At 72.2% G+C, this 40595-nt stretch carries 42 protein-coding genes; 22 read left to right on the top strand and 20 right to left on the bottom strand.

Annotated features, from left to right (window positions below; genetic code table 11):
* Window positions 1-651: tetratricopeptide repeat protein (locus FH610_RS41260; RefSeq protein WP_139580685.1), on the top strand; the 651-nt coding region annotated here is incomplete at its 5' end.
* A 64-nt stretch (window positions 652-715) separates the two neighbouring features.
* Here FH610_RS41260 and FH610_RS41255 read toward each other — a convergent pair.
* Together FH610_RS41255 and FH610_RS41250 are read right to left on the bottom strand one after the other, a co-directional pair.
* Complete coding sequence (locus FH610_RS41255; RefSeq protein WP_139580684.1) at window positions 716-1588, bottom strand: 4-epi-cubebol synthase; 873 nt, start codon at window positions 1586-1588, stop codon at window positions 716-718.
* A gap of 175 nt (window positions 1589-1763) precedes the next feature.
* Window positions 1764-2165 (bottom strand): ankyrin repeat domain-containing protein, encoded by a 402-nt coding sequence (locus FH610_RS41250; RefSeq protein WP_139580683.1) that lies wholly within the window; start codon window positions 2163-2165, stop codon window positions 1764-1766.
* A 116-nt stretch (window positions 2166-2281) separates the two neighbouring features.
* On the opposite strand from FH610_RS41250, the gene FH610_RS41245 reads away from it, so the two are divergent.
* The gene (locus tag FH610_RS41245; RefSeq protein ID WP_139580682.1) at window positions 2282-3187 is read left to right on the top strand and encodes a proteasome assembly chaperone family protein; all 906 of its coding nucleotides are present in this window, start codon (window positions 2282-2284) and stop codon (window positions 3185-3187) included.
* Window positions 3188-3237: 50 nt separating this feature from the next.
* Entirely contained in the window at window positions 3238-4338 is a 1101-nt protein-coding gene (locus FH610_RS41240; RefSeq protein WP_139580681.1) for a Gfo/Idh/MocA family oxidoreductase, read from the top strand.
* Window positions 4339-4345: 7 nt separating this feature from the next.
* Here the strand turns inward: FH610_RS41240 and FH610_RS41235 are convergent, their stop codons facing one another.
* On the bottom strand, window positions 4346-4966 hold the full coding sequence (locus tag FH610_RS41235) for a TetR/AcrR family transcriptional regulator (protein ID WP_139580680.1): 621 nt from the start codon (window positions 4964-4966) through the stop codon (window positions 4346-4348).
* Window positions 4967-5066: 100 nt separating this feature from the next.
* Between FH610_RS41235 and FH610_RS41230 the strand changes: the two genes are divergently transcribed.
* Window positions 5067-5864: an SDR family oxidoreductase gene (locus FH610_RS41230; protein WP_139580679.1), complete on the top strand. Its 798-nt coding sequence runs from the start codon at window positions 5067-5069 to the stop codon at window positions 5862-5864.
* A gap of 25 nt (window positions 5865-5889) precedes the next feature.
* Here FH610_RS41230 and FH610_RS41225 read toward each other — a convergent pair whose 3' ends face one another.
* Window positions 5890-6687 (bottom strand): tyrosine-protein phosphatase, encoded by a 798-nt coding sequence (locus FH610_RS41225; protein WP_139580678.1) that lies wholly within the window; start codon window positions 6685-6687, stop codon window positions 5890-5892.
* Window positions 6688-6851: 164 nt separating this feature from the next.
* Here FH610_RS41225 and FH610_RS41220 point away from each other — a divergent pair, with 164 nt between their 5' ends.
* The 3 genes from FH610_RS41220 to FH610_RS44070 all read left to right on the top strand — a co-directional run bounded on the left by FH610_RS41220 (window position 6852) and on the right by FH610_RS44070 (window position 10274).
* The gene (locus FH610_RS41220; protein WP_139580677.1) at window positions 6852-7232 is read left to right on the top strand and encodes a hypothetical protein; all 381 of its coding nucleotides are present in this window, start codon (window positions 6852-6854) and stop codon (window positions 7230-7232) included.
* Between the two features lie 145 nt (window positions 7233-7377).
* Window positions 7378-8697: an SGNH/GDSL hydrolase family protein gene (locus tag FH610_RS41215; RefSeq protein ID WP_139580676.1), complete on the top strand. Its 1320-nt coding sequence runs from the start codon at window positions 7378-7380 to the stop codon at window positions 8695-8697.
* A 35-nt stretch (window positions 8698-8732) separates the two neighbouring features.
* The gene (locus FH610_RS44070) at window positions 8733-10274 is read left to right on the top strand and encodes a serine/threonine-protein kinase (protein WP_240809503.1); all 1542 of its coding nucleotides are present in this window, start codon (window positions 8733-8735) and stop codon (window positions 10272-10274) included.
* Here the strand turns inward: FH610_RS44070 and FH610_RS41205 are convergent.
* Window positions 10258-11319: a LacI family DNA-binding transcriptional regulator gene (locus FH610_RS41205; RefSeq protein ID WP_139580675.1), complete on the bottom strand. Its 1062-nt coding sequence runs from the start codon at window positions 11317-11319 to the stop codon at window positions 10258-10260. The two genes, FH610_RS44070 and FH610_RS41205, sit on opposite strands and share 17 nt — an antisense overlap.
* Window positions 11320-11518: 199 nt before the next feature.
* Here FH610_RS41205 and FH610_RS41200 point away from each other — a divergent pair, with 199 nt between their 5' ends.
* Window positions 11519-12091: a hemerythrin domain-containing protein gene (locus FH610_RS41200; RefSeq protein WP_161628213.1), complete on the top strand. Its 573-nt coding sequence runs from the start codon at window positions 11519-11521 to the stop codon at window positions 12089-12091.
* A 39-nt stretch (window positions 12092-12130) separates the two neighbouring features.
* On the opposite strand, the gene FH610_RS41195 is transcribed toward FH610_RS41200, so the two are convergent.
* Window positions 12131-13258: a serine hydrolase domain-containing protein gene (locus tag FH610_RS41195; RefSeq protein ID WP_139580674.1), complete on the bottom strand. Its 1128-nt coding sequence runs from the start codon at window positions 13256-13258 to the stop codon at window positions 12131-12133.
* Between the two features lie 65 nt (window positions 13259-13323).
* Here FH610_RS41195 and FH610_RS41190 point away from each other — a divergent pair, with 65 nt between their 5' ends.
* Entirely contained in the window at window positions 13324-13776 is a 453-nt protein-coding gene (locus tag FH610_RS41190) for a MarR family winged helix-turn-helix transcriptional regulator (RefSeq protein ID WP_205826423.1), read from the top strand.
* Between the two features lie 23 nt (window positions 13777-13799).
* Here FH610_RS41190 and FH610_RS41185 read toward each other — a convergent pair whose 3' ends face one another.
* The gene (locus FH610_RS41185; protein ID WP_139580673.1) at window positions 13800-14453 is read right to left on the bottom strand and encodes an HAD family hydrolase; all 654 of its coding nucleotides are present in this window, start codon (window positions 14451-14453) and stop codon (window positions 13800-13802) included.
* A gap of 64 nt (window positions 14454-14517) precedes the next feature.
* Between FH610_RS41185 and FH610_RS41180 the strand changes: the two genes are divergently transcribed.
* Window positions 14518-16047 carry a gamma-glutamyltransferase family protein gene (locus FH610_RS41180; RefSeq protein WP_139580672.1) on the top strand — a complete coding sequence of 510 codons (1530 nt, stop codon included), beginning with the start codon at window positions 14518-14520 and terminating at the stop codon, window positions 16045-16047.
* A 47-nt stretch (window positions 16048-16094) separates the two neighbouring features.
* Here FH610_RS41180 and hrpA read toward each other — a convergent pair whose 3' ends face one another.
* From hrpA to ppgK, 3 genes are all read right to left on the bottom strand, one after another.
* Window positions 16095-20021, bottom strand: coding sequence for an ATP-dependent RNA helicase HrpA (hrpA, locus tag FH610_RS41175; RefSeq protein ID WP_139580671.1), 3927 nt, complete (start codon window positions 20019-20021; stop codon window positions 16095-16097).
* A gap of 71 nt (window positions 20022-20092) precedes the next feature.
* Window positions 20093-20596 carry a winged helix-turn-helix domain-containing protein gene (locus tag FH610_RS45420; RefSeq protein ID WP_139580670.1) on the bottom strand — a complete coding sequence of 168 codons (504 nt, stop codon included), beginning with the start codon at window positions 20594-20596 and terminating at the stop codon, window positions 20093-20095.
* Between the two features lie 180 nt (window positions 20597-20776).
* On the bottom strand, window positions 20777-21514 hold the full coding sequence (ppgK, locus tag FH610_RS41165; RefSeq protein WP_139580669.1) for a polyphosphate--glucose phosphotransferase: 738 nt from the start codon (window positions 21512-21514) through the stop codon (window positions 20777-20779).
* 153 nt (window positions 21515-21667) lie between these two features.
* Here ppgK and FH610_RS41160 point away from each other — a divergent pair, with 153 nt between their 5' ends.
* The gene (locus tag FH610_RS41160) at window positions 21668-21958 is read left to right on the top strand and encodes a hypothetical protein (RefSeq protein WP_139580668.1); all 291 of its coding nucleotides are present in this window, start codon (window positions 21668-21670) and stop codon (window positions 21956-21958) included.
* A 94-nt stretch (window positions 21959-22052) separates the two neighbouring features.
* Here the strand turns inward: FH610_RS41160 and FH610_RS41155 are convergent, their stop codons facing one another.
* On the bottom strand, window positions 22053-22979 hold the full coding sequence (locus FH610_RS41155; protein WP_139580667.1) for an NmrA family NAD(P)-binding protein: 927 nt from the start codon (window positions 22977-22979) through the stop codon (window positions 22053-22055).
* A gap of 100 nt (window positions 22980-23079) precedes the next feature.
* Between FH610_RS41155 and FH610_RS41150 the strand changes: the two genes are divergently transcribed.
* Complete coding sequence (locus FH610_RS41150; protein WP_139580666.1) at window positions 23080-23649, top strand: TetR/AcrR family transcriptional regulator; 570 nt, start codon at window positions 23080-23082, stop codon at window positions 23647-23649.
* A gap of 40 nt (window positions 23650-23689) precedes the next feature.
* The gene (locus tag FH610_RS41145) at window positions 23690-24232 is read left to right on the top strand and encodes a nucleoside/nucleotide kinase family protein (RefSeq protein WP_205826422.1); all 543 of its coding nucleotides are present in this window, start codon (window positions 23690-23692) and stop codon (window positions 24230-24232) included.
* A gap of 219 nt (window positions 24233-24451) precedes the next feature.
* Here the strand turns inward: FH610_RS41145 and FH610_RS41135 are convergent, their stop codons facing one another.
* Window positions 24452-24850, bottom strand: coding sequence for a cupin domain-containing protein (locus tag FH610_RS41135; protein WP_139580665.1), 399 nt, complete (start codon window positions 24848-24850; stop codon window positions 24452-24454).
* 31 nt (window positions 24851-24881) lie between these two features.
* A complete protein-coding gene (locus FH610_RS41130) occupies window positions 24882-25565 on the bottom strand; it encodes a class I SAM-dependent methyltransferase (protein ID WP_205826421.1) in 684 nt (227 codons plus the stop codon).
* 110 nt (window positions 25566-25675) lie between these two features.
* On the opposite strand from FH610_RS41130, the gene FH610_RS41125 reads away from it, so the two are divergent.
* Window positions 25676-26116 carry an Hsp20/alpha crystallin family protein gene (locus FH610_RS41125; protein ID WP_139580663.1) on the top strand — a complete coding sequence of 147 codons (441 nt, stop codon included), beginning with the start codon at window positions 25676-25678 and terminating at the stop codon, window positions 26114-26116.
* Window positions 26117-26201: 85 nt separating this feature from the next.
* On the opposite strand, the gene FH610_RS41120 is transcribed toward FH610_RS41125, so the two are convergent.
* Window positions 26202-27062, bottom strand: a complete 861-nt coding sequence (locus tag FH610_RS41120) for a universal stress protein (protein ID WP_139580662.1) — start codon at window positions 27060-27062, stop codon at window positions 26202-26204.
* A gap of 157 nt (window positions 27063-27219) precedes the next feature.
* On the opposite strand from FH610_RS41120, the gene FH610_RS41115 reads away from it, so the two are divergent.
* Window positions 27220-27489, top strand: coding sequence for a DUF1876 domain-containing protein (locus FH610_RS41115; protein WP_139580661.1), 270 nt, complete (start codon window positions 27220-27222; stop codon window positions 27487-27489).
* A gap of 170 nt (window positions 27490-27659) precedes the next feature.
* Here FH610_RS41115 and FH610_RS41110 read toward each other — a convergent pair whose 3' ends face one another.
* From FH610_RS41110 to FH610_RS41100, 3 genes are all read right to left on the bottom strand, one after another.
* Window positions 27660-29870: a S8 family serine peptidase gene (locus FH610_RS41110; RefSeq protein ID WP_139580660.1), complete on the bottom strand. Its 2211-nt coding sequence runs from the start codon at window positions 29868-29870 to the stop codon at window positions 27660-27662.
* Window positions 29871-30026: 156 nt separating this feature from the next.
* Window positions 30027-30311, bottom strand: a complete 285-nt coding sequence (locus FH610_RS41105) for a hypothetical protein (protein WP_139580659.1) — start codon at window positions 30309-30311, stop codon at window positions 30027-30029.
* 22 nt (window positions 30312-30333) lie between these two features.
* Complete coding sequence (locus tag FH610_RS41100; RefSeq protein ID WP_139580658.1) at window positions 30334-30933, bottom strand: hypothetical protein; 600 nt, start codon at window positions 30931-30933, stop codon at window positions 30334-30336.
* Window positions 30934-31103: 170 nt separating this feature from the next.
* Here FH610_RS41100 and FH610_RS41095 point away from each other — a divergent pair, with 170 nt between their 5' ends.
* The 4 genes from FH610_RS41095 to FH610_RS41080 all read left to right on the top strand — a co-directional run bounded on the left by FH610_RS41095 (window position 31104) and on the right by FH610_RS41080 (window position 35640).
* Entirely contained in the window at window positions 31104-31814 is a 711-nt protein-coding gene (locus FH610_RS41095; protein ID WP_139580657.1) for a Crp/Fnr family transcriptional regulator, read from the top strand.
* A gap of 78 nt (window positions 31815-31892) precedes the next feature.
* Complete coding sequence (locus FH610_RS41090; RefSeq protein WP_139580656.1) at window positions 31893-32705, top strand: hypothetical protein; 813 nt, start codon at window positions 31893-31895, stop codon at window positions 32703-32705.
* Window positions 32705-34864, top strand: a complete 2160-nt coding sequence (locus FH610_RS41085) for a hypothetical protein (protein WP_139580655.1) — start codon at window positions 32705-32707, stop codon at window positions 34862-34864. The genes FH610_RS41090 and FH610_RS41085 overlap by 1 nt, the downstream gene beginning before the upstream one ends.
* Before the next feature lie 5 nt (window positions 34865-34869).
* Complete coding sequence (locus FH610_RS41080; protein ID WP_139580654.1) at window positions 34870-35640, top strand: hypothetical protein; 771 nt, start codon at window positions 34870-34872, stop codon at window positions 35638-35640.
* Here the strand turns inward: FH610_RS41080 and FH610_RS41075 are convergent.
* Window positions 35631-36125: a Pycsar system effector family protein gene (locus tag FH610_RS41075; protein ID WP_139580653.1), complete on the bottom strand. Its 495-nt coding sequence runs from the start codon at window positions 36123-36125 to the stop codon at window positions 35631-35633. The two genes, FH610_RS41080 and FH610_RS41075, sit on opposite strands and share 10 nt — an antisense overlap.
* A 151-nt stretch (window positions 36126-36276) precedes the next feature.
* Between FH610_RS41075 and FH610_RS41070 the strand changes: the two genes are divergently transcribed.
* Genes FH610_RS41070 through FH610_RS41060 form a run of 3 tightly spaced genes read left to right on the top strand, consistent with a single transcriptional unit; the run spans window position 36277 to window position 38139 of the window.
* Entirely contained in the window at window positions 36277-36879 is a 603-nt protein-coding gene (locus FH610_RS41070) for an ArsR/SmtB family transcription factor (protein ID WP_205826420.1), read from the top strand.
* Between the two features lie 3 nt (window positions 36880-36882).
* Entirely contained in the window at window positions 36883-37638 is a 756-nt protein-coding gene (locus tag FH610_RS41065) for an SRPBCC family protein (RefSeq protein WP_139580652.1), read from the top strand.
* A 51-nt stretch (window positions 37639-37689) separates the two neighbouring features.
* The gene (locus FH610_RS41060; protein ID WP_240809502.1) at window positions 37690-38139 is read left to right on the top strand and encodes an SRPBCC family protein; all 450 of its coding nucleotides are present in this window, start codon (window positions 37690-37692) and stop codon (window positions 38137-38139) included.
* Between the two features lie 79 nt (window positions 38140-38218).
* On the opposite strand, the gene FH610_RS41055 is transcribed toward FH610_RS41060, so the two are convergent.
* Together FH610_RS41055 and FH610_RS41050 are read right to left on the bottom strand one after the other, a co-directional pair.
* Window positions 38219-38962 carry a DUF429 domain-containing protein gene (locus FH610_RS41055; protein ID WP_139580650.1) on the bottom strand — a complete coding sequence of 248 codons (744 nt, stop codon included), beginning with the start codon at window positions 38960-38962 and terminating at the stop codon, window positions 38219-38221.
* 10 nt (window positions 38963-38972) lie between these two features.
* Complete coding sequence (locus FH610_RS41050; protein ID WP_139580649.1) at window positions 38973-40349, bottom strand: FAD-binding oxidoreductase; 1377 nt, start codon at window positions 40347-40349, stop codon at window positions 38973-38975.
* Window positions 40350-40595 lie beyond the last annotated feature (246 nt).

Here is a 40595-nt window from a genome sequence, read left to right as displayed (position 1 = left end):
GCGGTGCTGCTCGCGACCAAGATGCAGGGCACCGCGGCCATGCTGCAGGGCGACGCGAAGAAGGCGACCGCGCTGCTCGGCGTCGCGATCGAGTTCCACCGCGGCGGCCGGGAGCTGAACCCGGGCCGGCTGCCGGCGATCGTCGAGCTGTCCATGGTGCTGCTCGCGCAGGGCGAGTTCGAGGAGGCGGAGACGCTGCTTGTCGACTGCCTGCAGGTCTGCCAGGAGCGCGGCGAGCTGTGGCTGCGGTCCTACGCCTGGTACGTCTCCTCCCTCGTCCACCGGGCGACCGGCAGGCGCGATGAGGCGCTGGTGGCGTGCAAGGAGGCGCTGCGCATCAAGCGGCACTTCCACGACGTGCTCGGGATCGTCCTGTGCGTGGACAACCTCGCGACCCTGAACCTCCAGGCCGGTGAGCCGGAACGGACGGCGACCCTCCTCGGGGCGGCCCAGGCCAACTGGCGGACCTTCGGGCTGCCCCAGTTCGGGTCGCCGTTCTTCACGACCGAGCACGAGCAGTGCGTCAAGGAGTGCAAGAAGCTGATCGGCGACGCCGCCTACGACGAGGCGTACGCCGTCGGGACCCGGTTCAGCCTGGGCGACCTCGTCGAGTACGCGCTGGACGACCTCGACGACTTCCACCTGGACTGACCGGGTTCAACCGGGACCGAACGGATTCAACCTGAAACGAACGGGCCGCCGATGTCACCGGCGGTCATTGCCAGGCGCCGACGTACCGGGAGCTGGTCAGCGAGTAGTCCACGCTGCCGCTGATCCAGTACTGCAGGCCTTTCACGTACGCGTCGACGGCGGGCGAGCCGAGCGCCTCGGTGGCCGGGGTGAGCGCCGCCATCGCGGCGACCGCCTCGTCGCGCATTCCGCCGATCCGGTCCATCGCCTCCTGGACCGTGCAGCCGGTGTGCCCGACCAGCACGCTGACGAGGTTGTTGCGGATGTTCGCCTCACCTCGCTCCTTGGCGTACGAGATGAGGTCGTTGTCCCAGACGACCACGTCGTTGGCGTGCTCGGTCATCTCGTGCACCACCGGATGGCGCCACTCGTCCATCGTGAGGCAGACCTCCGCGGCCACGTCGATCAGCGCGAAGACGGTGAGCATCGCGCCGGTCCTGCGGCGCATGAAGATGTAGTCGTCGATTGTGGGAACGACGTCGTCCTCCCGGTTGGCGGCCTCCCAGACCTGGGCGAACAGATAGTCCTTGGTCGTCGCGCGCCACCGGTCGAGCTGGTCGGCGGTGCCGTGTCTCCCGATCCGCGTCTTGATGTCGAGGAGCGCGCGAGCGAAGACGTTCTCGACCGGTTCGTCCCCCTCGTTGTCCTCGACCACACTGTAGAGCTGGGGCAGGGCCCGGGCGATCTCGGCCGCCCGCCGGTCCGACTCGCAGTAGGCGTCGTCGAACGCGAACAGCCACACGCACCAGTCCGTGACGAGCTGGCACAGTTCCCGGGAGGCGTACGGGTAGGTCCGGGCGCCGAGCCATCCGTAGCGAGCGAGCCGGAAACGCTCGAGCTGGTCGTCGTCGGCGATCATGCCGGAGGCGGCCAGCCAGGCCAGCGTGTCTCGGTTCACCTCGTCGACGTGCGGGTTCACCGCACTCGGGAAGGGGCAGGTGAGCGAGGGAAGGCGGAGGGGGCGCCCACTGAGGGAATCCGCTTTCGCAGTAGCCATCCGACAAGCATGGTCCTACCAGATGATCGGCGCCAGCCTTACCATAATTACGGACACATCGGCCAGACAGATCCGCTCAGCCGGATGAACCCTCGATGAGGGTGACGATCTCCGCGTCCCCGAACATGCGGGCGGCGTCGACGGCCGACGGCATCCCGGCGTAGCGATCGGCTCCCAGCTCCAGCAACGCCCGCACGACCTCGGGCTCCTTCTTGAACACCGCGCCGGCGAGCGGGGTCTGCCCGCGGTCGTTGGCGAGGTCGGGGTCCGCGCCCCGCTCGCCCAGGGCGCGCACCGTGGCGGCGTGCCCGTGGTAGGCCGCCAGCATGAGCAGGGTGTCGCCCTTCTGGTTGCGCAGGTTGACGGGCACGCCCGCGTCGACGTACGCGCACAACGCTTCGGTCCGCCCCGACCTCGCGAGATCGAAGAGCCTGGTGGCGAACTCCTCCAGCTCAGGGTCCGGCTCCATGTTCCCCATAGTCCAACGGTAAGGTCGCCGCTACCCCTCCGGAATCGAGCATGGAACAAGCACGGAATCGACCGGGGGTCCCGTAGGTTCACTAGGTAAAGACTTCGTGAGAAAGGCTGGGACACGTGTCCGACCCCACGGATCTCTATCGGCTCGACGGGGACCTGCCCGAGCTGACCGATCCGGTGCTGCTCTACCACTTCGAGGGGTTCGTCGACGCCGGCGCCGCCGGGCGGCTGGCCCTGGGGCACCTCCTCGCCGAACTGGAGCACCGGGTCATCGCGACCTTCGACGTGGACCGGCTGCTCGACTACCGGTCCCGCCGCCCGTCGATGACCTTCGACACCGATCACTGGAGCGACTACGACACTCCTGAGCTGGCGGTCTACCTGGCCAAGGACGTCACAGGCACGCCGTTCCTCATCCTGAACGGCCCGGAGCCGGACCGGGAGTGGGAGCTGTTCACCGAGGCCGTCGGCATGCTGGTGACCCGGCTCAACATCGGCAAGCTGGTGACCGTCCACGGCATCCCGATGGGCGTCCCGCACACCCGGCCGCTCGGCATGACGGCCCACGCCACGCGCCCCGACCTCGTCCACGGGCAGACCAGCCCCTTCGGCAAGGTCCGCGTGCCGGGGAGCCTCGCCGCGCTCATCGAGTTCCGGCTCGGGGCGAAGGGTCACGACGCGCTCGGCTACGCCGTCCACGTGCCCCACTACCTCGCCCAGGCGGAGTACCCGCAGGCCGCCGTGACGGCGCTGGAGGCCGTCACCCGCGGCACCGGGCTGGTCTTCCCCACGGACGCGCTCAGGGACGCGGCCGACAAGACCAACACCGAGATCGAGGAGCAGATCGCGGCGTCCGAGGAGCTCGCCGGCGCCATCCACGGCCTGGAGCAGCAGTACGACGCGTTCCAGTCGGGCGCCGAACGGGAGAGCCTGCTGGCCGAGGAGGCGCAGATGCCCACGGGCGACGAGCTCGCCGCCCAGTTCGAGGCGTTCCTCGCCGAACGGGACGACCGGGACACCTGAGCCGCCGCGGAACCCCCGCCCCGACCCATCCGAAGGACGCCTCGCCCCTCATGCCGCCCTCAGATTCCCCCGGAATTCGCGTCGGATTGACTGGTTTCGGTCCGGCCGGATCCTTTTTCCACGCGCCGCTGATCGCCGCCACGCCGGGACTGCGCCTCACCGCCGTCGTCACCCGCGACCCCGCCAGGGCCGAGCGCGTCCGCGCCGAACACCCCGGCGCGGACGTCGTGCCCGCCGCGGACGACCTGTGGGACCGCTGCGATCTCGTGGTGATCGCGACGCCGAACCGCACGCACGTGCCCCTGGCGACCGAGGCGCTCAAGGCCGGGCTTCCCGTGGTCGTCGACAAGCCGCTGGCCGGCGCCGCCGCGGAGGCCCGCGACCTCGTACGATTCGCGCGCGACCGCGGGCTGATGCTGACGGTCTTCCAGAACCGGCGCTGGGACGGCGACTTCCTGACGCTGCGCCGGCTGCTGCCCGAGCTGGGCGAGGTCCACCGGTTCGAGTCACGGTTCGAGCGGTGGCGGCCGGCGCCCAAGGGCGGCTGGCGCGAGTCGGGCGGCCCTGAGGAGATCGGCGGCACTCTCTACGACCTCGGCAGCCACCTGGTGGACCAGGCCCTGCGGTTGTTCGGCCCGGTCTCCCAGGTCTACGCGGAGACCGACGTCAGGCGGGCCGGAGTGCGCAACGACGACGACGCGTTCGTCGCGCTGACCCACCGGAGCGGGACCCGCTCGCACCTGTGGATGAGCGCGGTGGCCGCGAACCTCGGCCCGAGGTTCCGGGTGCTCGGCTCCCGCGCGTCGTACGTCAAGTGGGGGCTGGACCCCCAGGAGGAACGCCTGCGCGCGGGCGAACGCCCGGACGCCGCCGACTTCGGCCCGGGCAGGGATTCCGGCGCGGGCACCGGATGGGGCGCGGAGGCTTCAGGAGGCTGGGGCACACTCGGGGTCGAGGGCGACGCCCGCCCGGTGCCCACCGAGCCCGGGGCGTACCAGCGGTTCTACGAGGGCGTCGTGGCCTGCCTGCGGGACGGCGCGCCGCCCCCGGTCGAGCCGGACGACGCCGCCGAGGCCATCGCCGTCCTGGAGGCCGCCGCCCTCTCGGCCGCCCGCGGCCAGGTGGTCACCCTTCCCGATCGGGAGGAATAGCGCCGGCTCACTCCGGGGCCCGCGCCGCGGGAGCGTCCGAGGCGGTGGCAAGCCTGCGGGCGACTTCGATCACCGTCTCGCGGCGGCGGTCCAGGGCGGCCTGCTCGGTCTCCTCGTCCAGAACGAGGCGGCACATCCCGGGCACCGCGAAGTTCCAGGAGATCAGCCCCATGATGGTGAACAGCAGGTCCTGACAGGCGCGGACCCGCGCGTTCTCGGGAAGGTGGTTGACCGCGCCCGCGTCCACGAGTTGGTGGACCTTCTCGCGGAAGGCGTCACGCCGCTCCCGCTCGCCCTCGCCGGGTGCGTCGCACGCCTCCAGCGCCTCCCACAGCAGCAGCCTGATCAGCTCCGGGTGTTCCCGATACCAGTCGAACATCTGCCCGACCGACTGGCCCACCGCGTCGGGATCGATGGAGACGGAGACGCGGACCTCCTCCAGCTTCGCCCGCAGGACGGCGGCGAACAGCTTCTCCTTGCTCCCGTAGTAGAGGTAGATGGCCTGTTTGTTGGCCTTGGCGGCCGTCGCGATCCGATCGACCCTGGCCCCGGCCAGGCCGTGCTCGGCGAACTCGGCGGCGGCGGCGGCGAAGATCCTCCGTCTGGTGTCCTCCGCGTCGTAGGCCATGCACGAATTAAACCATCCGGTTGACTCCTCCCCGTCCAGGCGGCAGTATCGGGTCAGCAATAAAACAACCAGATGGTTTATTTCACCGAAAGGCTCTCTCATGAGCACTGTGACACCCATCCCCGTCCGGCCGTCGCTGCCGAGCGCCCTCTCCGGCACGACCGCCGTCCTCATCGGCGGAAGCTCGGGCATCGGACTGGCGGCGGGCGTCCTGCTGCGTTCGGTCGGCGCCCGCGTCGTGCTGGTCGGCCGCGACCCCGACCGGCTGAAGGCCGCCGTCTCCCGGGTGCGCGGTGCGGGCCCGGCAGAGGACCCCGCCGACGCCGTGCTGGGCGTTCCCGGCGACGGCGGAGACGAGCAGACCCTCGCCGAGGCCTTCGACAGGGCGGGTCACGTCGACCACGTGTACGTCACCGCCGGCGGCCTCAGCGGCATCGGCCCCCTGACCGCGCTGTCGGCCGACGACATCCGCACGACCCTCGGCTCGGGCCCCCTCCAGACGGTCTTCGCCGTCGCCCGCGCGTCGGCGGCCCGGCTTCCCGCGGGAGGCTCGCTCACGTTCAGCTCGGGCATCCTCGTGGTCCGCCCTTATCCGGGGATGACCGTCCCGCTGTCACTCGCCGGCGCCGTGGAGACCCTCACCAAGGCCCTCGCCGTGGAGCTCGCCCCCGCACGGGTGCGCGTGAACACCGTCCGCTACGGCCGGATCGACACCCCGCTCCTGCGTTCACTGCCGGGGCTGGACTCCGACGACGCGGTCGCCGCCGCCGGAACGTCCACCCCCCTCGGCCGCTTCGGCACCGCCGAGGAGGCCGCCGCCACGGCTGTCTTCCTCATGGCCAACAACTACGTCACCGGCCAGGTCATCACCGTCGACGGCGGCGAAACCCTCACCTGACCCCGCTTCCGGCGGCGGCCGGAGGTCAGTCTCGGAGGCGGGCGCGCAGCGCGTCGGTGTCGGCGTCGGTCCAGCCGTGGGTGTGCAGCCAGCCGAGGGGGCCGTCGAACCGGTCGTCCAGCGTCGACAGGAACTTGTCCATGTACTCGGGCCGCGGCAGGTGGCTGTCGGCCGGCTTCGAGTCGAGATCCTCACGGTAGGTGCGGCTGGCGCGCAGCCGGGCGAGGATGCCCTCCAGCCGTTGGCCGGTGGCGACGTAGTCCTGGACGATCGCCTCCCGGGTGGCGCCCGCGACGGCGAGCGCCAGGGCGCAGACCACTCCGGTGCGGTCCTTGCCCGCCGCGCAGTGGACCACGGCCATGCCGTCGTCACGGGCGAGCACCCGCAGGGCGGCCACCACCGAGTCGGGCCGGTCGCGCAGATATCCGTAGTAGTAGCCGGTCACGCGGAGTTCGGCCAGGTCCTCCTCGTCCCGTTCGCCCTGCCACGGCAGGGCCCTGTCGTCGATGGTGTCGGCCTCGACGTCGGTGAGGTGCCCGCCCTCCGCGAACAGGCTGTGGTGGTGGATGCCGACCTCCGGGAGGAGGGTCAGCGGACCGGGCCCCTCCAGGCGTACCTCGGCCTCCGACCTCAGGTCGACCACGTGCCGCAGCTTGAGGTCGCCCACGAGCAGTGCCACGTCGCCCTCGGTCAGGCCCTGCAGGTTGTCGGCCCGCAGGATCCGGCCGGGCACCGTGGTCCCGCCGTCCGCGGTGGGCAGCCCGCCGAGGTCCCGTACGTTCGCCGCGCCTTCCAGAACGATCCAACGCTCGTATGCATTCATCAAGCCGAGCCTATCCGTCCCTCTATGACGGAAGAATGAGTGCAGAGTGAAGATCTGCGCCTGCTGTCGCATCGGTCCCGCTACCCGCCTCAACGTCCCTCCCGGGAAGAACGAGGCGCGTGATGTGCGGCACCCCAGGGTCGTGCGGAGCCCGCGGGCCTGGGGTGCCGCCAGCGGTCGCCCAGCTCCGCGAACTCGTCGAGGTCGGCGGCGACGTGCTCGTCTCCGGCGAGCCGGGCGAGCAGCTCGACCCCCTGCGCGGCAGGAACAGCGGCTGCCGAGAGGTGACGATCACGGCGCAGCCCGGCTCCGGCGGGATCGTCCCTCGCGCCGCCCGCGGGCCCGACACCGCCGACGAGGGCGCGAGCGTGGCCCAGGTCAGGGCGCCGGCGAGCGGACGGCCGTACGCCGGGGACGTCGTCGTCGCGCGTGGACGGGAGCATCCGTCAGGTCCTCAAAGGCGTGCGGTCGACGTCGGACGGCTTGGAGAACGGGCAGGGCTACGGTCGCGATTCAACCGGAACGGGAGCGACTGTTACGCCTGACGGTCAGGTTCTTCCCCAGTGTTCGCCAAACAGCCGTAATGTATGGCGTCGCGGACGCTTCTCGATCAGCGGTCTCGGCGGAGTGATCGGAAGCGGGGCCGCCACGGACCCGCACCAGGCAGCCACACCCCAATGGAGGACCCGGATGGCACGGCCGGCTCACCGGTTGACCATGGCCGCTCTCGCCCTCGCCGTCAGCGGCGGGACCGCGGCGCTTCCCACGGCGCCGGTCCACGCGGAGTCCCTCACGGCCGCGAGCACCGCGACCGCTTCGTCCTCCGCCGCCCGAGGACTCGCAGCGGCCTCGGCGACCCGCGGGCACCGCGCGGCCGCGCCGGAGCCCGGTGGCGACTCGCCCGTGCAGCACCGCCTGGTCGGCGCGTGGACCACCTCGACCGACCGGATCACGGCGGCCCTCGGCGGGCAGACCGTGCGGATGGTCGTGCGCGCCAGCGTCGGCGGCGCCGGCATGCGCCTGCGCCTGTCCAACGTCTTCGGGGCGGCGCCGGTGACGTTCGCGAACGTGCACGTGGGCGTCCAGGCGTACGGCGCCGAGATCCTCGCGGGGACCAACCGGCCGGTGACCTTCCGCAAGGGCGCCTCGGTGAGGGTGCCGCCGGGCCAGGCCGTCTGGAGCGACCCGATCCCGGGCCGGATCGCCGGCGGCTCCGCCCTGGTCGTCAGCCTCCACCTGCCCGGGACGGTCAGGGGTGTGACCGGGCACGAACGCGCCTACAGCACCACCTACCTGTCCGACCCGGGGGACCACGCGGCGGAGGAGAGCGGCGCGGGCTTCACCTACACCAGCACGCAGTGGTATTTCCTCGATCGGATCGCGGTCGAGGCGGGCGGGGCCACGGTCGGTTCGTTGGTCGCGTTCGGCGACTCGATCACCGACGGCGCGGGCCAGGCGGTCGACGCCAACCGCCGCTGGACCGACTACCTGCGGCAGCGGCTGGCCCATCAGTCTCCGTCGCGGCGGTTGGGGGTGCTCAACGCCGGCATCGCCGGGAACCGGCTGCTGCACCCCAACGTCGGCCCGAGCGGTCTCAGCCGGTTCTACCGCGACGCGCTGTCCCAGCCGGGGGTGCGCACCGTGGTGGTCTACGAGGGGATCAACGACATCGCCCGGGGCGACTACACCTCGATCAAGCCGCTCGCCTACGGATACAAGAGGTTGATCCGCGAGGCGCACGCCCGCAATGTCAAGGTGCTGGGTGCCACGCTCACCCCCTTTTACGGCTGGAGCACCTGGACTCCGGAGCGCGAGGAGATCAGGCAGCGGCTGAACACCTGGATCCGCACGAGCGGGGTGTTCGACGCCGTCCTCGACTTCGACCGGGCCGTACGCGACCCCGAGTTCCCCGAGCAGCTGGCCGTCTCGTACGACTCGGGCGATCACCTGCACCTGAGCGACGCCGGGCGGCTCGCGCTCGCCGACGCGGTGAACCCCCGCCTGCTCTGATCCCGGAACGGCCGCGGGATCGCTACCGTGTGACCATGGTCGCCCCCCTTGAGTCCGACGACCGGCGCACGCTCGGCGGGTTCCGTATCAGCGGACGTCTCGGCGAGGGCGGCCAAGGCGTGGTCTACCTGGGTTATGCGCCCGACGGCGCTCCGGTCGCGGTGAAGGTACTCAAGACCGGGCTCGACCCCGTCGTCCGGGCACGGCTGGCGCGCGAACTCGACGTCCTGCGCGGTGTCGCTCCCTTCTGCACCGCCAGGGTGATCACGGCGATGGTGGACGGGCGCGAGCCGTACGTCGTGAGCGAGTTCGTCGACGGCCCCTCGCTGCAGCAGCGGGTGACCGCGTCGGGACCGCTGCGCGGAGGCGAGCTGGAGCGGCTCGCGGTGGGGACGGCGACCGCACTGGCGGCGATCCACGGCGCGGGCATCGTGCACCGCGACTTCAAGCCGGGCAACGTGCTGCTGGGGCCGGACGGTCCCCGCGTGGTCGACTTCGGCATCGCCCGTCAGGGCGAGAGCGAGACGATGACCGCGGGCCCGGTGGGCACCCCGGCCTACCTGGCACCCGAGCAGATCGCGGGCCATCCGGCCACCCCCGCCTCCGACGTGTTCGCGTGGGGAGCGACGATCGTCTTCGCCGCCAGCGGCCGGGCGGCGTTCGGCGCCGGCAACGTCGCCGCCGTGCTGCACCGGATCATGACGACCTTCCCCGACCTGACCCCGGTGCCCCCGCCCCTGCGCGCGCTGGTCGAGCGCTGCCTCGCCAAGGACCCCGCCGCCCGCCCCGCCGCCCGCGACCTGCTGCTCGAACTGGTCGGCTCCGCGCCCGGCCCGGTGCGTACGGGCGCGACGGCGAACGGCGTCCCTCCCGGCGGGCCCGCGCAGCCGTACGATCCGTCTCCGTGGACCGCGGCCTCGCCGTCGACGGGTCCCGCCGGGAAGCACGGGGCGGCCGGGGAGCACGGGGCCGGGAAGCACGGGGCCGGGGAGCACGGGGCGGCCGACACCGTTCCCGGTGGCCGCCGGGGCGGATCGCGCACCCGGGTCCTGGCCGGGGCCGGCGCCGCCGTCGCGGCTCTCGGGATCACCGCCGCGCTGCTGGTCCCGCGCCTGGCCGCGGTGTCCGGCGGCCCGTCCCCCACGCCCCCGGCGAGCGCCCACGCCCAGAGCACGTACGCGGCGGACCCGACGCCGACCGCCCCCGAGCCCGGCGGCACCGGCGGGGCGGACCCGGCGACCGCCTCCGCACCCGCGGGCATTCCGCAGGCGTTCGAGGGGAAGTGGCGGGGGCACATCGCGCCCACCGCCGGCCTCCTCACGAGCGAGTACGACATCGAGATCGAGTTGAAGCACGGCAAGCCGTCCGGCAGGTGGAAGGAGCCCGCGAACTCCTGCGAGGGCACGCTGCGGCTGACCGCGGCGTCCGGCTCGGCGCTCACGTTCCGGCTGGAGGACGTCCCGCAGTGCGTCCCGGGCGACGTCGTGCTCACCCGCAAGGGCGCCGCCCTCGCCTACCGCCACACCGACGACCTCGGGCTGTTCGCCTACGAGGGGACCCTCACCAGGGACTCCTGATCTTCGGGTTCCGGCGGGGCGGGGCCGTGCTGCCGCGAACCACGAGGGTGGTGCCGAGCTCGACGTGCGTCTCGGACGGTCTTTCCCCGTCGGCCAGCGCCAGCACGATTCGCGCGGCGGTGGCGCCGATCTCGAAGAACGGCTGGCGCACCGTGGTCAACGGCGGCGCCACCCAGGCGCAGTGCTCGATGTCGTCGAACCCGACGACGCTGAGGTCGTCGGGGATGCGCAGACCGGCGAGCCGGGCGGCCTCGTAGACGCCGAACGCCTGCAGGTCGTTGCCGCACACGATGGCCGTCGGAGGGTCGGGCCGGGTCAGCAGCTCCGCTCCGAGGTCGCGGCCGTGCTCGAAAAGGAACGGCCCGTCGCGCATGAGCCGTTCGTCGAACGGGACGCCGGCGGTGTCCAGAGCGGCGCGGAACCCGTCCAGCCGCGCCCGCGAGGCCAGGAAGCCGGCCGGCCCGGTGATCACGCCGATCCGCCGGTGCCCCAGCTCCAGCAGGTGCCGCGCGGCCGCGAGCGCACCGCTCCAGCCGGTCGACCCCACCGACGGCGTGGGATTCACGTCCCCGGTCGGGTCCAGCGCCACGAGGGGGACGCCACCGGCCTCGAACAAGTCGCGGTGCTCTGTGGTGACCCCGGAGACGACGGCGACCACCCCCACCGGCCGCCGCAGCAACAACGGCTCCACCCAGGGCAGGCCCGCCGTCACGCGCGAGCGCACGTCGGTGAAGCCGACGACCAGATGACGGGAGGCCGCGACCTGCTCGACGCCCCGCATGATCTCGAGCGCGATGGAACCCAGCATGTGGCTGAACACCACCTCCAGGCCGTGCGCCGGCGCGGCGGGCACCGGCCTGCGATACCCGTGCTCGCGCAGGAGCGCCTCCACCCGCAGACGGGTGCTCTCTCCCACGCCGGCCCGGCCGTGCAGCACCTTCGAGACCGTCGGCGGTGAGACCCCGGCGAGCTGGGCGATGTCGGCGACGCTGAGGTCGCCATGCCGAGGTTCTCGGCGCCTTCGCGACCGGTCTCCCTCGATCATGAGCCGAGTCTACGGGACGGGGCTCGTACGGCGTCTCGACGTTCTGCGACGACGCCTGGAGTGCGGCCACGCCCACCGCCACCTGCACGAGCCCCTGATTCCCCGGCCCCTGACGGGCTACCGCGGAGATCCGGCCGGGACCGGTGTGAGCACGGTGACGCCGGGTAGTGCGAGCGCGTCCACGCACAGGAGGAAACCCATGGCAACCGACGTCATCAGCCTGATCAAAGAAGATCACCGCGACGTGGAGTCGCTGTTCGAGCGGCTCCGGAAGATGCCGGAGAACCGGCCGGCCCTCCTCGCGGAGCTGGCGGCGAAGTTCATCGCCCACAGCGAGGGCGAGGAGGACGAGGTCTACCCCGTGCTCGCCAAGCGGCAGCCCGAGGAGAAGGAGGAGGTCCACCACGGCACGGAGGAGCACCACGAGGCCGAGGAGATGATCTCCCAGCTCCTGGAGACCGCCCCGGAGAGCCCCGAGTTCGACACGCTGCTGCACGAGCTGATCGAGGCGGTGACGCACCACGTCGAGGAGGAGGAGAACGACATCCTCCCGGTCCTGGAGAAGGCCGTCCCCTTCGAGGAGCGGGTGCAGCTCGGCAAGGCCTTCAGCAAGCGGAAGGCCGAGGTGCTGGCCGCTCCGATCAAGCCGCGCTCGCGGACGAAGGACGAGCTGTTGCACCAGGCCAGGGAACTGGGCGTCGAGGGTGCGTCGGGGATGAGCAAGGGCGAGCTGGCCGCCGCCGTCAAGCAGAAGAAGCAGGCGCGGGGCTGAGCACGCCCGCGTCGCGGCGCTGTCCGCCCCTGCGGACCGTCAGAGGCAGGCGTACAGCGCCGCGACCATGGGCTTCCACCTCGGGTCCGGGCCGGCCGCGCTGACGACGAGGCGGCTCGGCGTGTAGGCCAGGGCGACCCCCGCGTCAGGGTCGGCGAAGGCGAGCGCCCCGCCCGAGCCGCTGTGCCCGAAGGCGCATGGGTTCGGCGCGAACGGCCGGATCTCGCAGGGCAGCATGTAGCCGAGCGCGAACCTGGTCTGCGCCAGCAGGACCTCGTCGCGCCCCTCGCTCCGGGGCGCGACGGCCCGGCCGAGCACGTCGGGGCCGAGGAGCGCGCCCGCGCGACCGGCGGCGCGCCTCCGGCACGACACGAGCCTGCCGTACAGCGTGGCGAGAGCCCTGGCGGTGGCGTGCCCGTTGGACGCGGGAATCTCGGCGGCCCGCCAGCGCGCGGTGTTGGCCAGACCGGGCGTGAGCTGCTCGGCCGGGTTGCAGAAGGCCGTCATCGTGACCGAGCCGGGCTCGGACATGGCGCCGGTCAACGGTGACGGCGTGGCGTCCGGCCCGGCCTCGGGCGGGGCGAGGTAGGCGGCGCGTCCCGCCTCCGAGGCGGGCAGGCCGATCCACAGGTCGGGTACACCCAGCTCGTCGCGGACCAGGTCGCGCAGCCGCCGCCCGCCCACCCGGCGCAGCACCTCGCCGACGAGCCAGCCGAACGTCACCGCGTGATACCCGTGCCGCTCCCCCGGCGTCCACCACGGGCTCTCGGCCGCGAGCGCGGCCGTCATCGCGTCCCAGTCGAACAGGGAGCCCGGCGGCAGCTCCCGGCGGACGGCGGGCAGCCCCGACCGGTGCGCGAGCAGGTCGGCGATGGTGGTGGCGGTGGCGAACCCGGGCCAGTAACGGGCCACGGGGGCGTCCAGATCGAGCAGCCCGCGCTGGACGTACAGGTGCGCGAGCGTCGCCAGCACCCCCTTGGACACCGAGAAGACGTTGACGACCGTGTCCCGCTCCCAGGGCCGTACGCCGTCCGGGTCGGCCGTGCCCTGCCAGAGGTCCACGACCATGCGTCCGCCCGCGTGCACGGCGAGGGCCGCGCCGCCTTCTCCGCCGCCCGTCTGCCTGAACGCGTCGGCGACGGGCGCGAAGGCCGGATCACACCACATGAGCGCTCCTCCAAATTACTCAACCTAAGTTGCGAAACCATGGTTGAGTATTGGAGCATCCGGAGGTGGTGTCAAGCGATCTGACCCTGCTGTTCACGGCCCTCGCCGCGGCCTGCGACGCCGAGGTGCGCGCCCTGATGGCCGCCTCGGGGCACGACCAGGTGCGCACCGTGCACGGATACGTGTTCCAGCACCTGCTCACCGGCCCCGTACGGGTGTCCGACCTGGCCGGGCTGCTCGGCATGACCCCCCAGGGCGCCTCAAAGGTGGCGGCCGAGATGGAGCGCATCGGCTACGTGGCACGCCGGGCCGACCCCGGCGACCAGCGGGCACGAATGATCGAGCTGACCCCGCACGGCAGGGCCGCGGTCGAGGCGGGCCGCGCCGCCCGCGAGGCCGTGTCCGCCCGGATGCTCGGCCTTCTCGACCAACCGGAGGAGTTCCTGGCGTCGCTCAACCGCCTCGGTGACGAGACCGGCGCGCTGCGCGAACTCCTCGCCCGCCGGCTGCGCCCCTGATCGGCCGCGCGACCCGCGGCGGTTCAGCCGAGCGTGGGGACCAGGTGGACGAGGTCGGCGAGGCCGTCGGCGACGAGGTCGGCCCGGGCGGCGTCCGGGCGCTCGGAGTGCAGGTAGCCCCACGGCCCCCGGCGCAGCAGGGCCGTCCGCATCCCGGCCCGTGCGGCCGGCAGGACGTCGTTGTCGAGGCGGTCGCCGACGTACAGGATCTGCCCGGGCTCATGGCCGCAGACCGCCGCGACCTTGGCGAAGAACGCGGGATCCGGCTTCTCCACTCCCCATCCCGCCGAGGTGTGGATGCCGTCCACCGGCAGGTCCATCGCGACCAGCGCGTCGTACGCCTGGGGCGGCTGGTTGCCCGCCACCACCAGGTCGTAGCCGGCCTCCCGCAGGGCCGCGAGGCCGGGCCGCACGTCCGGGTAGAGGTCGTCGGCGTCGAAGTTCTCGCGCAGCCCGCCGGCGTCCTCGCGCCGCCACGCCTCCATCTCGGCGTCGAGGTCGATCCCCGGCCTGATCAGCTCGAACGCCTCCCGGTGGCTCCGGTCGAGCGCCGCCATGCCGCCGAGCACCCCCATGAAGGTCAGGCGCGGCACGCCCAGCCGGTCGGCCCACCGGGACCAGATCCGGGTCTCGTCGATGAGCGTCTCCCCCACGTCGAACACGAGCGCCCGGACCATGACCGCCTCTCCCCTTCGTCCTGTTACGGCAGCCACTCTATGGTGTGCCGTAACATCGCCGAACGTGAGCGAGACTCGGTATGCCCTGAACGGCATGGTGTGCACGGTCGATCATCTGGCCTCGGCGGCGGGCGTCGCCATGCTCGACGAAGGCGGCAACGCCGTGGACGCCGCCATCGCCGCCAACGCCGTACTGGCGGTCACCGCCCCGCACATGTGCGGTCTCGGCGGTGACCTGTTCGCCCTCGTCCACGACGGAACCGTGAGCGCGCTCAACGCCTCGGGGCGGGCGGGCTCGGGCGCCGATCCCGGCCGGCTGCGGGCGGAGGGCCTCGGCCGGATGCCCCACCTGTACGACATCCGCTCGGTCCCGGTGCCCGGCTGCGCCGACGGGTGGCTGGCGCTGCACGAGCGGTACGCCCGTCTGCCGCTCGCCGGCCTGCTGGCCCCCGCGATCCGCCTCGCGGCGGAGGGCTTCCCCGCCTCGCCGCTGCTCGCCCCGGGCGGGGAGTTCATCGGCTCGCTGCCCGGAGCCGGGGACTTCGCGGCCGCCCGCCGCGCCGGGGACGTGATCCGCAGGCCCGGCGTCGCCAGGGCCCTCACCGCGCTCGGCGAGGGCGGCCGTGCGGCGTTCTACCAGGGCGAGTTCGGCAAGGGCCTGCTGGAGCTGGGCGGCGGCGAGTACACCGAGGAGGACCTGGCCCGGCCGAACGCCGACTGGGTGGAGCCGCTGAGCGCCGAGGTGTTCGGGCACCGGATCTGGACCGTTCCGCCGAACTCCCAGGGCTACCTGCTCCTGCTGGCCCTGGAGATCCTCGCCGAGCTCGGCACGCCCGCCGACCCGGCCGACCCGCGCTGGGCCCACCTGCTGGTGGAGTCGGCGAGGGCGGCCGGGCACGACCGGCTCGACGTCCTCCACGAGGCCGCCGCCGCGCCGCTCGGCACGGCCGCCGCCCGCCGCGCGCTGGTCGACCCCGAGCGGCGCTCCCCCCTGCCCGACGCTCCCGCCGGGCCGGGCGACACGACGTACCTGTGCGTGGTCGACGGGGACGGCATGGGCGTCTCGCTCATCCAGTCGAACGCGTCGGGCTTCGGCAGCCTGCTCTTCGAGCCCAGCACCGGGATCAACCTGCACAACCGCGGCATCGGCTTCTCGCTCACGCCCGGCCATCCCGCGGAGTACGGCCCGGGCCGCCGTCCGCCCCACACGCTGTGCCCGGCGCTGGTCACCCGGCCGGACGGGACGCTGCGCACGGTCCTCGGCACGATGGGCGGGGACGCGCAGCCGCAGATCCTGTTGCAGCTGGTCACCCGCCTGCTCGCGCACGGCCAGACGCCCGGCGAGGCGATCGCCGCGCCGCGCTGGGCGCTCGGCAGCGGCACCGGCTTCGACACCTGGCGGTCCGCCCCCGTCGTGGAGGTCGAGGAGGGCGCGCCGTGGGCGGACGGCCTGCGCGAGCGCGGGCACGCCGTCGAGACGGTGGAGTGGGGCTCCAACTTCGGCCACGCCCACCTGATCGACCTGCTCCCGTCGGGCGTGCTCGCCGGGGCGGCCGACCCCCGCGCGCTGATCGGCGCCGCCCTGGGTCGCTGAACGCGGACCCGGCCGCCCAGATCGGCAGCACAGATCAGCAGCACAGGTCACCCGGCCCGGGCGGCGGACTCGACCTGCTGCATGGCCTTGCGGATGCGCTTCTCGGAGACCGGGGTGGGCGTGCCGAGCTGCTGGGCGAAGAAGCTCACCCGCAGCTCCTCGATCATCCATCGGACGTCCCGTACGGCCTTGGCGTCCCGCTCGGCGGGCTTCAGCCGGTCGAGCAGGTCTCGGTACTCGTCCTCGACGTCGTGCACGCGGTGCATCCACTCACGGTCGCGGTGGGGGTCGTCCGGGAGCTTGTCGAGCCGGCGCTCGACCGCCCGCAGGTAACGGTGCACGTCCGGCAGCCGGTCGTAGCCCGTCTCGGTGACGAACCCGTCGTGCACCAGCCCGTCGAGCTGGTCGGCGATGTCGGCCCTGAGATCGGCCACGCCGCCGCCCAGCGCGCCGAGCCGGTTCTGCGCGGCGTGCCAGGCCGCCAGGACGCGCTCCACACGCGAGACGACCTCCTCGGTCGTCTCGAACAGCGAGGCGCGCACGTGGTCGCGCAGCCGCTCGAACCCGGCCTCGTCCCAGACGGGCCCGCCCGCCTCCGCCATCAGCGTGTCGGCGGCGCACGCGGTGCAGTCGTCGAACAGGGCGGCGGCCCCGCCGTGCGGGCTGCGGCTGAGCGCGAGCTTCTGCGCGGTGGTCAGGGTCCGCAGGATGGCCTTGGCCGGGTTGACCACGTTGAGCAGCAGCAGCCTCCTGGTGCCCGCCCACATGGCCCTGTCGCGCTCGCGCTCGGTCTCGAACATCCGGACCGCGACGCTCGTGCCCTCGTCCACCAGAGCCGGGTAGGCCCGCATCCTGCCCTGCTCGAACACCTTCGGCAGCGTGCCGATCGTCCAACCGTGCAGGCCGTCGCGTTCGAGGTCGTCGGCGGCCTTCGACAGCGTGGCGCGCAGCTTCGGCGCGAGCCGCCGTTTGAGCGCCTCCAGGTCCTTGTCCTCGCCCACCGTACGCTTGCGGTCGTCGATCACCCGGTAGGTGATCCGCAGGTGGGCGGGAAGCTGGTCGAGGGCCCACGCGTCGCGCGGCACCTCCACCCCGGTCAGCGCCCGCAGCTCGCGCTCCAGCGCGCCGAGGATCGGCTCGCCGCCGGGCCGTACGCGTTCCAGCACGGCCTTGGCGTAGTTGGGGGCGGGCACGAAGTTGCGGCGCAGGTTCTTCGGCAGCGACCGGATGAGCGCGGTGACGAGGTCCTCGCGCAGGCCGGGGATCTGCCAGTCGAAGCCGGTCGGGTCGACCTGGTTGAGCACGGCCAGCGGGATGTGGACGGTCACGCCGTCGGCCTCGCCCGTCTCCACCGCGCCGGGCTCGAAGCGGTAGGTCAGGCGCATCCGCTGGCCGTTCTGCCGCCAGGCGTCGGGATAGTCCCTGGCGCTGACCCCGGCGCTGTCGTTGACCAGCATCTCCGGCGAGAACGTCAGCAGCTCGGGCGTCTCCCGCGACGCCTTCTTCCACCAGCTGTCGAAGTGCCTGCCCGAGACCACGTCGGCCGGGATCCGCTGGTCGTAGAAGTCGAACAGCGTCTCGTCGTCCACGAGGATGTCGCGGCGGCGGGCCTTCTCCTCCAACTGCTCGACCTCCTCGAGCAGCTTGCGGTTCTCGTGGAAGAACTTGTGGTGGGTGCGCCAGTCGCCGTCGACCAGCGCGTGCCGGATGAACAGCTCACGGCTCAGCTCGGGGTCGATGCGGCCGTAGTTGACCTTCCGCTCGGTCACGATCGGCACGCCGTACAGCGTGACCTTCTCCAGCGCGACGACGGCGGCCTGGTCCTTCTCCCAGTGCGGCTCGCTGTAGGTGCGCTTGACCAGGTGCTGCGCGAGTGGCTCGATCCAGCCGGGCTCGATCTTGGCGTTGACCCGGGCCCACAGCCGGGAGGTCTCCACCAGCTCGGCCGACATCACCCACTGCGGCTGGGCCTTGGCCAGGGCCGAGCCGGGGAAGATCGCGAAGCGGGCGTTGCGGGCGCCGATGTACTCCGTGATCGGCCTGCGGCCGTCCTGCCTGCGCTTCTCGACGACGTCCTTGACCCCGATGTGCGACAGCAGGCCGGCCAGCAGCGACTGGTGGATCCGCTGGGGGTCGGCGGGCACGCTGTTGGGCACGATGCCCAGCGTCTTGGCCACCTGGCGGAGCTGGCTGTCGATGTCCTGCCACTCGCGCACACGCAGGTAGTTGAGGTATTCGGCCTTGCACAGCCGCCGGAACGCGCTCGACGACAGCTCCTTCTGCCTGTCGCGGAGGTGGTTCCAGAGGTTGAGGTAGGTCAGGAAGTCGGACTCCTTGTCGGCGAAGCGTCGGTGCTTCTCGTCGGCCGCCTGCTGCTTGTCGGCCGGCCGCTCGCGCGGGTCCTGGATCGACAGCGCGGCCGCGACGATCATCACTTCACGGGCGCAGCCGTTCTTGTCCGCCTCCAGCACCATCCGGGCGAGGCGGGGGTCGACCGGAAGCTGGGCCAGCTTGCGCCCGAGCGGCGTGAGCTGGGTGCCCTTCCCCGCCTCCCGGCCCGCGGCCTTGTCCTCGAGGGCGCCGAGCTCGAGCAGCAGGTTGACGCCGTCCCTGACCTGACGGCTGTCCGGCGGCTCCACGAACGGGAACGCCGCGATGTCGCCCAGGCCCAGCGAGGTCATCTGCAGGATGACGCTCGCCAGGTTCGTACGGAGGATCTCGGGGTCGGTGAACTCCGGCCGGGAGAGGAAGTCCTCCTCGGAGTAGAGCCTGATGCACACGCCGTCCGACGTACGGCCGCAGCGGCCCTTGCGCTGGTTGGCCGACGCCTGGGAGATCGGCTCGATCGGCAGCCGCTGGACCTTCAGCCGGTGGCTGTAGCGGGAGATCCGCGCCGTGCCCGGATCGACCACGTACTTGATGCCGGGTACGGTCAGCGAGGTCTCGGCGACGTTGGTGGCCAGCACGATCCGCCGGCCCCGGTGGGACTGGAAGACCCGGTGCTGCTCGGCTGCCGACAGCCGCGCGTACAGCGGGAGGACCTCCTCGGGACGGCCCTTGAGCGCGTCGGCGGTGTCGCGGATCTCCCGCTCGCCGCTGAGGAAGACCAGGATGTCGCCCGGCCCCTCGGCGCACAGCTCGTCCACGGCGTCGACGATGGCCTGGGTCTGGTCGTCGTCCTCGTCGACGGGACGGTAGCGCACCTCCACCGGATAGGTGCGTCCGGACACCTCGATCACGGGCGCCGGCTCCCCGCCCGGTCGGGCGAAGTGCCGGGCGAACCGCTCGGGGTCGATGGTCGCGGAGGTGATGACCACCTTGAGGTCGGGCCGCTTGGGGAGGAGCTGCTTGAGATAGCCGAGGATGAAGTCGATGTTGAGGCTGCGCTCGTGCGCCTCGTCGATGATCAGCGTGTCGTACTGCAGCAGCAGCGGGTCGGTCTGCATCTCGGCGAGCAGGATGCCGTCGGTCATCAGTTTGACCAGCGTCCCGTCGCTGGAGTGGTCGGTGAAACGGACCTTGTAGCCGACCGCCTCCCCCAGCTCGATCGACAGCTCCTCGGCGATGCGCTCGGCGACCGTGCGGGCGGCGATGCGGCGCGGCTGGGTGTGGCCGATGACCCCGTGGACCCCCCGGCCGAGCTCCAAGCAGATCTTGGGGATCTGGGTGGTCTTCCCCGAGCCGGTCTCACCGGCCACGATCACGACCTGATGGTCCCTGATCGCTGTGAGCAGGTCGTCCTTGTGCCGGCTGACCGGCAGCTCGGGAGGGTAGCTGAGGGCGGGAAGGGCCGCGCGGCGCGCGGCCACGCGGCGTTCCGCGGCCTCCACGTCCCCCGCGATCTCCTGGACGACGGACTGGCGGGCGGCGCGGTCGCGGACCCGGCGCATGCCGTCGAGACGGCGGCGCAGCCTGCGCTGGTCGCGCAGCATCAGGTCGGGGAGGCGGGCCTGGAGATCGGCGAGCGTGTTCATTCCATGCTCAAGGATAGGCAACACCCCCCGCCGATCTGCCAGCCGTTTTCCGGCGGCCCTTTCCGGCGGTGTCAGCGGCGGCGCGACGGCTGATACTTGTACCCCACGTTGCGCACGGTCACGATCCGGCCCGCGTGCCGGCCCAGCTTGCGGCGCAGCCGCAGGACGTGCACGTCGACCGTACGGCCGCCCTCGTCGTCGTACCGGTCCCAGACGGCGGCCATGAGCTGGCGGCGGTTGTAGACCCGGCCTGGGGCCGAGCTGAGGTAGTCGAGCAGCTCGAACTCGCGGAAGGTCAGCTCGATCTCCTCGCCGTCGGCCCGGGCCACCCGCGCGGCCCGGTCCAGGACCAGCTCCTCCTCGGCGGGGGCCGCCCGCCGCTGCAGGGCGGCGGCCGGCGGCTCCGGCGCGTCCGCCGCGACCGCGGCGGGCACCAGGTAGCCCACGATCATCAGCACGGCGCCGGTCTCCGGCACCGGCAGCACGCCGAGCACGGACCCCTGCCCGAGGTCGGGGGGCTCGTGGCCCTGCTCGCGCCTGCGCTCCACAAAGTCGATCACGTTCTGGTGGGACATGCCCCTCTCCTTGCCTCGTGGCGTACCGGACGGTGGTGACCGCGGTCGTCAACAGGCGGCGGCGCAGACGCGCAGCAGGTCGATGTGCCGGCGCTGGGTCAACCTCCCCGAGGAACTCATGGGATCATCATGGCAGCCATATTACCCGCTGTCCAGGTAGGAATAAGGCACTTATAGCGCTCAGGGGATGCGCGCGGCCCCCGCGGCGGCCATCGCCGCGCCGATGATCCCGGCCTCGTTCCGCAGCACGGCGGGCACCACCGGGGTGTCCCCGAGATCGACGTACGGGAGGAACCTGTCGGCCTTCTTGCTCACGCCCCCGCCGACGACTATCAGGGTGGGCGACAGCAGGTCGCGCATGTGCCTGAGGTACTCCTCCACGCGCCGGCCCCACTTGTCCCAGCCCAGGTCCTCCTCCTCGCGCACCCGGTCGGAGGCGCGGTGCTCGGCCTCCTTGCCGCGAATCTCGATGTGGCCGAACTCGGTGTTGGGCACCAGCGTGCCGTCCACGAAGAGCGCGCTGCCGATGCCGGTGCCGAAGGTCAGCATGAGCACGACCCCGTGCCGGTTCCGCCCCGCGCCGAAGGTCATCTCGGCGACGCCGGCCGCGTCCGCGTCGTTGAGCACGACCGTCTGCTCGCCGAACAGGTCGGCGCCCTTCACGCCGATCCACGACTTGTCCACGTTGGCCGCCGTCCTGACGACCCCGTCCAGGACCACGCCGGGGAAGGTGACGCCCATCGGGCCGGTCCAGGAGAAGTGCCCCGCGATCTCGCGTACGGCCTGGGCGACGGCCCCCGGCGCGGCGGGCCGCGGCGTCGGGATGCGCAGGCGCTCCCGGGTGAGCACGCCGGCGGCCGTGTCCACCGTGGCGCCCTTGATCCCGGAACCGCCGACGTCGATGCCCAGAACTTCCATGACTACCCTCCTGGTCCGGCTGGACGGCTACCCAGCCGTCCCCGCCTCATGCGCGGTCGCGAGTATCGCACGGCGTCATGGGACCGGCCGGGTTACGGGAGGACAGGCCGGGTACGCCCCGAATCGGGGCAAATCACCACAAGGGGGACACGCATGATCAGGACACTCCACAAGATGGGACTGCGCTCCAATCACATGTACAGCGCCGCTCTGGGATCGATCGGCATGTCGATCGCCTCATGGGTCGTCTCGAACAAGTACGAGGCGGCCGGCATAGAGCGCGCCGACCGCTGGGCGTTGTTCGTCGGCGAGTGGGCGCCGACCTTCTTCGCGATGGGGGTCGCCCTGCGAATGGAGGAGATGGCCCAGGAGAAGGGGCAGGAGACCCCCGAGTGGCAGGAGCAGAGCAGCGACATCCGCCGCCCCACCCGCGCCGGCGTGTAGCGAGGGCGGGCAAGGGCTTCCACGAGCGGCCCGGAGGGACCGGACGGCCCCTCCGGGCCGCTGCGCGACCACCTCCCGGCCGTTGCGGGAGGCGTCAGGCCACGGCCCGCAGGCGCTCGTGCGCCCAGTCCTCGAAGGTCGTGAGCGGGATGCCGAGGGCCCGCGCGTACTCCGGGCGGGCGGGCTGACCGACCACGTTGAGGAATTCGTGTGCGGCGACGCCGTAGCCCGGCATCCCCGCGGCGACCGCCTCCTCCACCGTCATGTCGGGCGCGGGCAGCTCGGTGCGCAGAGCCCGGGAGAGGACCGCGGCGATCTCTTTCATCGGCCGGTGGTCACTGGCCAGTTCCAGTTCGACGCCGTGGAACCGCTCCGGTGCCGCGAAGGCCGCGGCGGCCGCCGCGCCGATGTCGTGGACCGCGACGAGGGAGAGCCGGGTGCCGGGCTTCAGCACGGTCACGATGCCCCCCTCGACGCCGCGGGGAAGCAGGTACGCCGCGGACGGGAGGAAGTTCTCCATGAAGAAGCCCGGCTTGATGATCGTCCAGTGCGTGAAGCCCGCCTCACGCACGCGATCCTGGGCGGCGGCCTTGGCGGCGAGGGCGGGCTCCAGCGACGCCCAGCGGCCTTCGGCCCAGCCGGGGGCCTCGGTGTGCCGCCCCGCGCCGGTGACGGACGTGTGCACGAACTGCGGCACGCCCGCGGCCAGCGCGCCCTCGACCAGGTTGACGGCCTGGACCAGCTCGCCCTCGAAGTCGAAGGCGCCTGCCCGCAACGGCGGCATCTGCACCGAGAAGACGGCCCGGGCTCCTCGTGCGGCCCTGATCACCGAGTCACGGTCGCGGAGGTCGCCGGTGACCAGCTCGGCGCCGAGTGCTTCGACCGCCCTCGCTCGTTCGGTCTCGGGGTCGCGGACCAGTGCCCGGACAGGGACGCCGTTAGTGAGCAGGGCACGGGCGGTGGCGCCCCCCTGCTGGCCGGTGGCGCCGGTGACCAGAACGGGTGCGGAATCGATTGCCATGAGGCCCTCCTGAGACGAGCGAATAAACGGCGGGGCCCGCCGTTTATGCTTCGGTACAATACGGCGGACCCCGCCACTTAGCAACCGATGAGGTGACACCATGCCCGTCCAGCGTGCGGACGCCCGGCGCAACTACGCGCGCCTGCTCGCCGTGGCCAAGGAGGCGATCGCCACAGAGGGCCCCGACGCGTCCCTGGAGCAGATCGCCCGCACCGCGGGAGTCGGATCAGCCACGGTGCGCCGGCACTTCCCCAATCGGCAGTCGCTGCTGGAGGCGGTCTTCCGCGAGCGGGTCGAAACCCTGTGCGCGCACGCCCGCGAGCTGACCGGCAGGGCCGACACCCGGGCCGCGCTGCTGGAATGGCTGAGCGCCGTCCTCGCGGACGCCGCGACCATCCGCGGGCTGGCCACCGCGCTGACCCGCGACCGGGCGGCCGGCCCCGACGCGGCGCAGGAGCACTGCTGCTCGGCGCAGCTCAATGAGGCGGGCGACCCGCTGGTGCGCCGCGCCGCGGATGACGGCGCGCTGGCGCCGGGCGTGACCACCGGCGACCTGCTCGCCCTGATCACCGGTATCGCCCTCGCCACGGAACACCACCCGGATCCCGCCGCCGACGCGCAGCGACTGCTCGGCCTGTCCATGGCGGGAGTCAGCCCCGGTCAGGGGTGATGGAAATCGGCACGCGGCGCCTCCGTTAGGCTCGGCGCGCGTGACCCCCGATCCCGCCGCCGTCGCGCGCTGGCTGCGCACGCGGCCCGCCCGCGGGGCCGGCATCCACGTCCTGGCCGTCGAGGGACGCTCGGGTGCGGGCAAGTCGACGCTGGCCGCCGCCGTGGCCGCGGCGCTCACCGCGCCGGTCGTCCGCATGGACGACCTGTACGACGGCTGGGACGGCCTGCAGGCCGGGGTGGACGCCTTGCTGGAGTGGGTGCTGCGTCCCCTGGGCCGCGGGGGCCGGGCACGCTGGCGGCGCTACGACTGGACGCGGGGCCGGTACGCCGAATGGCACGAGATCGCCGGGGCGGACGCCGTCGTGATCGAGGGCGTGGGCAGCGGCGCACGCGAGGCGGGGCCTTTCCTCAGCGGGCTGGTGTGGCTGGAGGCCGGTGAGGAGGTCCGCCGGGCGCGGGCGCTCGAACGCGACGGCGAGCTGTACGCGCCCCACTGGCGGCGATGGGCCGAGCAGGAGGAGCGGTACTACGCCCGCCATGACGTGCGCTCCCGGGCCGACCTCATCATCGTCACCGGCTGAGGCGCGTCAGGAACGGACCCGCACGCCGACCTCGTCGAGCCGCGTCAGCAGGTCGGCGGGATCGGCGTACACACGGAAGGCGCCGGTGCGCTCCAGCGGGCGCACCGAGCCGGGCGGCTCCGGGTATCCGGGTAGTCGAATCCTGCGTCCATCGTGGCCGTTCTCACCCGGGGACCCGCGGGGCCGGGCCGACGGCCGCCGAAGCCGTCCCGCCGCCGCTCAGCCCAGGCCGGCGCGGTACTCCTCGTCGGTCACCGGCCCGTGCCAGTGCGTCTTGCCGCTCGCCGTGACGGCGATGTGCACCAGCGTGTCGTCGTCGGCGGCGCCGTGCCAGTGCTTCTCGCCCGGCTGCACGTGGACCCAGTCGCCCGGCCCGATGAGCGTGCCCTCGGTCTCGCCCCAGCGCGTCACCACCCCGCGTCCCGACAGCACGTACAGCGCCTGTTCCCCGTCGTGGGTGTGCCAGCCCGAGCGGGCCTGCGGCTCGTAGGAGAAACGCTGGGCGCGCAGGCCGTCCGGCTCCACCTCCTTCAGCGCCTCCGCCTCCCACACGCCGTCGGTGAACCTGTCAGGTCCCGGCCGGGTGGCCTTGATCTCGCCTTCTCGTACGAACCTCATCACGCGCTCCTTTCGCCGCGGGCCGGTCGCGTCATGCCGGCACCGCCCGCACCCATCCACGATCCCCGCCGGGGAAGCCCTCCATCGTGAGCCCGGCCTCGCGCAGCAACTCCTCGAACCGGTCGTCCGTGCGGCGCCTGCTGACGAACGTGTGCGTCCATCGCCGGTCCCCCACGACGTACTCCATCGTCGCTTCGAGCAGATCCGGCTCGGGCCGGCTCACGTCCGTCATCCGGCTCACCCGTCCGTCGCCGCGCCTCTCCCACGGCCCCACCGTGTCGTACCACTCGGGCGGCTGGCGCTGGAGGATCACGCACCCGTCGGGGGCGACGTGGCGGCGGCAGGTCCGCAGGAACGCCCGGCACAGGTCGTCGTCGGCGGTGTCGATCACGTATGACATCAGCAGGACCACGTCGAACATCCGGGGCAGCGACAGGTCCTGGATGCGGGACAGGACCGTCTCCGCCCCGTGGATGCGCGCGAGCATCTCGGGCGACTCGTCCACGGCGACCACCTCGTGGCCGAGCGCGAGGAGGGCGTGGGTGATCCGGCCCACCCCCGCGCCGAGTTCGAGGATCGCCGCACCCTCCGGTATCGCGGCGTGGACGATCTCGGGTTCGCCGGCGGGCGTGAGCGTCGCGTAGTAGTCGACCGCGCACCCGTCCGGAGTGATCGGGCCGGGACCGGTGCCCTGATAGAGCCGTTCTGGAAGCATGATCACCATCCTGCATCAGGGGGCCGGACAGCGGCCCAGCCGAGGCGATTTGTCTGATTTCTGTCGGGTATTTCTTTCATGATGAGTCTTGCCGGACGGAGGTGACAGGCATGAGCGTTCCGATGAGACGGGAGTCCAGAGGTCTCGTTCCCGACCTGTTCGACCTGCTGGAGGCGCCGATGGCCGCGCTCCGGCCGATGGCCGGGCAGCAGATGCGGCTTGAGGACTACGTGAAGGACGACCGGTACGTGCTGCGCGCCGAACTGCCCGGAATCGACCCGGACAAGGACGTGGAGATCAGCGTGTCGAACGGTGTGCTGACCATCCATGCCGAACGGCGCCACGAGGAGCGGCAGGCGCACCGCACCGAGTTCCGGTACGGAGCCTTCACCCGGTCGGTCGTGCTGCCGCCGAACGCGGACGAGAACGACGTGAAGGCGACCTATGACAAGGGACTCCTCGAGGTGAGCGTGCGGCTCGCCGAGGAGCGGGAGGAGCGCAGGCGAATCCCGATCGAGAAGCCGGGAGCCGGGCAGCAGCAGCAGAGCTGAGGGCGCCCACGCCGGGCCCGTCCGCACCGCGCGGACGGGCCCGAGCTCGCCGCAGCTCACTCAGGACCAGCGGCTCAGGGCAGGCTCAGGGCGCCGACGGGGACCGTACGACGGCGACCGGGCACTCGGCGTGGTGCAACGCTCCCCGGCTGACCGAGCCGAGCATCGCCGAGCCCAGCGCGCCCCGGCCATGGGAGCCGACCACGAGCAGGTCGGCGCCGCGTGACGCCTGGACGAGCGCGTCGACCGGATGCCCGTAGGCGATCTCCTCGCGCACCGGCACCTCGGGATACCGCCTCCGCGGGTCCGCCAGCTTCTCCCGCGTCACGCGCTGACGGGCCTCGCGCACCTCCTCCACGTCATAGGTGATCTCGGGCGCGAGCGGATGGGCGGGCAACTGCCAGGCGTGCACGGCGCGCAGCGCGTCGCCGTGCACCCTGGCCTGTTCGAAGGCGTACGCCAGGGCGGGCTCGCATTCGGGCGAGTCGTCCACGCCCACGGCGACCTCCCCCCTCTCGCCGCTCCACCCGGGCCGTACGACGACGACCGGGCAGGGGGCGTGCCCGGCGACGTGGGTGCTGACCGAGCCGACGACGATGCCGGCGAAGCCGCCGAGTCCCCTGCTGCCGAGCACGATCTCGACGGCCTCCTTGGCCTTGTCCCGCAGGACGCGGGAGGGGATGCCCTCGATGATCTCCGTACTGATCTTCACGTCCGGCTGCCGCTCGCGGGCCACGGCCTCCGCGGCGGACAGCGCCCGCTCGGCGTGCGCGGTGAGTGGGTCGCCGCCCGAGGCGGGGAACTTCGGGATGCCGTACGCCCAGTGGTCCACGACGGAGACGAAGCGCAGCGGGCAGCCGCGGCGGGCGGCGTCGTCCGCGGCCCACCGCACGGCGGCCGTCGCGGCGGGCGAACCGTCGGTGCCGACGATGATCGTGCCGGGCATGGGCGCTCCTTCCTTCCTCACTGGCCTTTCCGACCTGGAACCTCCTCCATGTCACCACCGGCGGCCGCGCCCCTCCAGGGTCGTAGGTCCTCGGCCCGGGGCCGGTGCCGGGGCCGCGCGGCCGGGAGGGATGCTGGAGTCCTGGAGGTGGTCCGACATGGAATCGAAGCGCTGGACCGTCGAGATCTTCGTGAACGAGGACGACAACGACGACGTCACCACCGCGACCGCCGTGCTCTACACGCCCGCGGGACGACGCCACGAGAGCGTCGGCCGAGCCCGCCGCAACCCGTCCGACCGGCCCGTGCCCGAGATCGGCGACGAACTGGCGGCCGGACGGGCCCTCGCCGACCTGGGGGCGAAACTCATCGGGGACGGCGCGGAGGACGTGGCCCAGCTCGCCGGTCCGGCCTACGAGTCGTACTGAGACCCCGGCCCGTTCTCCGGCGGCGATGCCGGCGGCGGCATCTGCGTGCCTGAGGCCGGAGCGCCGGGGACGGGCCCGGCAGCGGAGCCGGCGCCCGGGGGCTGCGCCCGAGCCCCCGGGAGTCCGCGCAGCACGTCCTCATTCCACGGCGTCCTCATTCCACGGCGTCCTCATTCCGCGGGGTCGGCCGGGTCGTCGCCGAGGAGCCCCGCGGCCCGCATCTCCTCCCTCAGCCAGGCCATGGCGGCCTGCTCGCCTCCGACCGGGCCGGTCCCGGCCGTCGGCGTGCCGTTCGCCGCACGGGGACCTGCCGGGACGTCGCCCGCGGCGCCGCCGGGCGTCCGGCCCCCGCCGGGCCCGGTGACATACGGCCGGGCCGCGCGCGCTCCCCCTCGCTTGCCCCGTGTCCCCGCCCCGCCGGGCGCTCCGCCCTGGTCGGCCGGCGGGACGCCGCCGCCGGTCGCCGTGGCGCGCCCGCGCGGGCCGCCGGTGACGAGACCGCCGGGCACCGGCCCGTTGGCCGTCGTGCCCGCGCCGCACGCCGCCTGCGCGGCCATGCCGGGCTGCACTGCCATGCCGGGCTGCGCCCCCGGGCCCGCCTGGCCGCCATGGCCCGCATGCCCGGCCTCGCCGCCCGGTCCCCAGGCCGCCGACGCGAGCAGTCCCGCGCCGGTCATCTCGGCGGTGAGCTGCCCGAGCAGCGTGTCGGCCTCGACCGGTTCGGGCGTGATCTGCGCGAGGGCGGGCGCGAGAGCGCGCAGCGCGTTCGGCATCCCCGCGCCGGTGCGGTGGAGGTCGCCGAGGTTCAGCGGGACGCAACTCGATTTGATGATGTGGAAGAGGTGATCGACCCGCCGCGCGTCCCGTCCGCTGAAGGGGCCCCGGAAGTCGCCGTGGTGGGCGAGCACCAGGGCCGCGAGGCCGGCCACATGCGGCGCGGCCATGGAGGTGCCGTCCAGTGCGGCGTACCCGTCCGGAGGGACGGCCGACAGGACGGCCACGCCCGGGGCGCACACGTCGACCTCGGGGCCGTGGCAGGTGAAGCGCGGCGAGAAGTAGCCGTCGCCGGTCATCGGCCCGTGGATCTCGGCCTCGTGGGCGGTGCCGGGCGGGAACGCGTCGGCCTTGCCGACGGCCGCGACGGTCAGCACGCCGGGCAGGATGCCGGGGAAGCCGACCGGTCCTCCGTCGTTGCCGCCGGCCACCACGCACGCCACCCCCGCCTGGCGCGCCTGCTCGATCTTCGCGGCGACGAGCGGGGAGTGGTGCCTGCTGGCCAGACTCAGGTTGACGACGTCGATCCGCTGCTCGATGCAGTAATCGAGCGCCTCGATGAGGTCGCTGAACCGCCCGCCCGGGAAGATCTTGCAGGCGTGCACCTCGGCCTCGACCGCGAAGCCGACGACACCGCGGCCGTCGTCGGCGCCCGAGACGACAGCCGCGCAGTGGGAGCCGTGGTAGGCGGCGTCGACGGACCAGCCGTCCGGCTCGCCGCCGACGAGGTCGACGCCGGCGCGGACGCGGTCACGCAGGTCGGGGTGCCGAACGTCGGCCCCGGAGTCGATGATCGCGACCCTGACCCCCGCGCCGCGCAGCGTGGGCGGCAGGCGGTCGAGGTTCATCGCCTGCTGGCCCCAGCCGAAGACCTGCTTGCCGGGGAAACCGCTGAAGGTCTCCGACAGTGGCATCGGCTCGATCAGGTTGTCCCGGATCGTGGACAGGGCGGGGCGGTCGATGTGGACGCTCCAGTAGCCGGAGCGCGGCCGGACGGTCACCCCGGTGATCGACTCCGGGGTCTCCCCCACCATCGTGACCACCGCGCGGCCGTCGGCCCCGGTGGACGTCTGGGCCGGCCAGCCGTGCCCGGTCACCAGGACGCTCGCGCCGGGCAGCGGCGTGCCGTCCGCGTCCCTGACCAGGAAGGCGAACGTGCTCTCCACGCCCGGCGGCACCACCGCCGGTGCGGGCCGCCGCCTGCGCGGCGGCTGGGGCACGTCGCTGTAGCTGAGCAGCCGGTCGCGCTCGAAGTAGAGCTGCGGATACTGCCGCCGCAGCGCCTCGACGTGCTCGGCGGTCGTCTCCGCCACGACCACAGCGGGGAACCCGGGTGCCTGAGCCCCCGGGTTCCCCGCCGTTCCCCGCAGGCGGCGCAGCACGCGCACCTCGGGGTCGTCCTCCAGCAGCCTGCGCACCGTGTCGCCGTCGAGAGCCGGCGCGGCTGCTCCCGGCGCCGCCGGGTGCGGCTGGGGCATCGCGGCCACCATGTAGCGCCGCGGCCGGGACTCCACCGGCTGCGGCGCCTGGCGGGACGCCTGCCGCCCCCGCGGGGACGCCGGGCGCGGCTCCTCGCTTCCGTCCTTGGGCTTGTCGTTATTGGTCACAACGTCTCCGACTCTCCCCAGCTCAGGCTGGTGTGGCCGGCCGCGCCCCGTACGGCGCGGCGGGCAGTTCAGGCTCTGTCATCACATTTCGCCGGTCTCGGGACGGCGGGGGCCCGGACCGGCCGCCGACCGGTCCGGGCCACCGAGGTGATCACGTCACAGCAGTGGAACCGTGGGCCGTCCAGGGGTGACGGCGCCGAGCGCGAACTGGATCTGCGCCAGGCACGCGTCGTACCGCCCGGCCCGGTACAGCTGTACCGCCTGCACCAGCAGCGGGATGATCCCCGCGACCTGGGGCGCCTGCGGGAGTGACGCCTGCAGCCAGCCGTACAGCCGCTGGAGCGTCACGGCGCAGTGCGCCTGCAGCGGCGCGACCGGCGCCGGATGCCCCGTCGCGACTCCCACGGCCGGGGGCGTCACCTGACCCATCCCGGGACCCATCGACTCCACGGTGTTCCTCCGATCAGAGTGCGGCACCGGCCGGCACCGGGACCTGCTGAGCGGCCTGCTGGTGCAGGTGGCCGTACGGCTGGCCGTAGGCCTGGCCGTAGACCTGCGACAGCGGCTGCATGGTCAGCGGGACCTGCTGCCCGTACGCCCCGTGGATGGAGGGGGCGCCGAACTGAAGGGCCTGCTGGCCGGGGTGCTGCGCGTACGCCTGGGTGGCGTACGGCTGGCCGTAAACCTGCGGGATCTGCTGGGCCTGGGCCTGGATGGCCTGGAGGGCCTGCAGAACCTGCGGCGGAAGCATCTGCTGCTGAACCTGCTGCTGGATCTGCTCCCGGACCTGGTGCTGGTAGAGCACGCCCTCCAGCATCTGGCGGGCCGCGGGAGCGCCGTAACGCACGCTGCACCGCGCGACCTTGGTCCAGAAGGTCACCGGGCTCACCAGGTGCTCCTGCGGGAGGATGTGCTCCTCCTGCTGGATCATCGCCAGCGGCGACAGCTGCTGCTGCATCGCCGGGATCTGCTGACCGAGCTGCTGCAGGGGCGAGATCTGGTGCTGAGCGCCGTACCCCAGCGTGGTCGCCATGGACGTGGGGTTCATAGCCGTGAACGTCATATTCACTCCTTCGGAGCCAGTAGGTCCGGCCCATCGCCGATGTGATTACATCGCGTGACAGATCGGTCGCACAACGTTATAGGCGTAATGAGTGGATAAGGCCGACTTGACACTCGGGCTCGGTGACGCAACGCACCGCGCGGGTCATACTCCCGCTTGGAGGTGTCGGCATGACGCAGAGCGCTGAGCGGCGTACCTGGTTACATGGATCGTTCCTCGACCTGCTCCCGGTGCGGGCGCGTGAGGAACTCCTCCGCCTCGGCTCCCTGCTGACGTATCCGAGCCGACATATGCTGATCCGGGAGGGCGACCCCGGCCACGCGGTCTACCTGCTGGTCGACGCGCTGGTAAAGGTCACGGCATCCACGGAGAACGGCTCCAGGACGCTCCTGTCGATCCGGGCGAGCGGCGACATCGTGGGCGAGATGGCCGCGCTGACGGATCACCCGCGCATGGCTACGGTGACCACCTGTAGGCGATCTCTTGTCTGCGTGCTGAAGGGGCCCGTCTTCACGGCCTATCTTGCCCGCATCCCCGAGTCCGCCGCGGCTCTCAGCCAGGTCACGATCGATCGTTTGCGGTTCGCCGACCGGCGGCGCCTCGACTTCGCGGGATACGAGGCCGACATCTGTCTGGCCCGGATCCTGGTCGATCTCGCCGTACGGCACGGGCGGCCCCGCCGCGAGGGCATCGACATCGGAGTGCCCGTCACCCAGTCCGAACTGGGCGAGCTCATCGGAATCAAGGAACGCACGGTGCAGAAGGCGATGCACGACCTCTCCGCACGCGGTCTCGTGCTGCAACGGCACCGGGGCGTAATCATCAGGAACCTCGACGGCCTGACCGACTTTGCCGACCTGCGACTCCAATCGCCCGGCTGAAAGCCGCATCAATGCGGGCTGCGAGAAGCCCGCCGGAGTCATCGTGGTGCGGCCGACACAGACCAGCCAGGAGGCACGATGACTCACCCTCCCATGCCCACCTCTCATGCGATGATCGCGGTGGACATCGAGAAGTACAGTGGGCGCAACGACCAGCAGCAACTTCACCTTCAGGAAGCCCTCATCCGGGTGCTTGACACCGCCGCGTCCGAGGCCGGTCTCGACAGGTCGACGTGGACCGAGCGTCAGCCCCAAGGGGACGGCGAGTTCTCCTGGCTCCCGCCCCACGCGCACCTCGGCGTGCTCGTCGGCGGCTTCGTCCGTGAACTGGACGGGCAACTCGGCCTGTACAACCGGCGCCACGCCGGTCCGTTCTGGACGCGCATGCGCCTGCGCATGGCCGTCCACTTCGGCCCCGTCCATCTGGGCGCCGCCAACGGGGTCGCCGGCCGCCACGCCGTACAACAGGCCCGGCTCCTCGACTCCGCCCCAGTGAGGCGGGCCCTCGACGCCTGCCCGGCCGCAGACCTGGCTCTGATCGTCTCCGATCGGGTGTACGACGACTACATCAGCCAGGGACTGGGCGAGCCACATGCCTATCGGCCCGTCCAGGTGCGGGTCAAGGAGCACTCCTGCACGGCGTACCTGCACGTGCCGGGACATGACATCGGCACGCTCAGCGTCCTGGATGCCTTCGTCCCTGAAGCGCCCGGCACATCGCAAGTGCCTCGCCCGGCGACGGAGACCAGCCATGGCGAGGAGGATCGGCGCACCCCCTTCATCGTCCACGGTGACCAGATCGGCGGGGCCTCGCACCGGGCCGACGGCCACGGGATTGTGAACGCCCCCGGCCGGGACCAGATCATAGGTAACTGGCGCGAGGGGCACTGATGGCGGAGCAAGAAGCCCCGGCCATCGAACCGACACCCGGCGAGAAGGAGCGCGGACCGGACGGTGGCGCGGAGCAGAACACCCAGCGTGACCTGCATGAGGAGCTCAGCGAGCAGAAGCGGCAGAGTCGCATCTCCGCGCAGAACCTCGACGCGCTTTACGCCGACACCGTTATCGGCGGCGACGACATCGGAGGTGCCTCGCACCGGGCGACCGACGGCGGAACGGTCAACGCGGCAGGACGCGACCAGTACTTCTTCGGCGTGACCGCGGAGGACAGGGCCGTGTTCACTGTGGCCGTGTCGGCACGCGAGGTCGGCGTCATCCGGCGCTGTCACGTCCCGACCAAGTCGTACGGCGAACTGCTCGCGCGTCTCGACAGCGAGCATGTGCTGCTGCTGCGCGGTGAGCGACGGGCCGGGCAGCCGACCACCGCCCTGGCCGCCCTCGCACGCTGGAGCGGTGACGACGGCCGTCTCGCCTGGCTGCAGATGAGCGGGAACCCTCTCCACCTCGCTCCGGGCGACCTGCGCGAGGCGACTGGATATCTGCTCCAGGTCGGCGACGATGCGACCTGGAACGGTCGCCCCGACCAGATGCTTGGGCACCTCCGGAGGACGGCCGAACGAGCCCGCGCCCGCGTCGTCGTCCTGGCCAGCCCCGAGTTCCCCGAACATGACTGGGCCGTCGACCACGAGCCGCCACCGATGGATCAGATTTTCGTCAACTGGCTGGCTCACGAGTTACACGAGGGCGGCGAGGCCCATCCCCAGGAGTGGGCCAGCAAGACGGCGGCCGACGAACTGGTCCGGGAGACGCTGGCGGGCTACCGGTGCCCCCGCAAGGCGCGAGAGCTCGCCCTGCGGGTGGCCAGAGGGTTGCTGGAAGACCGATCGCTCGACGAGATTTTGGACAGCCTGCCCGAGCAGCGGCGCCGGAAAGCGCAGGACCTCCTCGCGGTGGAGACTCCCCGCAGGGCACGCTGCTTCATGATCGCCAGTGCGGTGTTGCGTGGAGCGCCATCGGCCGTCGTGGCCGCCCAGACCGTGAAGCTGGCCACGCTGATCGAGGAGGAGCTGGCTCGGCAGACGACGATTGAGCAACCGCCCCAGCCGCACGTCTGGGAGCAGCTCAGCGACTGGCTCGGCTTTGCGGAGATCACTCTGCTGTCACCCAGACGAGGCGGAGATGGGCAGGTTGTCGACTTCCCCGATCCGAGCATGGCCGGAACCGTCCTCCGCGTGGTCTGGGAGGAACAGCCCACGATTCACGAGCCCCTGCTCACCTGGCTAGGCGAGCTGACCGAGGACAAGGATCCTGGCGTCCAGATGCGGGCGGCCCAAGCAATCGGTCTGCTGGCGACCTACGACTTCCCAGCCATCCAGCGACGTTTTCTGAGCGCATGGTGCCAGAGCGAGCGGTACCTGACCCACGAGCTGGCGGCCTGGACCTTGGGCTCGGCGGCCAAGGACCCCGATCTGACCGCGCGTGTCTTCGAGTGCCTAGGGCGCTGGGCCCGAGGCAGCCGCAAAGAACAGTCCGTCGTCATCCGGGCCCTCGGGTCGTGGCTGGGCGCCTACTGGGTCGATGAGGCGCTCCGGGCCCTCGCCACCATCGCGAAGACCAATGCGCGGGCTTTTCCACAGCGTGTCGCCCTCTCTATCGCGCAAATCCACCAACTCGGGAGCAACAGAGCGTCCCATCGGAGCGGTGTCGGCGATGTCCCCGACAACACCAGGAGGATCATCGCCGCCCTCGCCCAATGGTCGGCCCAAAGCGATCTACCTGGCCTCACAAGCGCCGCGGCTCTCGCGTTCGTGCGGATGCTCGCCCCTCCCGAAGGGGCCAAGGTCCTCGATCTCGCAGCGGATCCCGGCGCGGCCGTCGACCTAGTCGCTCTCTGGCGACACATCCTGGACCTGGCCGTCACCAAGGACACCGGGGCCGCTCTCACACCGGAGGCGTGGAGCGTGCTGGGCGACTGGCTCGCGACGTGGGAGACGGACGCCGGGGTCCGCGGCGTCCTCTCCGAGGTCCTCACCAGGCCGCCCGTCGACGTCCGGGCACCCCTGTTGTTTCACCTCCGGCTCTGGCACCGGACCGGAGAGATCGACGCCGGGCTCGCGGGCCGGCTCGCCGAGCTCGTCGAAGGGAGTTGAGCATCATGTGGCTCATCCGTTACAGCATGCCCACTACTGGTGAGGAGACCGCGGAGGATGTGAACGAGCTCTCGTTCACCGCCCCGGCGCGAGGAGACGTCTTCGACTTCGACGTCACGGTCTCCCTCGCGTGGTCCGCTGTGGGCCGGCGCTGGCAGGCAGGTCCCGACGCGGCCGAGCGCGACCACGTCCAGGGACGCGTTCGCGCCGAGACTCGTGCGATCGCGCGGAGGCACTCGCCGTACCAATCCGAGGACGCCGAACGTGAGGTGAACAGCGTCCTCGACGATTTCCTCGGCCGGCTGTCGCGACATGACAGGCGTGTGATCCTGCGGTGGACGGCACGGGCCGAGGTAAGGCCCTCTGAAGAGGTGCGCCAGTTGCTCCGAGACCGCGCACGCCGCCTCTATCAGGTCGACTGCGAGGTCGCGGAGGCGAAGCGCCGCGCGGAGACCGCCGAGGAGGTGCGCCTCGCCTGGGAGCGTTTCCTGGCCGGGGCCCGCAGGAGCGACCTGACGAGGTACGCCGTGAGACTGGCCGAGCAGCCCCAAGCCAAGGCGGCGATCATTGCGGAGATGCTCGACAAGGGCGAGGACACCGCCGCCCACTTCATCGACAAACTCGACAAGCTGGTGAGCTCTCATCGGCAGGGCGACGTCTACGAACTCATCGTCGGCAGTGAGAGCGCTCTGCGGAGCGCGATGACCGCGCTCGGATTGGCGGTGCCGCCCCTTGACCCCGACCCGCTGCTGCCGAGCGGCTTCGGTCAGCCGTAGAGCGCTCCCAGCGCAAGCCACAGCAGGGTGGAGACGAGCATGAGGGCCGTCCACGGCAGCGCTCGTCCCACCCTGCGGTGCTTCTCACGGCTCAGTTCGGCCAGCGTGCTCACGAGGAGCCATGCCTCCCGTTCCTGCTGCGCGACGCTCACCCCCGACGATCCACTTCGAGGACCGGCCAGGCCGAACCTGTTCGGCCCGCCAGGTCCGCCCAGGCGAGGACGCAAGCCCTGGACGAGGTGATAGCCGGCGACGAGGAACCCCGCGACATAGAGCGCGACCAGAACAACGGCGACCACGCCCAGTGCGATAGGCGCTCCCGGTGCTCGCAGGCTGGCCAACGCCCCCATCTGTGTGGCCGCCACGGCCGCTGCCCCGAGGTGCACGGTGGTGACGGTAGTGACCTTGGCGTCGGCATGCTGCACGTAACCCTGGAAGGTGCCGACCGTGGTGAGCGCCACGGTCAGCGCCTCGACGGCAGTCATTTCGTTCCTGCGCCTGCCCATACGAACCCTCCTGTTCGCCTTCTTGGAGTGAATCGCCGATGCGGAGGTGGAGGACCGCACCAGTGCGGGTTCGACACCGACACCTCTCTTTGCCTTGACAAAATAGTTTGTCGGAGGCCATCCTTGAGGTATGAAAGACGTGGCGGTGATCGAGGATCCGGCGGCGGCGGAGGCCTCCCTGGATCCGATGCGGGCGCGGTTGCTCGCCGAGCTGACGGAGCCCAGCTCGGCGACCATGCTGGCAGCCAAGGTGGGGCTGCCGAGGCAGAAGGTGAACTACCATCTCAAGACCCTGGAGCGGCACGGCCTCGTGGAGCTGGTCGAGGAGCGCCGCAAGGGCAACGTCAACGAGCGGGTCATGCGGGCGACGGCGGCGTCGTTCGTGATCTCTCCCGCCGCGCTGGCGTCGGTCGCGCCCGATCCGTCACGCGCACCCGACCGGCTGTCGGCGCGGTGGCTGCTGGCGCTCGCCGCCCAGCTCGTACGCGACGTGGGCACGCTGATCGTCGGAGCGTCCCAGGCACGCAAGAAGCTCGCGACGTTCGCCATCGACGGCCGGGTGCGCTTCGCCTCGGCCGCCGACCGGGCCGCGTTCGCCGAGGAGCTGTCGGCCGCCGTCGCCGCGCTCGTGAGCAAATACCACGACGATTCGGCCGAAGGCGGGCGCGAGCACCGTCTGGTCGTCGCCGTTCATCCCGCCGTCCCCCGGACGGCCGACATAGAGGAGCGCTGAAGCGTGCCCCACGAGTTCGAACTGCGCAAGGAAATCGAGCTGGACGCGACCCCCGAGCAGGTCTGGGACGCGATCGCCACCGGCCCCGGCATCGACTCCTGGTTCATGGGACGCACCGAGATCGAGCCCGTCGAGGGCGGCCGCGGCCGGTTCACCATGTTCGGCAACAGCGAGGGCTCCACCGTGACCGGGTACGAGCCCGGCAAGCGGTTCGCGTACCGCGGTGACGAGAACCCCGACGGCACGTTCATGGCGATGGAGTACCTCATCGAGGGACGCGACCACGGCAGCACGGTCCTGCGCCTGGTCCAGCACGGCTTCCTCGGCGACGACTGGGAGACCGAGTTCGAGGCGATGGGCGTCGGCTGGGACATGTACCTGCACAAGCTCGCGCAGTACCTCACGTACTTCCGCGGGCGCCCGGCCACGGTCGTGTCCGCCGTGCGCCCCCAGGCGGCCGAGAACGCGCCGGCCTGGGCGGCGATCAAGGACGCGCTGGGCCTGCCCGCCACGGTCCGGCTGGGCGACCCCGTGCGGCTCGCGGTGGACGGGCTGGCGCCGGAGGACGGGGTGGTCGACTACACCGGCTTCCCGACCTTCCTCGGCCTGCGGACCGCCGACGGGCTCTACCGGTTCATCCACTCCGGTCCGCAGCGGGGCAACGTGGTGGTCCTCGGGCACCACGTCTTCGCCGAGGACGCCGACCAGGAGCACGTCGAGGCCGCCTGGCGGTCCTGGCTCTCCCGGCTCTTCCCCTGACCCTCCCCGCGAAAACGCACGTCCGAACTCCTGACCACGAAGGGCATGACGATGACGAACACCCCTGACCTCGAATACACCATCACCCGCGTCCTCGACGCTCCCCGCGAGGCCGTCTTCGAGGCGTGGACCGAGCCGGAGCGCTTCAGCGAGTGGTTCGGCCCGCACGGTTTCACCACCCCGGTCTCGCTGATCACCATGGACCTGCGGCCCGGCGGCGAGTGGAGCGCGTGCCTCGTGTCGCCGGACGGCGCCAAGGCCCCTCTCGGCGGGGTCTACCGGGAGATCGCGGCGCCCGAGCGGCTGGTGTTCACCACCGGCGACCCGGACAACCAGGAGGGGGCCGTGGCCTCGGTCGCGACCGTCACGCTCACCGACCTCGGGGACCGCACGGAGATGAGCTTCAAGCAGGAGGGCTACAACACCGACGAGGCGCACGCCGAGGCCGCGAAGGCGGGCTGGCTCCAGTTCTTCGACCGGCTCGCCGAGCACCTCGCCTGAAATCTCCCAGGCCGTACGCCGCACCCCTCGGGGACGCGGCGTACGGCCTTGGCCGTGCGGGCTCCGGATGGCACGCCCGTCAGGCCCAGATGGCGCAAGGGATGCCGTCGGAGAAGACCTCGGGAGGATCGGGCAGGGGCCGCGCCTCCCCGGACACCACCCGCAGGGCCGTCCAGGCGGCGGCGCCCGCGTCGAGCACGTCGTCCACCCCCGCCATCGCCCCGGCCCTGCCGAGGTCGCCCGCCAGCACGACACCCGCCGCCGCCAGCAGTTCACGCCGCCGCTCCGCGCCCGCCCACGTCGTCTTCGGATGCGGCACAGGCGCCCCGGCGAGCCGGGCGAAGCTCAGCTCGGGGTGGACCTCCACGACGCGCCTGCCCGCCTCCCGCACCCAGCGCTCGACCTCCAGCAGCTTCTCCTTGAGCCCGAACGCCTGGCGGGAGACGCCCTCGCCGGCCAGGCGGCGGTTGACGGCCACGGCCGAGGCGTAGTCGTCCGCCTCGAGCGCGGCGCGCACCGGTGTCATGAACACCGACCGCCACCGGGGGCCGAGCTCCGCGCGGGCCAGCACGTCGGCCCGGCGGCGGGTCCGGCCCTGAGGGTCGCCGGAGTGAGCATCGGGGTAGGGATCCGGCAGGCCGATCGGCATGTCCACCGCCACAACGTCGACCTCGCCGTCCGCGTCCGCCAGGGCGACCAGGTCCGCGACGCGGGGCGCGAAGTAGGCGCGCGCCGCACCCCCGTCCCGGGAGCCGGCGGGCGGGACCACCCCGATCCAGCCCGCCCTGCACGCGTCGACACCGAGCACACGAGCATCCTTCACAGGACCATGCTCAGCCCTGGCGGGGGACGACGTGGCCGAAGCGGAACAGGTTCGCCGGGTCGTAGACCTCGCGCAGCTTCGCCAGCCGCCGCAGCGTCTCCTCCGGCCAGGCCCGGGAGATCTGCTCGGGGGCCAGGGCGCCGCCCTGGAAGTTGATCAGCGCGCCCCCGGTCGACCAGGGCGCGAGGGCCTCGACCACGGCCCGTACGGCCGCGGGGACGGCCGTGTCCATCAGCTCGGGCACCGGCGCACCGATGGCGAGCAGCGTGAAGGCGGCGTCGCGCCCGCCCACGGCGTTGGGCTCCTTGGGCCGACGGGCGAGCGCGCCGCCGAGCTGACGGAGCTCGACCACGGCCAGCGGAACCCGCGCGGCCGGGCCGGCGACCGCGAGCAGCGCCTCGACGGTCTCCGCCGTCAGCTCACGCAGCAGCGCGCCCCGCTCCGCCACCGGCATGGGCTGGGTCGGGTCCTGGTGGATGGAGTCGATCGCCGCGTACGGCAGGGGCCCGACGGCGTCGAGCACCGGCTCGGCCACGGCCCGCATCGGGGCCAGCAGCGCCTCGGCCTCCTGCCCGTCCCCCACGTGGGCGACCCGCAGGTGGACGACGAACCTGCCGCTGAGCTGCGGCGGCAGCTCGGGCAGCGGGGGCAGGCGCAGCAGCGCGACCGAGGTGGTGGTGGTCTCCGGCAGCGTGCCGGCCCAGCTCCGGTAGGCGTGCAGGACCCGCCCGGCGTCCTCGGCGGCGTAGAACAGGCCGCCGCCGTACAGGCCGGTGAGCGGCAGCAGGTCCACGGTGATCGAGGTGACGACGCCGAATCCGGCCTTGCCGCCGCGCAGCGCCCAGAACAGGTCGGGCTCGCGGACCGCGTCGGCGGTGCGCACCACGCCGTCCCCGGTGACGACGGTGAGCTCCCGCACGTGGTCGGCCGCGAACCCGAAGGTCCGCGCGATCGGCCCGATGCCGCCGCCGAGCGTGAAGCCGACCACGCCGACGCCGGTCGCCGAGCCGCACAGCGGGGCCAGGCCGTACGGCGCCGCGGCGGTGACGACCTCACCCCACGTGCAACCGGCCGCGATCGTCGCGGTGCGGGCGGAGGGGTCCACCACGACCTCCCGCATCGCACGGGTGCTGACCAGGACCGCGCCGTCGGCCGCCTGCACGGCGCCGTGGCCGGTCGACTGCACGGCCACGGGCAGCCCGTGCGCGGCGGCGAGCCGTACGGCCGCGGCCACGTCGCCGGCGTCCCGCGCCGCGACGATCACGGCGGGCCGGTGGCGCACGGCGAGGTTGAACCCGGCGGCCTCCTCCTCGAACCCGTCCTGTCCCGGAAGCAGGACCCGGCCGGCGACCTGTCCCCGCAGCGCGTCTTCGATGGTGCTGTGCATGTCCGTCCTTCGGATGTCGTCGTCTGTGACGGGGACAGTTGTCGCAGCCGGGTCTTGGTGTTCTCTTGCACCTTCCGGACCGGGGTTCGGCGGGGCGTTTGAAAGGGTTCCTAGAGACGCACTAGGGCGCGTATCGGGTTGTGATCAAGGGGTGGTCCGGGTGAGGTCTTTGATCCAGATCATCGCAGCGCGGAGGTGGAGGCCGGCGAGGTAGCTCGCAGGAGTCTTGTCGTAGCGGGTGGCGAT

Source organism: Microbispora catharanthi (assembly GCF_006334915.2).
GTDB classification, from domain to species: Bacteria; Actinomycetota; Actinomycetes; order Streptosporangiales; family Streptosporangiaceae; genus Microbispora; species Microbispora catharanthi.
Note: the sequence above shows the minus strand (reverse complement) of the source record. Positions and strands in the feature narration are given on the sequence as shown.

What these genes read in the sequence shown, in the direction of transcription:
- FH610_RS41130 (WP_205826421.1), bottom strand. Translation starts at nt 25,565, where the DNA reads ATGCTTCCAGAACGGCTCTATCAGGGCACCGGTCCCGGCCCGATCACT.
- FH610_RS41160 (WP_139580668.1), top strand. Translation starts at nt 21,668, where the DNA reads ATGATCAGGACACTCCACAAGATGGGACTGCGCTCCAATCACATGTAC.
- FH610_RS45420 (WP_139580670.1), bottom strand. Translation starts at nt 20,596, where the DNA reads ATGTCCCACCAGAACGTGATCGACTTTGTGGAGCGCAGGCGCGAGCAG.
- FH610_RS41225 (WP_139580678.1), bottom strand. Translation starts at nt 6,687, where the DNA reads ATGAATGCATACGAGCGTTGGATCGTTCTGGAAGGCGCGGCGAACGTA.
- FH610_RS41125 (WP_139580663.1), top strand. Translation starts at nt 25,676, where the DNA reads ATGAGCGTTCCGATGAGACGGGAGTCCAGAGGTCTCGTTCCCGACCTG.
- FH610_RS41120 (WP_139580662.1), bottom strand. Translation starts at nt 27,062, where the DNA reads ATGCCCGGCACGATCATCGTCGGCACCGACGGTTCGCCCGCCGCGACG.
- FH610_RS41070 (WP_205826420.1), top strand. Translation starts at nt 36,277, where the DNA reads ATGAAAGACGTGGCGGTGATCGAGGATCCGGCGGCGGCGGAGGCCTCC.
- FH610_RS41200 (WP_161628213.1), top strand. Translation starts at nt 11,519, where the DNA reads ATGGCAACCGACGTCATCAGCCTGATCAAAGAAGATCACCGCGACGTG.
- ppgK (WP_139580669.1), bottom strand. Translation starts at nt 21,514, where the DNA reads ATGGAAGTTCTGGGCATCGACGTCGGCGGTTCCGGGATCAAGGGCGCC.
- FH610_RS41075 (WP_139580653.1), bottom strand. Translation starts at nt 36,125, where the DNA reads ATGACTGCCGTCGAGGCGCTGACCGTGGCGCTCACCACGGTCGGCACC.
- FH610_RS41060 (WP_240809502.1), top strand. Translation starts at nt 37,690, where the DNA reads ATGACGAACACCCCTGACCTCGAATACACCATCACCCGCGTCCTCGAC.
- FH610_RS41095 (WP_139580657.1), top strand. Translation starts at nt 31,104, where the DNA reads ATGACGCAGAGCGCTGAGCGGCGTACCTGGTTACATGGATCGTTCCTC.
- FH610_RS41090 (WP_139580656.1), top strand. Translation starts at nt 31,893, where the DNA reads ATGACTCACCCTCCCATGCCCACCTCTCATGCGATGATCGCGGTGGAC.
- FH610_RS41235 (WP_139580680.1), bottom strand. Translation starts at nt 4,966, where the DNA reads ATGGCCTACGACGCGGAGGACACCAGACGGAGGATCTTCGCCGCCGCC.
- FH610_RS41100 (WP_139580658.1), bottom strand. Translation starts at nt 30,933, where the DNA reads ATGACGTTCACGGCTATGAACCCCACGTCCATGGCGACCACGCTGGGG.
- FH610_RS41080 (WP_139580654.1), top strand. Translation starts at nt 34,870, where the DNA reads ATGTGGCTCATCCGTTACAGCATGCCCACTACTGGTGAGGAGACCGCG.
- FH610_RS41230 (WP_139580679.1), top strand. Translation starts at nt 5,067, where the DNA reads ATGAGCACTGTGACACCCATCCCCGTCCGGCCGTCGCTGCCGAGCGCC.
- FH610_RS41240 (WP_139580681.1), top strand. Translation starts at nt 3,238, where the DNA reads ATGCCGCCCTCAGATTCCCCCGGAATTCGCGTCGGATTGACTGGTTTC.
- FH610_RS41150 (WP_139580666.1), top strand. Translation starts at nt 23,080, where the DNA reads ATGCCCGTCCAGCGTGCGGACGCCCGGCGCAACTACGCGCGCCTGCTC.
- FH610_RS41215 (WP_139580676.1), top strand. Translation starts at nt 7,378, where the DNA reads ATGGCACGGCCGGCTCACCGGTTGACCATGGCCGCTCTCGCCCTCGCC.
- FH610_RS41205 (WP_139580675.1), bottom strand. Translation starts at nt 11,319, where the DNA reads ATGATCGAGGGAGACCGGTCGCGAAGGCGCCGAGAACCTCGGCATGGC.
- hrpA (WP_139580671.1), bottom strand. Translation starts at nt 20,021, where the DNA reads ATGAACACGCTCGCCGATCTCCAGGCCCGCCTCCCCGACCTGATGCTG.
- FH610_RS41195 (WP_139580674.1), bottom strand. Translation starts at nt 13,258, where the DNA reads ATGTGGTGTGATCCGGCCTTCGCGCCCGTCGCCGACGCGTTCAGGCAG.
- FH610_RS41155 (WP_139580667.1), bottom strand. Translation starts at nt 22,979, where the DNA reads ATGGCAATCGATTCCGCACCCGTTCTGGTCACCGGCGCCACCGGCCAG.
- FH610_RS41115 (WP_139580661.1), top strand. Translation starts at nt 27,220, where the DNA reads ATGGAATCGAAGCGCTGGACCGTCGAGATCTTCGTGAACGAGGACGAC.
- FH610_RS41135 (WP_139580665.1), bottom strand. Translation starts at nt 24,850, where the DNA reads ATGAGGTTCGTACGAGAAGGCGAGATCAAGGCCACCCGGCCGGGACCT.
- FH610_RS41085 (WP_139580655.1), top strand. Translation starts at nt 32,705, where the DNA reads ATGGCGGAGCAAGAAGCCCCGGCCATCGAACCGACACCCGGCGAGAAG.
- FH610_RS41050 (WP_139580649.1), bottom strand. Translation starts at nt 40,349, where the DNA reads ATGCACAGCACCATCGAAGACGCGCTGCGGGGACAGGTCGCCGGCCGG.
- FH610_RS41105 (WP_139580659.1), bottom strand. Translation starts at nt 30,311, where the DNA reads ATGGGTCCCGGGATGGGTCAGGTGACGCCCCCGGCCGTGGGAGTCGCG.
- FH610_RS41185 (WP_139580673.1), bottom strand. Translation starts at nt 14,453, where the DNA reads ATGGTCCGGGCGCTCGTGTTCGACGTGGGGGAGACGCTCATCGACGAG.
- FH610_RS41250 (WP_139580683.1), bottom strand. Translation starts at nt 2,165, where the DNA reads ATGGGGAACATGGAGCCGGACCCTGAGCTGGAGGAGTTCGCCACCAGG.
- FH610_RS44070 (WP_240809503.1), top strand. Translation starts at nt 8,733, where the DNA reads ATGGTCGCCCCCCTTGAGTCCGACGACCGGCGCACGCTCGGCGGGTTC.